Origin of the sequence: Vibrio sp. HENC-03 (genome assembly GCF_000305755.2) — a bacterium.
In the GTDB taxonomy this organism is placed as follows: domain Bacteria; phylum Pseudomonadota; class Gammaproteobacteria; order Enterobacterales; family Vibrionaceae; genus Vibrio; species Vibrio owensii.
This window is the reverse complement of record NZ_JH976126.1, coordinates 115,343-173,013: the sequence shown is the minus strand read 5'-3', so window position 1 is coordinate 173,013 and position 57,671 is coordinate 115,343. Positions and strand designations below refer to the sequence as shown.

At 45.8% G+C, this 57,671-nt stretch carries 45 protein-coding genes and 1 other RNA gene (2 of these 46 running past the window's edge); 29 read left to right on the top strand and 17 right to left on the bottom strand.

The features are described 5' to 3' along the window. From VCHENC03_RS06660 to VCHENC03_RS06670, 4 genes are all read left to right on the top strand, one after another. Positions 1–1,538 carry the 3' portion of a GGDEF domain-containing protein gene (locus VCHENC03_RS06660; protein WP_009707144.1) on the top strand. Its footprint begins 460 nt before the window's first position, so 1,538 of the gene's 1,998 nt are visible here — the last part of the coding sequence; the start codon falls outside the window, past its left edge; its stop codon occupies positions 1,536–1,538. Between the two features lie 142 nt (positions 1,539–1,680). Continuing rightward, positions 1,681–1,777, top strand: an RNA gene (gene ffs, locus VCHENC03_RS27010) — signal recognition particle sRNA small type. A 707-nt stretch (positions 1,778–2,484) separates the two neighbouring features. Next, positions 2,485–5,238, top strand: coding sequence for a cation-translocating P-type ATPase (locus VCHENC03_RS06665; protein WP_009707143.1), 2,754 nt, complete (start codon positions 2,485–2,487; stop codon positions 5,236–5,238). 183 nt (positions 5,239–5,421) lie between these two features. After that, positions 5,422–6,156: an RNA methyltransferase gene (locus VCHENC03_RS06670; protein WP_009707142.1), complete on the top strand. Its 735-nt coding sequence runs from the start codon at positions 5,422–5,424 to the stop codon at positions 6,154–6,156. A gap of 90 nt (positions 6,157–6,246) precedes the next feature. Here the strand turns inward: VCHENC03_RS06670 and fdxA are convergent, their stop codons facing one another. After that, positions 6,247–6,570 (bottom strand): ferredoxin FdxA, encoded by a 324-nt coding sequence (gene fdxA / locus VCHENC03_RS06675; RefSeq protein ID WP_005431654.1) that lies wholly within the window; start codon positions 6,568–6,570, stop codon positions 6,247–6,249. Positions 6,571–6,802: 232 nt separating this feature from the next. On the opposite strand from fdxA, the gene VCHENC03_RS06680 reads away from it, so the two are divergent. The 5 genes from VCHENC03_RS06680 to udp all read left to right on the top strand — a co-directional run bounded on the left by VCHENC03_RS06680 (position 6,803) and on the right by udp (position 14,182). Then, positions 6,803–8,422 carry an NAD(P)/FAD-dependent oxidoreductase gene (locus VCHENC03_RS06680; protein ID WP_009707141.1) on the top strand — a complete coding sequence of 540 codons (1,620 nt, stop codon included), beginning with the start codon at positions 6,803–6,805 and terminating at the stop codon, positions 8,420–8,422. Positions 8,423–8,768: 346 nt separating this feature from the next. Then, complete coding sequence (locus VCHENC03_RS06685) at positions 8,769–9,188, top strand: CBS domain-containing protein (RefSeq protein WP_005437523.1); 420 nt, start codon at positions 8,769–8,771, stop codon at positions 9,186–9,188. Positions 9,189–9,251: 63 nt separating this feature from the next. After that, complete coding sequence (locus VCHENC03_RS06690) at positions 9,252–10,703, top strand: MATE family efflux transporter (RefSeq protein WP_009707140.1); 1,452 nt, start codon at positions 9,252–9,254, stop codon at positions 10,701–10,703. Between the two features lie 100 nt (positions 10,704–10,803). Further along, a complete protein-coding gene (locus VCHENC03_RS06695) occupies positions 10,804–13,110 on the top strand; it encodes a zinc/cadmium/mercury/lead-transporting ATPase (RefSeq protein WP_032802944.1) in 2,307 nt (768 codons plus the stop codon). Positions 13,111–13,423: 313 nt separating this feature from the next. Further along, positions 13,424–14,182 (top strand): uridine phosphorylase, encoded by a 759-nt coding sequence (gene udp, locus VCHENC03_RS06700; protein WP_005437517.1) that lies wholly within the window; start codon positions 13,424–13,426, stop codon positions 14,180–14,182. Positions 14,183–14,341: 159 nt separating this feature from the next. Here the strand turns inward: udp and VCHENC03_RS06705 are convergent, their stop codons facing one another. Next, positions 14,342–15,502 carry a DUF1887 family protein gene (locus VCHENC03_RS06705; protein ID WP_005437515.1) on the bottom strand — a complete coding sequence of 387 codons (1,161 nt, stop codon included), beginning with the start codon at positions 15,500–15,502 and terminating at the stop codon, positions 14,342–14,344. Positions 15,503–15,667: 165 nt separating this feature from the next. Then, positions 15,668–17,659, bottom strand: a complete 1,992-nt coding sequence (locus VCHENC03_RS06710) for a methyl-accepting chemotaxis protein (RefSeq protein WP_009707137.1) — start codon at positions 17,657–17,659, stop codon at positions 15,668–15,670. Positions 17,660–17,894: 235 nt separating this feature from the next. On the opposite strand from VCHENC03_RS06710, the gene hinT reads away from it, so the two are divergent. The 7 genes from hinT (at position 17,895) to VCHENC03_RS06745 (ending at position 24,136) form a co-directional block, all read left to right on the top strand. Then, positions 17,895–18,245, top strand: coding sequence for a purine nucleoside phosphoramidase (gene hinT / locus VCHENC03_RS06715; RefSeq protein WP_005437511.1), 351 nt, complete (start codon positions 17,895–17,897; stop codon positions 18,243–18,245). A 72-nt stretch (positions 18,246–18,317) separates the two neighbouring features. Next, complete coding sequence (locus VCHENC03_RS06720) at positions 18,318–19,712, top strand: COG3014 family protein (RefSeq protein WP_009707136.1); 1,395 nt, start codon at positions 18,318–18,320, stop codon at positions 19,710–19,712. Then, positions 19,712–20,104, top strand: coding sequence for a YcfL family protein (locus VCHENC03_RS06725; RefSeq protein ID WP_005437509.1), 393 nt, complete (start codon positions 19,712–19,714; stop codon positions 20,102–20,104). Before VCHENC03_RS06720 ends, VCHENC03_RS06725 begins: the two co-directional genes overlap by 1 nt. Before the next feature lie 87 nt (positions 20,105–20,191). Then, positions 20,192–20,782, top strand: coding sequence for a penicillin-binding protein activator LpoB (lpoB, locus tag VCHENC03_RS06730; RefSeq protein WP_005431666.1), 591 nt, complete (start codon positions 20,192–20,194; stop codon positions 20,780–20,782). Between the two features lie 42 nt (positions 20,783–20,824). Continuing rightward, positions 20,825–21,706: a thiamine kinase gene (gene thiK, locus VCHENC03_RS06735; protein WP_009707135.1), complete on the top strand. Its 882-nt coding sequence runs from the start codon at positions 20,825–20,827 to the stop codon at positions 21,704–21,706. Positions 21,707–21,781: 75 nt separating this feature from the next. Then, on the top strand, positions 21,782–22,321 hold the full coding sequence (ycfP, locus tag VCHENC03_RS06740; RefSeq protein ID WP_009707134.1) for an alpha/beta hydrolase YcfP: 540 nt from the start codon (positions 21,782–21,784) through the stop codon (positions 22,319–22,321). Between the two features lie 525 nt (positions 22,322–22,846). Beyond that, positions 22,847–24,136 (top strand): NAD(P)/FAD-dependent oxidoreductase, encoded by a 1,290-nt coding sequence (locus VCHENC03_RS06745; protein ID WP_009707133.1) that lies wholly within the window; start codon positions 22,847–22,849, stop codon positions 24,134–24,136. 86 nt (positions 24,137–24,222) lie between these two features. Here VCHENC03_RS06745 and VCHENC03_RS06750 read toward each other — a convergent pair whose 3' ends face one another. The 4 genes from VCHENC03_RS06750 to VCHENC03_RS06765 all read right to left on the bottom strand — a co-directional run bounded on the left by VCHENC03_RS06750 (position 24,223) and on the right by VCHENC03_RS06765 (position 29,662). Next, the gene (locus VCHENC03_RS06750) at positions 24,223–24,771 is read right to left on the bottom strand and encodes a GNAT family N-acetyltransferase (protein ID WP_009707132.1); all 549 of its coding nucleotides are present in this window, start codon (positions 24,769–24,771) and stop codon (positions 24,223–24,225) included. A gap of 79 nt (positions 24,772–24,850) precedes the next feature. Further along, positions 24,851–25,618 (bottom strand): peptidoglycan binding protein CsiV, encoded by a 768-nt coding sequence (locus tag VCHENC03_RS06755; RefSeq protein ID WP_005437502.1) that lies wholly within the window; start codon positions 25,616–25,618, stop codon positions 24,851–24,853. A gap of 7 nt (positions 25,619–25,625) precedes the next feature. Further along, complete coding sequence (gene mfd, locus VCHENC03_RS06760; protein ID WP_009707130.1) at positions 25,626–29,087, bottom strand: transcription-repair coupling factor; 3,462 nt, start codon at positions 29,085–29,087, stop codon at positions 25,626–25,628. 5 nt (positions 29,088–29,092) lie between these two features. After that, positions 29,093–29,662 carry a PilZ domain-containing protein gene (locus VCHENC03_RS06765; protein ID WP_009707129.1) on the bottom strand — a complete coding sequence of 190 codons (570 nt, stop codon included), beginning with the start codon at positions 29,660–29,662 and terminating at the stop codon, positions 29,093–29,095. A 264-nt stretch (positions 29,663–29,926) separates the two neighbouring features. Between VCHENC03_RS06765 and lolC the strand changes: the two genes are divergently transcribed. Genes lolC through lolE form a run of 3 tightly spaced genes read left to right on the top strand, consistent with a single transcriptional unit; the run spans position 29,927 to position 33,082 of the window. Next, positions 29,927–31,135: a lipoprotein-releasing ABC transporter permease subunit LolC gene (gene lolC / locus VCHENC03_RS06770; protein WP_032802943.1), complete on the top strand. Its 1,209-nt coding sequence runs from the start codon at positions 29,927–29,929 to the stop codon at positions 31,133–31,135. Beyond that, entirely contained in the window at positions 31,128–31,835 is a 708-nt protein-coding gene (gene lolD, locus VCHENC03_RS06775; protein WP_005437497.1) for a lipoprotein-releasing ABC transporter ATP-binding protein LolD, read from the top strand. The genes lolC and lolD overlap by 8 nt, the downstream gene beginning before the upstream one ends. Positions 31,836–31,837: 2 nt before the next feature. Then, entirely contained in the window at positions 31,838–33,082 is a 1,245-nt protein-coding gene (gene lolE, locus VCHENC03_RS06780; RefSeq protein WP_009707127.1) for a lipoprotein-releasing ABC transporter permease subunit LolE, read from the top strand. Between the two features lie 168 nt (positions 33,083–33,250). On the opposite strand, the gene VCHENC03_RS06785 is transcribed toward lolE, so the two are convergent. After that, positions 33,251–33,760, bottom strand: coding sequence for a DUF2062 domain-containing protein (locus VCHENC03_RS06785; RefSeq protein ID WP_009707126.1), 510 nt, complete (start codon positions 33,758–33,760; stop codon positions 33,251–33,253). An 8-nt stretch (positions 33,761–33,768) separates the two neighbouring features. Between VCHENC03_RS06785 and VCHENC03_RS06790 the strand changes: the two genes are divergently transcribed. Genes VCHENC03_RS06790 through kdsB form a run of 5 tightly spaced genes read left to right on the top strand, consistent with a single transcriptional unit; the run spans position 33,769 to position 39,741 of the window. Further along, entirely contained in the window at positions 33,769–36,027 is a 2,259-nt protein-coding gene (locus VCHENC03_RS06790) for a DNA internalization-related competence protein ComEC/Rec2 (RefSeq protein WP_009707125.1), read from the top strand. Between the two features lie 31 nt (positions 36,028–36,058). Beyond that, positions 36,059–37,810: a lipid A ABC transporter ATP-binding protein/permease MsbA gene (gene msbA / locus VCHENC03_RS06795; RefSeq protein ID WP_009707124.1), complete on the top strand. Its 1,752-nt coding sequence runs from the start codon at positions 36,059–36,061 to the stop codon at positions 37,808–37,810. 5 nt (positions 37,811–37,815) lie between these two features. Continuing rightward, positions 37,816–38,823: a tetraacyldisaccharide 4'-kinase gene (gene lpxK, locus VCHENC03_RS06800; RefSeq protein ID WP_009707123.1), complete on the top strand. Its 1,008-nt coding sequence runs from the start codon at positions 37,816–37,818 to the stop codon at positions 38,821–38,823. After that, on the top strand, positions 38,804–38,983 hold the full coding sequence (locus VCHENC03_RS06805) for a Trm112 family protein (protein ID WP_009707122.1): 180 nt from the start codon (positions 38,804–38,806) through the stop codon (positions 38,981–38,983). Before lpxK ends, VCHENC03_RS06805 begins: the two co-directional genes overlap by 20 nt. After that, positions 38,983–39,741 (top strand): 3-deoxy-manno-octulosonate cytidylyltransferase, encoded by a 759-nt coding sequence (gene kdsB, locus VCHENC03_RS06810; RefSeq protein ID WP_009707121.1) that lies wholly within the window; start codon positions 38,983–38,985, stop codon positions 39,739–39,741. The genes VCHENC03_RS06805 and kdsB overlap by 1 nt, the downstream gene beginning before the upstream one ends. 80 nt (positions 39,742–39,821) lie before the next feature. Here the strand turns inward: kdsB and VCHENC03_RS06815 are convergent, their stop codons facing one another. From VCHENC03_RS06815 to VCHENC03_RS06855, 9 genes are all read right to left on the bottom strand, one after another. Beyond that, complete coding sequence (locus VCHENC03_RS06815) at positions 39,822–41,381, bottom strand: SpoVR family protein (protein ID WP_005437485.1); 1,560 nt, start codon at positions 41,379–41,381, stop codon at positions 39,822–39,824. An 11-nt stretch (positions 41,382–41,392) separates the two neighbouring features. Beyond that, a complete protein-coding gene (locus tag VCHENC03_RS06820) occupies positions 41,393–42,664 on the bottom strand; it encodes a YeaH/YhbH family protein (RefSeq protein ID WP_009707120.1) in 1,272 nt (423 codons plus the stop codon). A 45-nt stretch (positions 42,665–42,709) separates the two neighbouring features. Next, positions 42,710–44,644 carry a PrkA family serine protein kinase gene (locus tag VCHENC03_RS06825; protein WP_005437480.1) on the bottom strand — a complete coding sequence of 645 codons (1,935 nt, stop codon included), beginning with the start codon at positions 44,642–44,644 and terminating at the stop codon, positions 42,710–42,712. A 488-nt stretch (positions 44,645–45,132) separates the two neighbouring features. Beyond that, positions 45,133–45,633, bottom strand: coding sequence for a YfbU family protein (locus tag VCHENC03_RS06830; protein ID WP_032802942.1), 501 nt, complete (start codon positions 45,631–45,633; stop codon positions 45,133–45,135). 158 nt (positions 45,634–45,791) lie between these two features. Next, positions 45,792–46,457: an energy-coupling factor ABC transporter permease gene (locus tag VCHENC03_RS06835; RefSeq protein ID WP_009707118.1), complete on the bottom strand. Its 666-nt coding sequence runs from the start codon at positions 46,455–46,457 to the stop codon at positions 45,792–45,794. Positions 46,458–46,639: 182 nt separating this feature from the next. Then, positions 46,640–47,380, bottom strand: coding sequence for a pyruvate formate lyase 1-activating protein (pflA, locus tag VCHENC03_RS06840; RefSeq protein ID WP_005437470.1), 741 nt, complete (start codon positions 47,378–47,380; stop codon positions 46,640–46,642). A gap of 145 nt (positions 47,381–47,525) precedes the next feature. Continuing rightward, complete coding sequence (locus VCHENC03_RS06845; protein WP_009707117.1) at positions 47,526–48,503, bottom strand: lipid A deacylase LpxR family protein; 978 nt, start codon at positions 48,501–48,503, stop codon at positions 47,526–47,528. A gap of 152 nt (positions 48,504–48,655) precedes the next feature. Beyond that, positions 48,656–50,932, bottom strand: coding sequence for a formate C-acetyltransferase (gene pflB, locus VCHENC03_RS06850; RefSeq protein WP_009707116.1), 2,277 nt, complete (start codon positions 50,930–50,932; stop codon positions 48,656–48,658). A gap of 306 nt (positions 50,933–51,238) precedes the next feature. Further along, positions 51,239–52,786: a DUF3360 family protein gene (locus VCHENC03_RS06855; RefSeq protein ID WP_005437465.1), complete on the bottom strand. Its 1,548-nt coding sequence runs from the start codon at positions 52,784–52,786 to the stop codon at positions 51,239–51,241. A gap of 457 nt (positions 52,787–53,243) precedes the next feature. Between VCHENC03_RS06855 and VCHENC03_RS06860 the strand changes: the two genes are divergently transcribed. From VCHENC03_RS06860 to VCHENC03_RS06880, 5 genes are all read left to right on the top strand, one after another. Beyond that, entirely contained in the window at positions 53,244–54,698 is a 1,455-nt protein-coding gene (locus tag VCHENC03_RS06860) for a hypothetical protein (RefSeq protein WP_009707115.1), read from the top strand. Positions 54,699–54,931: 233 nt separating this feature from the next. Then, complete coding sequence (locus VCHENC03_RS06865) at positions 54,932–55,702, top strand: ABC transporter ATP-binding protein (protein WP_005446708.1); 771 nt, start codon at positions 54,932–54,934, stop codon at positions 55,700–55,702. Positions 55,703–55,782: 80 nt separating this feature from the next. After that, the gene (locus tag VCHENC03_RS06870; RefSeq protein ID WP_009707114.1) at positions 55,783–56,553 is read left to right on the top strand and encodes an ABC transporter substrate-binding protein; all 771 of its coding nucleotides are present in this window, start codon (positions 55,783–55,785) and stop codon (positions 56,551–56,553) included. Positions 56,554–56,634: 81 nt separating this feature from the next. After that, positions 56,635–57,375 carry an ABC transporter permease gene (locus tag VCHENC03_RS06875; protein ID WP_005437461.1) on the top strand — a complete coding sequence of 247 codons (741 nt, stop codon included), beginning with the start codon at positions 56,635–56,637 and terminating at the stop codon, positions 57,373–57,375. Positions 57,376–57,378: 3 nt separating this feature from the next. After that, on the top strand, positions 57,379–57,671 hold the start of the coding sequence (locus tag VCHENC03_RS06880) for an ABC transporter permease (protein WP_009707113.1). Its footprint extends 385 nt past the window's final position; 293 of the gene's 678 nt are visible here — the first part of the coding sequence; its start codon is at positions 57,379–57,381; its stop codon lies beyond the right edge, outside the window.

Here is a 57,671-nt window from a genome sequence, read left to right as displayed (position 1 = left end):
GTTCTAGACAAGTGGACGGCGTTGTCGATGCTATCAATCAACTCAAACCAATGTTACTTGAAGGCTTTGATGCCAAGCTGCTTAATGACCATATCTCAATAAAGCCAGTATCGATTGTTAGCCAAAAGGGAACCCACCTTGAAGAACTGTCTCGATTTGCTGATTTTATCCATAGCGAAGCAGTGCAGAAGTTACTTCGAGAGAAGGTGGCTTTGTACCAATTTGAGTTGAGACAAACCGCATTACGTGAATCAATCAAGCAACTTCCTATCGATTTAGAAAAGCCGTTTACCATAAAGTTTGAATCGATCTTTCCATATGTGGTGTACAAAGAAGATGGTTCTGTTGAAGGAATGACGGCGGATATCGTCCTAAAGAGCTGCGAGATTTTGGCGTTGAATTGCCAAGTGATCAGCAAACCAAACGAGAGCTGGGAATCTATGTATAACCAGTTTATCCAAGGTGAATTCGATATGCTTGCTCCTTTAACGATTAGCCGCGAGCGACGTACATTTAGCAACTTCCCTCAGCCTCATTACTACCCAACCTCCGTCATGGTTAAGCGCCTTGGCTACAAACCAAACGTGTATTCTCATGTCTCTCAGCTGATTTCTGAGCGTATTGGTGTGGTGAAAGATGACTTCTTCGACCAAATGCTCACACAAATGCTGCCATTAAAGGAACTCAATCGTTTTGATTCGCAGCAGTTGATGTTGGATGCCTTGTTGGCGAGAGAGATTGATTACATTGCGATGGATACCGCAATGCTCAATCATTTCTTACGTTTGAGTGAGCTAATTCCCATCGAGCAAGACGATGCCATCGGAGAGTTTTACGAATCAGAACTGTCGGTTGGCTTAGCAACCAGTCAGCGCGGTGAGATTCTCGCTCCTTACTTTAGCCGTGCGATTTCCATGTTGGACTTGGAAAAGATTGTTGCCCATTACGATTTGAGACCGGATTGGCGCACTGCGTTGGAATATGAAGTGCGCTTAGCAACTCAGACGCAAGCGGTATTTATTTTTGTGTTGGTGTTTGCGCTTGGTGTGACGCTGTATCTGTATCGCCAATCGAATACCGACAACTTAACTGGATTAAGAAATCGTCGCTCGCTGCAAGTGAAGTATCGACAAGGCGTGCCAAAAGACTTGGCTATCTTGTACCTCGACATCAATAAGTTTAAGCAAATCAACGATACTTATGGGCATAGAGCAGGGGATAAAGTGCTGCAATTGCTTTCGCTAAAGATACATCGCGTTTGGGCTGGTAGAAGTTATCGTATTGGTGGCGATGAGTTCATCCTGCTGGGTTATCCGACAGAAACGCAATTAACAAGAGCGATTGAAGAGCTAAGCGCTCTTGATGTCAAAGGTGAACATTTTGGTGATTTGAATCAGGTAACGATTTCTGTTGGCGTGTCGACTAAGCGTGAGCGCAGCGTTAGCTTAGAGCAAGCATTGCATTTAGCGGATGAGGACATGTACTCAAGTAAGCAAGCCTCTCGTACAAGCGTTGAGCCAAATCCTTGCATGAGTTGACTTTAAAACGCTGAATTGACCGAGTTTTGTTCAAACAGAAATGAAATGGACAAAATCGTCGCTTTAGCCCTTGCAATCCGAGAGGCGATGCTGAATAATCCCCACATCATTTGAGACGCGCTCTCAAAACAGAATTATGGGGCCCTGGTCCTCTCGCAACAATAGCTCGTGAACTCGGTCAGGTCCGGAAGGAAGCAGCCGCAGCGGGTGACTTGTGTGCCGGGATGTGGCTAGGGTCCCACCCTTTAAAAGCCTCGCTTATACAGCGAGGCTTTTTCGTTTCTGCGCTGTAAAATCCACTCTTATACCTTTTCCCTTTCTATCAACTGGCAATTCGTCTGGCTGGTGGATTCTCATCACTCACAACCAAATTTGTATGCAGTGTTCAGCCGTGTCTCTTGTGATTTCTTCTTTGTTTTTGAGTGAATAAATATGCTGATTGTATAACTCGAAAATGATGCATTTCGGCTAGCAAGATTTAGTCATTCTTTATTAGCAATTTTTCTACCCTCCCTTGCAAATCTTTTCGGATAGTTTGCACTTTTGTCATGCTTGTTAGCCACTCTTAATAAAATCATCTTGTAGAAAAATTACACTTTTCGGGAAAAATGAAGTGTTTTTTCAGTCTAATCGGGGTCTTATTCATGTTCACTTACACTTAATTGATCTTTTGTATGACAAAATAAAATCGAGATTGATTGGGGTCAAAGATTCGTCCGCATTCGCTATCTGCCTATCTGAAAGTTAATTACAAGTATTCATCGGTTCGGGTAGGTTATTTTTACTCGCTGGCATAACACTGAATAGATTCTTGATAAATATTCAAAATGAAAATAAACGGTGCGACGGTGACTAGCGAGGCGATTTAACTCAATTCTATTCAGCGAATGCTTTTTATCAGTTTGAAATTGTACTGATGTCGCTTGAATGCTTTTTGGAGACCCCCATGACTAAAAAGTGGTTTACTGAGTCGGTTGAAGAAACACTGACTCAATTTAATGTATCAACTGAGCAAGGTTTGACTTCGGAAGAAGTAGAGCAGCGTCAGGCTGAACACGGCAAAAACGAGCTACAAGAGCAAGAAGGTAAATCTGCCCTTGAGCTATTCCTACACCAATTTAAGAACCCATTGATCTTCATTCTGGGTATTGGTGCGATTGTTTCCTTTTTTACTGGTCACCTTGTGGATGCGATTGCCATCACGGTGATCATCTTCATCAATGCCATCATCGCATTTTGGCAAGAATTTAAAGCTCAGAAGGGCATGGAAGCGCTGCGCGAAATGGCAGCGCCAACGGCACAAGTTCGTCGAAATGGCGAATGGATTGATGTGTTGGCACGTGACATTGTGCCGGGTGACATTCTAAAGATTAATACGGGCGATATTCTTGCTGCGGACGTGCGTATCATTGAAGCAAACCGTCTCGCAGTAGATGAGGCTGCGCTTACTGGTGAGTCTGAGCCGGTTGATAAAATCGTTAAGGTGATTGAAGACGAAACAGTTGGTCTAGGTGATCAGCGTAATATGGGCTTTATGACCACGATTGTGACCACTGGTACAGGCTTAGGTGTGGTTGTCAGCACTGGTATGAAGACCGAAGTTGGCCACATTGCGGACATGATGGCAAACACCGAAGAAACCAAAACACCAATGCAAGAGCGTATGGATACCATCGCGAAAACCTTGATGATCGCGGCTTTGGGTGTGGTGGCTGTGGTCTGTGGTATCGGCCTTTACCACGGTATGCCTTGGCTGGAAATTCTGAACACGGGTATTTCGTTGTCGGTAGCGGCGATTCCTGAAGGTCTGCCAACAGTTATCTCAATTGTGTTGACCATGGGCTCAACGCGGATGGTGAAGAACAATGCATTGGCGAAGCAGCTTTCTGCGATTGAGACGCTCGGTTCAACCACGGTTATCTGTTCAGATAAAACAGGCACGCTGACACAAAACCAAATGCAGGTAATGAAAGCGTACGATGCAAGTGGTCGTTACTGGGAAGTGTCAGGCAAAGGCTTTAGCCCTGAGGGTGAATTTAAGCCGCTAGGCCATACGGTTGATGCAAAGCAAAGCCCAGAGATGATGAAAGGCTTAGTGGTTGCGACCTTGTGTAATGATGCGGAATACATCAAAAATGGTGATAACTCGTCTGTGCGTGGTAACCCAACCGAAGGCGCATTAATTGTTGCAGCGGCAAAAGCGGGTCTGGAGCAATCAGAAATGCTATCGACAGGCGGTTACTCTATCGTTGAGAAGTTCCCGTTTGATTCTGCTCGTAAGATGGCGTCAGTGATTGTCAAAGGACCGGATGGTAAGCACTTCCTTGCTATTAAAGGTGCACCAGATGTGGTGTTACGCAATGCCTCTGGCTTTATGGTCGATGGTGGGGAGCTACCTACAGCGCCAACGATGTCGACAGGCAGCTTAGCGTTAGCGGCAAGCCCTGCAGAAGAGGTGATTGCGAACTACGAAGCGGCAATTCAGGACTTTGCAGAGCAAGCGCTTCGCACTTTGGCAGTAGGTTATAAAGAGCTGACAGAAGATGATCTCAAGCGTGATCCTGCTGAGCTAGAGAAAGATGTGACCGTGCTTGGTTTGTACGGAATCATGGATCCTCCACGTCCAGAAGTTCGCGACGCAGTAGAAAGCTGTTACAACGCAGGCGTTCGCACGGTGATGATCACTGGTGACCACGCACTTACTGCAGCGGCAATTGCACGTGAAATCGGCATTATCCGCAGTGAAAAAGACTTGGTCATTACGGGTGCACAACTGGATGAAATGGATGATGAAGCGCTACGTAAAATCTGTCCGGAAGTTGCCGTCTTTGCTCGTGTAACACCAGAACACAAGCTGCGCATTGTTCAAGCTCAGCAACACAATAATGAAGTGGCCGCGATGACAGGTGACGGCGTGAACGATGCGCCAGCTCTTCGTCGTGCGGACATCGGTGTTGCAATGGGTATCACAGGTACATCGGTAGCCAAAGATTCGGGCGATTTGATTCTACTGGATGACAACTTCAGCACGATCGTTAAAGCCGTGCGCCAAGGTCGTCAGATCTTCGATAACTTGCGTAAGTTCATTCGCCAAGCACTGACGGCAAACGTGGGTGAAGTATCGGTTATCTTGTTTGCTTTCTTGATGATGGGGCCAGAGGCGATTCTGCCACTTACGCCGCTAATGATTCTATGGATTAACTTAGTCTCTGACGGTCTGCCTGCGCTGGCGCTGGGTGTAGAACCTGAAGAGAAAGATTTGATGGAGCGTAAGCCGCGTAAGCGTAACGAAAGCTTCTTCAGCGACCATCTGGGCACTCGTATTGTGACACGCGGTTTGGCATTAGGCGGTATGAGCTACTTGGCGTTCAACTGGGCACTGAGCAGTGGTCAAAGCGCGCAGTATGCACAAACAATGGCGTTCGCAATGCTGATTTTTGCTCAGCTATGGCACTTGTTTGACTCGCGTACGTTTAACTCGCTATACCGCAAGAATCCATTCACCAACAAATACCTGTTGGGTGCTGTAGCGGTCTCGGCAACGCTGTCCCTTGGCGTGATTTACACCGGTCTTGGTCAGCTGATCTTTAACACCGAGGCACTAAGTGCTGGTCACCTATTTGGTGTGATTCTTGTGTCTTCGCTGCCGACGTTCATTTTGTCTGGCATTAAAGAGATGACGAAAACCAAAGTCGTTTAAGAATGGTGATGTCGATTCTTTCAGCATAGGGAAGCGGCAGATACCTAAAGCCCGCCGAGAGTGATAGCTTGGCGGGCTTTTCTTTTCTCTCAAGCAAGGCATCTCTTTAGCTGTGCGAAGGTTTACTCTATAATCCCCCCGTTTTCATCTGGTACTTCACCAACTTTCATCTGGGATATTTTCATGATTTCAAAAAACCAACTAAAACTGCTGCGTGCTTTAGGTCAAAAGAAGCAGCGTAAAGCGCACGGCTTATTTCTGGTTCAAGGTGAAAAGAACGTACTGGAATTGGCGAACAGCTCGCTCACGGTAAAGCAGATTTTTGCGACGGCTGAGTTTCTAGAGCAGCACAACCATGAACTAAATGGCTTCGAGTGTATTGAAGCGTCACTAGATGACTTAACTAAAGCAAGTACGCTGGTGAGCAACAATGCAGCCATTGCTGTGGTTGAAATTCCAAACGTAACGGTGCCTCAGGCAAAAGGCTTGATGATTGCATTGGATGGCGTTTCTGATCCAGGCAACCTAGGTACGATCATTCGCGTAGCGGATTGGTACGGTATCAAGCACATCATCGCGAGCACAGATTGTGCCGATCCATACAACCCAAAAACCATCAGTGCAACCATGGGCAGCTTTGGTCGCGTGCAAGTGAGCCTAGTGGATCTACCAAGTTACTTGGAAGATGCAAACTTGCCAGTGTATGGTGCTTTCCTTGAAGGCGAGAGTGTGCACAAGACGGAATTCTCAGCAGAAGGTATTTTGTTGATGGGCAGCGAATCTCATGGTGTGCGTGAAGCGGCATCGAAGTTTGTGACTGACAAGATTACCATTCCAGCGTTTGGCGGTGCAGAGTCGCTAAACGTGGCAATGGCGACAGGTATTATTCTGGACAACATGCGTCGTCAACACAGCTAATAGCAGCAACGAATCACATATACAAAAAAAGCGTAACGAGCCAGACTTTTTCAAGTTGAGGTCCATTACGCTTTTTTCGTTTTAATGCACTTATTTTTCTAGCATGTCCAACTTGTTTGGCACGCCGTTCCACTTTTCCGCTTCATCCATTGCTGGCTTCACTTCAGTTTGTACCGGCCAGATTTCTGCAAGTTCTGCGTTGAGCTCTTTGTAGATCACTTGATCTTCTGGAAGCTCATCTTCTTGGAAGATGGCGGCTGCGGCACATTCGTCCACGCACAAACCACAGTCGATGCACTCAATCGGGTTGATTACCATAAAGTTTGGGCCTTCGTGGAAGGCATCAGCAGGGCATACCGCGACACAGTCAGTGTATTTACATTGGATACAGTTATCGGTTACGACAAACGCCATGATAATCAGCTCTTAAGTTAGTCAAAATTGAAGAATGGGGATAATACTCATCCCAAGGCAAAATTCAACATTCGCTACGTTAATTCCGCCGTGCAACTTGGATTTAGTATGACAGACAAATCAATTTCTCGTAAAATGCGCGCCATTGTGAGCTGACTGCTTTTTCACCCCCGATATTCACGAGGGGAAAATAGCAGTCCTGGCTAAGACACCTACCATAACGAGACATCACATGATTCGTATTAATGAAATTAAACTTCCTCTTGATCATGAGGAAGGCGCGCTATTGGACGCGATTACTAAAAAGCTTGGCATTGCTGCTGAGAAAGTTATCTCTTTTAATGTCTTTAGACGCGGCTACGATGCTCGTAAGAAAACCAATATTCATCTTATCTACACGCTAGACATCATCGTTGAAGGTGATGAAGAGGCGTTGCTAGCGAAATTTGAAAAAGATCCGCACGTTCGCCAAACACCAGATATGGAATACAAGTTTGTTGCCAAAGCACCAGAGAACCTAACAGAACGCCCAGTGGTGATCGGTTTTGGTCCTTGTGGTCTATTTGCGGGCTTGGTTTTGGCTCAAATGGGCTTTAACCCAATCATCGTTGAGCGTGGCAAAGAAGTACGTGAGCGTACTAAAGACACGTTCGGCTTTTGGCGTAAGCGTACACTAAACCCAGAATCAAACGTACAGTTTGGTGAGGGCGGCGCGGGTACTTTCTCTGATGGTAAGCTTTACAGCCAAGTGAAAGATCCAAACTTCTACGGTCGTAAAGTGATCACTGAGTTTGTAGCAGCAGGCGCACCAGAAGAAATTCTATACGTAAGTAAGCCGCACATCGGTACCTTTAAACTGGTTACCATGATCGAGAAGATGCGCGCGAAAATCATCGAGCTAGGTGGTGAGATCCGCTTTAGCACTCGTGTTGACGATCTACATATGGAAGATGGTCAAATCACAGGCGTAACGCTATCAAACGGTGAAGAGATCAAATCTCGTCACGTTGTTCTAGCGGTAGGTCACAGTGCTCGTGATACCTTTGAAATGCTGCACGACCGTGGCGTTTACATGGAAGCGAAGCCGTTTTCAGTTGGTTTCCGTATCGAGCACAAACAGTCGATGATCGATGAAGCACGCTTTGGTCCAAACGCAGGCCACCCAATTCTTGGCGCCGCAGACTACAAACTGGTTCACCACTGTAAGAATGGCCGTACGGTTTACAGTTTCTGTATGTGTCCTGGTGGTACTGTTGTTGCGGCAACGTCTGAAGAAGGCCGCGTAGTAACCAATGGCATGAGCCAATATTCTCGTGCAGAGCGTAACGCGAACAGCGCAATCGTAGTGGGTATCTCTCCAGAAGTTGATTACCCAGGTGATCCTCTGGCGGGTATCCGTTTCCAACGTGAACTAGAATCGGGCGCTTACACACTCGGTGGTGAGAACTACGACGCACCAGCACAGAAAATCGGTGACTTCCTGAAAGGTCGCGATCCAAGTGCACTAGGTGATGTTGAGCCATCATTTACTCCGGGCATCAAACTGACTGACCTGTCAAAAGCGCTACCTGCATTTGCTATCGAGGCGATTCGTGAAGCAATCCCAGCATTCGATCGTAAGATCAAAGGCTTTGCGTCAGAAGATGGTCTACTGACGGGTGTTGAGACGCGTACGTCTTCTCCAGTTTGTATCAAGCGTGGTAAAGACTTCCAGAGCATCAACTTGAAAGGTTTCTTCCCTGCGGGTGAAGGTGCAGGCTACGCGGGTGGTATCCTTTCTGCGGGTATCGATGGCATTAAGGTGGCAGAAGCGGTAGCTCGTGACATCGTCGCTTCAATGGAAAACGCATAATTTAATCGCGTGATATAACATCGAAAGCCAGCCTAAATCTAAGGCTGGCTTTTTTGTTTCTGCTGCATAGCTAGTTATTTCTTTTCGCCCTTCTTATATTGACTCACTCCTGACTCGAACCATGTTCAAGCTTTGTATATTCTTTGCTCACAGCCAAGCAGGTGGTCGATGTAACTTAAAATAAATATGCAACTTAGTATTCATTGCTTTGTGTTATGTATCAATTCAGATAAAGATCAATAGACTACACCTATAAATAAAATTGCTAATTTCCATTTAGTAAAATCAAGAAATTAGACGACACTTATCTTAAAGGCAGCAAAAACGTGCCGCTAAGGAGATAAGAATGCATTCACTTAAAGTTAAAGATTACATGACGTTACAGGCAGTGACTTTCACCAAGAACATGTCGTTGACGGCGGCTTTGGACAAGGTGATGCAAAGTGTTACTCTAGGTGGGCCTGTTATCGACGAAAACGAGAAAGTCATCGGATTCCTTTCTGAACAAGACCTTTTAGACAAACTCGTTAAAGCCAGTTACCACTGTCAGGACACACACACAGTAGAAGAGTGCATGCACTTAGACGCGCTATCGGTATCGCCTGAAATGTCGATCATCGAATTAGCTGACATGATGAAAGTCGGTAAACCTAAGATGTATCCGGTGGTGGATGACAAAGATAAGCTCGTTGGTGTGATTACAAGACGCGATGTTCTAAGAGCCATCGGCAAAACACTGAACGAATGTTTCAAACATCCCGTTTAAGAACAAAACAATAAGTATTAAGACGAAAGACGCCTCGGCGTCTTTTTGTCGTTGAGGAAGAATATGCCCACGCAAGACGCGAAGTTTGTCCAAGGTTCTACTATGCGCCACATCTTAGTGATGTCTGGCGCCGGCTCTGTTGGTTTGATGGCACTGTTTGTCGTCGATCTGCTCGATATGTTGTTCATCAGTATGCTAGGGCAGGTAGAGCTTGCTGCGGCTGTCGGTTTTGCAGGAACGCTGATTTTCTTCTCAACCTCTGCATCCATCGGTACTTCGATTGCTATGGGGGCTTTGGTCTCTAAAGCGATTGGCGCAAAGGACTTTGAACGAGCAAGGTTGATGAGTGGCAGTATCATGCTGGTGGCCTTTATGATCAGCTTGGTCATTACCATTAGTATGTTCATCCACATCCCAGAGTTATTAGCCGCCATAGGTGCAGAAGGGGTCGCTGCCGAGCGTGCAGAAGCTTATCTCAATATTCTATTACCAAGTGCACCGATACTCGCATTGGGTATGTCTGCCGGTGCTGGATTGCGTGCTGCGGGAGATGCGAAGCGCTCTATGTGGGCGACTTTGGCGGGTGGTATCGTTAACGCGATTCTCGATCCGCTGTTTATCTTCGTCTTCAAATGGAACGTAGAAGGAGCGGCAGCGGCGTCTGTTATTGCGCGTTTCACGGTATTAGCTTTCTCCCTTTACCCACTAGTAAAAGTGCACAAGCTGGTTTCATTCCCTAATCTCGATATCGTTAAAATTAACCTTAAGCCGATTTTGGCGATTGCCGTGCCCGCTATTATTACCAACACTGCTACGCCGATTGGTAATGCGATTGTGACCACTCACATTGCCCAATTTGGTGAGGATTTTGTGGCAGGTTTTGCCGTGATAGGGCGTTTAACTCCAGTGTGTTTTGCGGTGATTTTTGCTTTGTCTGGTGCTGTTGGTCCAATCATTGGTCAGAACTTTGGTGCGGAGCGGATGGATCGCGTGAAGCGAACTCTGACCGACTCTTTGCTGGTGACAACCATTTATACTCTCGCCGTATGTGCTCTGCTTTACGTTCTGCAAGATTACATAGTTGCTATGTTCAGCCTAACGGGTGACGCTGCGATTATTGTTGCTGCTTTCTGTACCTATGTGGCGATTACGTTTGTGTTCAACGGTACTTTGTTTGTCGCCAACACCTCCTTCAATAACCTTGGTAAGCCACTGTACTCAACGGCGCTAAATCTAGGCAAAGCCACCATCGGCACGTTGCCTTTCGTTTACTTCGGTTCGCAGTGGTATGGCGCGCTTGGTGTGCTTTACGGCCAAGCTGTGGGTACGATTGTTTTTGGTCTACTGGCGTTGGTTGTGCTGAATAAACACATCAAAGACCTGATGCAGAACTTTGGTGAAGACTTGGTGGAAGACGATCCTGCCATCACTTGCGTTAATACTCAGCCTTTCTGTTCTCACGATGCGGTATTGATTGATGAGGTCGCCACAGCTCTTGAAGAGGAAAAAGCGTAAATTTTCCTAATTTCACATAAATACGCTTGACCTTGGAGTTAGCTCTAAGGTTTATTCTTAGCGGTAGATAGAGACTTATCACCAATAAGGAAAGTGAATTATGTGTACGAAACATCATGGTTGCCAATCAGGCAAAATCAACTCTGCGGTGGCGCTAGGTGCAAACGACTCTTGCTGCGCACCGGCAAAACCTGCTCTTAATATTACGCAAGCAAGCGTAATCACTTCAGAGGATTCTTGTTGCAGTGGCGGAAGCTGTAGCTCGGATTCTCTTGAAGATGAAGGCCCTGCCGAACCCATTGAATCCTCCATTCGCCATAGCTGGTTAGTATCAGGCATGGATTGCCCTGCCTGTGCTCAAAAACTTGAAAAAGCCATTTCTTCTGTTGAAGGCGTCACGAACGCCAAAGTCCTGTTCGCGACTGAAAAACTGGTGGTGGATTTTGATAACCGTGCACTTGCGCCTGTCATTGAGCAAGTTTCTCAACAAACCGGTTTCCCACTGACTTCGACAGACGCGCCAAAACCAAAAGCCGAGAAAAAAGGTTGGTTAGGCGTTATGAAAGACAATATTCAAATCCTTTCTATCGCAGGTGCGATGGCGTTAGCCGGTCTTATCTCTGATTTACATCCAACTTTCAGCACGTGGCTCTTCACGTTGACGTGTTTACTTGGCTTGTATCCGGTTGCGATGAAGGCGGTCAAGTTGGCTCGCAGTGGTACGCCATTTGCGATTGAAACGCTGATGAGTGTCGCGGCGCTGGGTGCTCTATACCTTGGTGAAACCGCTGAAGCGGCGATGGTGCTATTGCTTTTCCTTATTGGTGAAAAGTTAGAAGCATACGCATCATCTCGTGCGCGTAGCGGCGTTCAAGCATTGATGGATCTCGTTCCAGAAAATACCACTCTGATTGTGGACGGTGAACGTCAAGAAGTGCCAGCGTCACAACTACAGCCGGGTAACGTGATTGAAGTAGCGCCGGGTGGTCGTATGCCAGCTGATGGCGTACTAATGACTCAAGCGGCAAGCTTCGATGAAAGTGCGTTAACGGGCGAGTCTGTTCCGGTAGAGCACAACGAAGGCGGCAAAATCATGGCAGGTGCCGTGGTTGTCGATAAAGTCGTGCAAGTGAAAGTGACGTCTCGCCAAGGTGAGAACGCGATTGACCGTATCCTACATTTGATTGAAGAAGCGGAATCACGCAAAGCACCACTTGAACGTTTCCTAGATAAGTTCAGCCGTTGGTACACGCCATTGATGATGCTTGTCTCTCTATTAGTCATCATCACACCGCCATTGTTGTTTGCTCAACCTTGGGAAACGTGGGTGTACCGTGGTCTAGCATTGCTGTTGATCGCATGTCCATGTGCGCTCGTCATCTCTACACCAGCGGCGATCACTTCTGGCTTGGCGGCAGCGGCAAAACGAGGTGCACTGATCAAAGGTGGTGCAGCGCTTGAGCTACTGGGTCGTGTTGAATCTGTAGCATTCGATAAAACGGGCACACTGACACAAGGCAAACCGCAAGTAACTGATGTGGTTCCATTCGATGTAACAGAAGAACAGTTATTAAGCTTAACGGCGTCGATTGAGATTGGCTCAAGCCACCCGCTAGCAATTTCTTTGGTGAACAAAGCACAAGAGCAGGGCATCAACATTCCTGAAGCTGCAGACAAAACGGCGCAGGTTGGTTCTGGTGTGACAGGGCTTGTTGAAGGCAAATTGGTTCAAGTGATTGCGCCATCGAAAGCCGATTTTGCCATCGCGTCTGACATCGAACAGCAAGTCGTGGCGTTGGAAGACCAAGGTAAGACGGTGGTTATCGCTCGTCACGATGAACAAGTGATTGGCTTGATTGCGTGGCAAGACACACTTCGCCAAGACGCTCAACAAGCGGTTGCTGCACTTAAAAAACTGGGTATTTCATCAGTGATGTTAACTGGCGATAACCCTCGCAGTGCCGAAGCTATTGCGAATCAAATTGGCCTTGATTACAAAGCAAGCTTGCTACCAGCAGACAAAGTGCACTACGTGGAAGAGATTTCAGCACAGCACACTGTCGCGATGGTGGGTGACGGCATTAATGATGCGCCAGCAATGAAAGCTTCAAGCATTGGTATTGCGATGGGCGGTGGTACTGACGTTGCACTTGAAACGGCTGATGCTGCACTGACTCACAACCGTTTGATCGAGCTAGCAGGTATGATCGAGCTATCACGTGCGACGCTGAATAACATCCGTCAGAACGTGGCGCTTGCGCTGGGTCTAAAAGGTGTGTTCTTGGTAACGAGCTTACTGGGCATTACCGGCTTGTGGGTTGCGGTACTTGCCGACAGTGGCGCAACGGCACTAGTCACACTGAATGCTCTGCGTCTGCTTCGCTTTGAATCAAAACAAGTGAAATAAATCAGTTAACAGCTGAGCGATGAATAGAAAGCCCGAGGCAATTGTGTCTTGGGCTTTTTTGTGTCCATAAAACGGTAATCACTATGCTGAATAATTCGTTTGGCAAATCACTCATTGGTATGCAACGAAATGAACTTCTGGCTCTTAAAATGTGATCTAAAACGTTTTTATTTGAAAGTGTAGATTTATTACATTGTTTCATTGTGACTGTGATCACTCAATGTTGGTGAAAGGTTCGCTACAGTGCATCTGTACCCAACAACTTATTAATGAGCTTATTGTTTACAAAATAAGCCACAACAAGGAGCGACTTATGTCTCAAGCTGTATTCCATTTAGGTGTTACTGAAGCGGATCTTAATGGTGCTACTCTAGCAATCATTCCAGGCGATCCAGCGCGCGTACAAAAAATCGCAGAAGAAATGGAAAACCCAGTATTTCTAGCAAGTCACCGTGAATACACGCTATACCGTGCAGAGCTAGACGGTAAACCTGTTGTGGTTTGTTCTACAGGTATCGGCGGTCCATCTACATCTATCGCAGTAGAAGAACTAGCACAGCTTGGCGTTCGCACTTTCCTACGTGTTGGTACGACTGGTGCAATTCAGCCACACGTAAACGTAGGTGACATGATCGTTACTACAGGTTCTGTTCGTCTAGACGGCGCGAGCCTACACTTTGCTCCAATGGAGTTCCCAGCAGTAGCAGACTTCGAAATCGCAACAGCAATGAAAGCAGCTGTTGAAGAGTCTGGTGCAACTGTTCATATGGGTGTGACTGCTTCAAGTGACACTTTCTACCCAGGTCAAGAGCGTTACGATACGTTCTCTGGTCGTGTTGTTAAGCGCTTCCAAGGTTCTATGCAAGAGTGGCAAGACATGGGCGTTCTGAACTTCGAAATGGAGTCAGCAACACTGCTAACCATGTGTGCAAGCTCTGGCCTGAAAGCAGGTTGTGTGGCGGGTGTAATCATCAACCGTACACAAAAAGAGATTCCAGATCATTCAACGCTGAAAGAAACGGAAGCTCGCTCAATTAAAGTTGTAGTAGAAGCAGCGCGTAAGATGCTTTAAGCACAACATTTAGTTGGCATTTAAACAAACGGGAAAAACCAGAGGTTCGCCTCTGGTTTTTTCTATCTGGCAGTTTTGTCTGAGTATTCAAACAACAAATCTGACGCAATAAAAAAGCAGCTCGAGGCTGCTTTTTTGATGTTTGAACGATATCGACGATTAGATTTCGTCAGAACCACCTGCGGCTTCAAACCAAGCGCTTAAGTGAGTTTTGAGATCTTTCAGCTCGTCTGGGCCGATAAGTGCCAACCCTAAGTCTTCAGCACGTGTGATGTCGTTATGACGCAGCGGGCGGAAGCTGACCAGCATGGCACGAGCTTGTAGGCCACCTAACAGATCACGCAAAGATTCAAGCTTGTACAAGGTGTCATCGCCATCATCGCGCATGCCTTTGGTCTTACATTCGATGATGTGAAGTTTGTTGTTCACCACCGTTGCGACATCAAGTTCATTGCGAACTTCGCTTTCACCGAGCTTGCGATAAACCTGCACGTTCAATGAACGGTCTTGGATCGTCGGCATGGTGTCTTGAATCTGTTTTACAGTGCTGTGTACTAGCGTTTCTAACCATTCACCGTTAGAGAAACGACGAGCGTCTTCATCTGCAAACGTCAGCACGCCATTTTCGTATGTCGCGATTTGTGCCTCGACCAAATCGGTCAGCAGCATGTTCAGCTCGCGGTAGCCTTGTTGCTTCTCAGAAAGCTCAACATCCAGCTTCTGCTCTTTACGACAAGTGGTTGCAAGGTAGTTTAGCGTCGCAAGGCCAGGGCCAAGCTCAAGTGCGTTAGATGCCCAGCGTTCGCCCAGTTCGTAAAGCTTTTGGTCAAGTTGAGGAGGAAGGTCTACGTGGTGGAATTCACCGCGTGCGCCGAAAATAGTGAGGTAATCAGAGATGGTAATGTGGTCTTCTACTTGTGTATCTTCTTTGCCATCAGGGTAAAGCCAGCACAGTTTGTCACTGTTTGGTTCTACTACGAAGATAGGCCAACGGTAAGTACGGAAGACTTCGTACACGGAAAGCAGGCGGTGACGGAGGCCACAACTTGCATTGAGTTTAACTTCTTCACCTCGGTCGTGGAGGTCTTTTGCCAATTTGTGGACAGATTGTTTGATCAGAGAAGTGTTTACTGCAGAAGGAATTTCAAAGAATTCAGACGTAATTTCTCGCTGCTCTAATACTGCGCTCAGTCGCTCGTACATATCGGATTGGCTCTTGTCGCCGATGAAGACGATATGTGTACTTACAGTGCGATTATCCAAAAGAGGAGTGACTAATCTCACTGGATCTTGGTCGATAATACCAACATGAACAGCCATAGGTTTTCCTTCTTATTTGGCTTGCTCGAAAAGAGAAAAGAAAAGGGATGAGCAAGCCATATAAACCATATGTAGACACAGCTCATAAAAAACAAGGGCGACTTCAATAAAAAGTCACCCTTATACAGTTGGTTGCAATAAATCCGTTAAATTTGGCGGCGGATTTTATAGCTTAAATCGATGAACCAGTTCGTTTTGCTGATGCGCTAATTGCGTCAAAGATTCGCTAGTTTGAGCAATGCTCGACATCGCATGGTAGCTTTGATCGGCAATGCTATTGATGTCTTCAATGCTACGCGCAATATCCGCTGAAGTCTCGCTCTGCTCTGCTGCCGCTTGAGATATGTGGGTACTCATCTGGCTGATTTCGATAATAAGCGCTTGAATTTCTTCCATCGAGCTATTTGCTTTTGAAGCTTGCTCAACGGACATTTCCATATCACTCATACAGCTCTGAATAACTTGGCTAGCAGACTGCGAACTCGATTGAAGGTTACTGATCATTGCTTCAATCTCAGTTGTCGATTGTGTGGTCTTGGAAGCCAGCACGCGAACTTCATCCGCGACAACCGCAAAACCACGACCTTGTTCACCCGCACGAGCAGCCTCAATGGCAGCGTTGAGTGCCAACAAGTTAGTTTGCTCGGCGATGTTACGAATCACGTCTAGAATCGAACCGATTTGGCCGCTCATTCGTTGTAGCTCAGAAACCGCAGACACAGATTCATTCAAACGCGTTTCTAACTGGTTAATGGTCGAGATGTTACTGTTCATAACACTGCGACCTTGGTCAGAAGCGGTTTCTACACGCTGAACCATTTCTAGTGAGCCTTGTGCACTTTGTGCGACTTCTTGAACCGAGTGAGACATCTCTGTCATCGCTGTCGCCACATTTGCGGTTTGCTCACGCTGTGAGTTCAATTGACCTTGCGCTTGAGAAGAAGTTTGCTCATTCGTTGAAGCGGTTGAAGCAAGGTTTTCTGAAGCGTCATTAAGCTTCACAAGAATGTTGTGCAAACTGTCTGCAAGGGTATTGATATGCCCACTTACGCGGCTAAATTCGTTGTTGTGACGGTTTTCAATACGCTGTGTCATGTCGCCTTCTGTCAGGCTTTCTAACACTTTCAAGATGCGTGTTAGTGGTTCACGGACACTTTGTGCGATGTGGTAACCGATGGCGGTTGCAAACAGAACGACAATTACTGCAATCACAATCGCTTTCGTCACGCCTGCTGAGTAAATGTCTCCTGCATCAGCTAAAGATTCGTTGAGCTTGTCTGTTGCGGTTGTTGTGAATTGCTCAAGAATCGACATGCTTGAGTCAACTTTGGTGGCAAGGTTCGCAATGTTGTTGTAAAGCGCCGCACGAGCCGAAAGGTAGTTGTTGTGTTGGTCTAACACACCACCACGCATACCGACATCACGTGTGAATTGTTCTACTGATTCACCAAAAGCTTTTTGAAGTTCAGGAAGTTGAGTTACCAAACCACGGAATGCGTAGTTTAGGTGTGTGACGGCCTTGCGGTTTTTCGCTACGGCTTCAGTTACAAACTCAGGGTTCGAGCTTGCTAAGGCATCGGACGTAATGACTTCGGCATCTTTCAATTTGATGAAGTAGCTCTTTGCCATCACTTTTACAGAGATACTGCTTTGGTCCGCCACGTATTCTTTCAGGCCAACAGAAAGCTCAGTGTTAAGTTGTTGGAAGCGACGAGAAGACTTTTGCACTTCTTCTTGTGCAGCGAACATGGCTTCGTAGTTATCCATGGCTTCTTTTGCTTCAGTAAAATAGCTCTGCTCAAGTTCTTTAAGCTGAGAAAAAGGTTCGGCAAGAGAAGGGTAGATTTGGCTCGCGACTTCAAGTTGGCTCAATGTCGCTTCAAAGGTTTGTTGAGATTTGGCAAATTCCTGACGCATCTCGTCCATGCGTTGTTTATTCTCTGTGGTCAGGAAGTCTTTAAAAGATTTGTCTGCAGAAAGCAGTTCAACACTGGTTTGGTTAGATAATGAAACAAGTGGTAATGAAGACTTGGATACCGTCTCAAACTTACCGTGAATATCATTCATGCCCCCCATCATAATGGCAATCGTGACAGCAAACAGGACGATGATCAGTGCGAAGCCTGCATACATCCGTTTAATAACTGAACCTCGCATAAGTGAGCTTCCTCTCCCAAAAATAGACAATATAAATAAGAATTGTCTTAAAAAAGTAACAAAATTCACTGGATTGTATTGAGTTTGCGACGCACGTTTTATGACGCACACGACAAAAAAAGCTTCAACGTCACGACTTATATTGATAATGTTAAGTGAACACTGTTTTTTATTGAGCTCGCTTTTGGCTTAGCGCATACTAAATAGGTTACACACCTTATAAAATGGAGTACCCATGGCGGAAGAAACCATCTTTAGCAAAATTATTCGCAAAGAAATCCCAGCAGATGTCCTTTACCAAGATGACTTAGTAACGGCATTTCGTGACATCAATCCGCGTGCGCCAAGCCATATCCTTATCATTCCAAATAAGCTGATCCCGACAGTAAATGACGTGGAAGCGGAAGACGAAGCGATGATGGGACGTATGTTCACGGTAGCGAAGAAGCTTGCTAAAGAAGAAGGCATTGCAGAAGACGGTTACCGTTTGATCGTAAACTGTAACTCACATGGCGGTCAGGAAGTCTATCATATTCATATGCACCTAGTGGGCGGTCGTCCTTTAGGTCCTATGGTATTGAGCTAATCTATTAGAAGTGGGTGAAGTGATTCATCCACTTCTTTATTTCTGACGAACAACACATTTGTGGAGATAAATGTGAAACATGGTGTGAAGCTATTCGGATTAATGAGCTGGGTCCTGCTTACTACAGGATGTGCAAACTTGTCCGCTGGCAATCTCTTCAGTCATTACAGCGACCAAAATAAACAAGTCTATCAGGCAGTGGTTGCGGGTGAATATGCCAAAGCTGAGCAACTGCAATCGAGTGATGTTGGTGGCGATATACTTGGCAACTTTGAGCAAGGTCGAATCTCGTTTCTTGCCCAAGATTACCCAAAAAGCCTGAGTTCACTTGAAGACAGCGATCGTGCAGTGCGTAAACAACAAGATCGCGCAACCATTTCTGTAACGGAAACGGCGACCAGTGTTGGGTCTCTTGCCGTTAACGACAACCTAAACGAATACCAACCTGCCGACTATGAACTCGGCTTTTTGCATTTGTACCTCGGTCTGAACTACCTACAAAAGAATGACCTTGAAGGGGCATTGGTTGAAATGCGTCGTGCAAACCAAGTGCAAGAAGCGGCAAAGAAAGCACGTGAAAAGGAACTAAAGCAGGCAGAGAAGGATCTTAAGAAGCAAGGTATGTCAGCGAACCTAGGTAGCGTGTTAGCTAACTACCCAGACGCAGGCAAGAAGCTTAGCTCAGTGCAAAACGGTTACTTGTTCTACCTTTCTGGTTTGCTTTATGAAGCGTCACGAGATTTGAACAGTGCGTATGTAGACTATCGTCGAGCGCTTGCTGTGATGCCAGATAACAAGCAAGTGATTGAAAGTACAATGTATGCCGCGAAAAAACTCGGCATGCGTCAAGACCTTCGTATGCTAGAAAAACGTTACGGCAAAGCGCCTTCAGGACTGAGTAAGTCACAAGGCCGCGTGATCGTGATAGACGAGCAAGGCGTGGTGGAAGCGCTGCAAGGTTGGCGAATTGACTTGCCTATTTATGATAGCCGAGGCGACGGTGCGATTTATTCGCTTGCGCTGCCTTACTACCCGAAACGCGGAACACAGCGTTTTGGAGATGTTGCGTTAAATGGCAACAAGCTACCTTCAAGCACATTGGCCGATGTGAACGCGATGGCGCAAAACGATTTGCACGAACGTTTGACTACGATTGTGATTCGCCAAGCGATTCGTGTTTGGGCAAAAGACAGAATCCGAAAAGAAGCGGCAAAAGGCGATGATGTCGGCAACATTCTTTTCAATGTGTGGAATACATTAACCGAACAACCTGATACCAGAAGTTGGCAGACGCTACCAGGTACGGTGAAAACGGCGTCGAAAGTCGTGAAACCGGGGCAGCAAAGCTTAAACGTTGGCGATCAGGTGTATCAATTCGAAGTGCCAGCACAGCAAACAACGTTGGTTTGGGTATCTCGTCAGGGATCGCATTCCACAGTTTGGCATAAACAACTAGGGAGGTTGTAATGAGAGCATGGCTTATTGGCTTGGCAGTGATCATTGGTTTAGCGGGTTGTGCTGACAACACCGCTGGTATCCGAATCGATGGCCAAACCCAAAAGGTTTTCTTCCACGATAACGTCATGGGTAGTCGCCTGTTGGTAGACAACATTACCACGACTTATGTGGATGACCGTCCGCGTGGCGTTGTGCAGTTGAGCAGTAACTATAAAGGTGACCAAGAGATCCTTTACCGCTTTTACTGGTACGACAATACTGGTCTTGAGGTGAATACCAAACCGGGTCCATGGCGCAAAATGATCGTGCGTGGATTTGAACAAGTGACTTTGTCGGAAGTGACGGTGAACCCTAACGGGACTCAATTCCGCGTACAAATTCGCGAAGCACAAGATAACTAACTCGTTTCGAGTAACACAATTTCGGCGGCTATGCTGCTTTGCCAAGGTGGAGACGCCTTGGGATGAAACACAAACTAAGGAACTCTCATGAAAAAAAGTATTATTGCTCTTTTAGGTCTTGCCGTCATTCTGGGTGGTTGTTCAAACAAAGTCTCTTACGGTGATGCGCAAGCGACAGAAACCACAACGATCGACTTCGGCTCGACGGATCTACAAAAAATTGCTGGCGAAATGGTCGACAGCATGATGATGTCAGGTTCAGTGGCAGCAATTACTCGTGACCAACGTCCTATCGTGTTTGTTGAGCGCATCAAGAACAAGACGAGCGAACACATCGATACGGAGTCTATCACTGACACTATTTCTACTAAGATGCTGAACTCTGGTAAGTTCCGTTTCGTAGACATGGATCGTGTTGAGTCTGTTCGTGAGCAACTTAACTTCCAAAACACTGATGAGCTAGTAAACCAAAGCACGGCAATCCAATTCGGTAAAATGGTCGGTGCGCAATACATGCTTTACGGTAACCTTTCTAGCATCGTGAAAAACGCAGGCAGCGACAAAGACGTTTACTACAAAATGACTATGCGCCTAATGGACCTAGAAACGGGTCTGATCGAATGGGCGGATGAAACGGAAATCCGTAAAGAACAATCTAAGAGCCTATTTGGTCTTTAATTGATTCGGTTTGGTCTTATGACCTAAGTGGAGAAGTCGTTCATGGCGTGGTTTTCTTGGCAACAAGCGAAACAATTAGACCCGAGTTTAAATGCGCTTGATGGCTTCTTTGCATCACCGCCGGTGAAGGTTCAAACCGTCACCGGCGGGCTTACCAATCGCTGCTGGCGGTTGGAATCCTCAGAAGGTCTTGCTTACGTCTGGCGACCGACCAGTAACGTGTGCAAGGCCTTTGCTATTTCTCGTCACAACGAATATCAAGTACTCAATGCGATTGCCCCTCTCAACCTAGGGCCAAAGCCCGTCTTTGTACATGAGCAAGGTTTGTTAGTGGAGTGGGTGGCGGGTGAAACGCTGACGAAGCCAGGTATTGATATTGAAGAGCTATTACCGATTGCGGCTAGGGTTCATGAATATCCTGCAACGGCGGTTCCTTTAGTTCCGTTCTCGTATCTTTCGCGCATCGATCATTATTGGTTGGAACTGGCTGGCCAGTACGTCGGCACTGAGTACGAAGCGCTTTATCAAAAGTGGCGTTCTGAGCCAAGTGTGGCGCAAGTCCCTGCAGCACTGTGCCATTTTGATCTTGGCTGTTACAACTTAGTTCGTGGCGAAGAGGGCGTAAAAGTGATCGATTGGGAGTACGCTGGCTTAGCGGATCCAAGGCTCGACTTGACGCTGATTCTGCAACTCGCCGATGTGCCTATTGAACGGGGTGTAGAACAGTATTGCCAGATTCGTGGCATTGAAGACGTCGCTTTATGGTTGGAAGGCGTGAGAGCGTGGATGCCAAGAACTCAAATGATGGCGATGCTTTGGTATTTATTGGCCTACAAATTGTGGGATGATGAACAATACTTAGACAGTGCTCGTGAGTTTAAAGACTTATTATGTATGGAAGATCACTGTTTTGATAACTCATGACTTTTTCCTCTTTAACCATAAAGAAATAGTGGTAGTTTAAAGTGAAGTACCAGCAAGTCACAGGGAGAGGTACACATGATTATTTACTTGCACGGCTTTGATAGTACAAGCCCGGGTAACCACGAAAAAGTTCTTCAATTGCAATTCATCGATGATGACGTTCGTTTCATCAACTACAGCACACTTCATCCTAAGCATGACATGCAGCACTTATTGAAAGAAGTGTCTAAGGTCATTGACCAAGCGGACGATCCAAACCCACTGATTTGTGGTGTTGGCCTTGGCGCATACTGGTCAGAGCGAATCGGTTTTCTTTGCGGCATTAAGCAAGTGATGTTCAACCCGAACTTGCATCCAGAGAAGACGATGGCAGGGCGTATTGACCGTCCTGAAGAGTACGAAGATATTGCGACCAAATGTGTGGAGCAATTCCGTGCGAAAAACAAAGAGCGCTGTTTGGTGATTTTGTCGAAAGAAGATGAAATCCACGACAACTCAAAAACCGCAGCAGAACTGGATAAACACTACGAAATCATTTGGGATGAAACCCAAACTCATAAGTTCAAGAAGATCTCTCATCATCTGCAAGCGATGAAGGCATTCAAAAACGCCTAACTTGTCTTAGAGCGAACAAACTTATTTTGTTTAAACAGCACTTTTCGAAGTGCTGTTTTTGTTTCTACTGGTGCTCAAACGAGCTGCACTGATTCCTCAAGATTTTACATTTTGTATCGATTTATCGGCTTGATTTATCGATTTAACCTTTTGTGGCACGAAAACGTTACCGTCAAACAGACGAAAATTAGCCAATCCGTATCTCGAGTAAGGATTTTTGTTGCCATCAAAAGATTGCCCTATATAATGAACTCAGTAAAAATAATTTGATAAATATCAAAAAAAATTGAGAGCGAGTAAGAAACTTGCCCATTTTTTGTCTGAGATCGTGTATTTCAGATCAAGAAACCGATGCACATCAATAAGCTAATAAGAATAAGCAAAAAATAAGATGGTATCGGTGTTTATCCAAAAGTGAGCTCACCTCTAGAGACCAAAGAATTCATCGGTTGGATGTATGACCGCAGATTACTGTGAGTCAGCATCGGCTGAACCCATATATTCATTTTTGTAGAGGATAACATTGTGACACGCATTATCGTTGTAGGCGGCGGTGCTGGTGGCCTTGAGTTGGCAACCAAACTGGGCCGCACTCTGGGTCGTAAGAACCGTGCGCAAATTACACTGGTAGACCGTAAAGCGAGCCACTTGTGGAAACCGCTATTGCACGAAGTAGCAACAGGTTCATTGGATGAAGGTGTGGATGCACTGAGTTACCGTGCTCATGCGAAAAACCACAGCTTTGACTTCCAAATGGGCAGCCTTCAAGACATCGACCGTGAGCGTAAAGTGATCATTCTTAGTGAGCTTAAAGACGATCACGGCGAACTGCTTATGCCAAGCCGCGAACTAGAGTACGACATTCTAGTGATGGCCATTGGTTCTACATCTAACGATTTCAACACTCCTGGTGTTCGTGACAACTGTATCTTCCTAGATAGCCCAGAACAAGCACACCGTTTCCGTAGTGAAATGAACAACGAGTTCTTAAAGCTACACGCGAAAAACGGTAACGGCACAGTCGATATCGCGATTGTTGGTGCGGGTGCAACTGGTGTTGAGCTATCTGCTGAGCTTCACAACGCGGTGAAAGAGTTACGTACATACGGTTTTGGCGACCTAGATTCTAGCAAGCTAAACGTAAACCTTGTTGAAGCGGGTGAGCGCATTCTTCCTGCACTTCCACCACGTATCTCTTCTGCTGCACACCAAGAGTTGGTTAAGCTGGGTGTAAACGTACGCACAGCGACGATGGTGACACAAGCAGATAAAGATGGTCTGACAACGAAAGACGGCGAGAAGATCCCTGCTCAAATCATGGTATGGGCTGCGGGCATCAAGGCTCCAGATTTCATCAAAGACATCGCAGGTCTAGAAACGAACCGTATCAACCAACTTGTTGTGAAAAACACGCTACAAACCACTCGTGATGACGACATCTTTGTTATCGGTGATTTGGCTCAATGTACTCAACCAGATGGTTCATTTGTACCGCCACGTGCTCAAGCTGCACACCAAATGGCGAGCCAAGCGTTCACTAACATCGTTGCTAAGCTTAACGGCCGTGAACTAAAAGAGTACGAATACAAAGACCACGGTTCTTTGGTTTCTCTAAGCCGCTTCTCTACAGTAGGTAGCTTGATGGGTAACCTAACTAAAGGCTCCATGATGGTTGAAGGTCGTATTGCTCGCGTGGTTTACATCTCGCTATACCGCATGCACCAAATGGCGCTGCACGGTGTGATTAAGACTGGCTTGATGATGTTGGTTGGCCGTATCAACCGCGTACTGCGTCCAAACTTGAAGCTGCACTAATTTGAAGATTGAGTTCTGTGTCGAGTGTTCGATGAAAGAGCTCAATGATAAATAAAACAAAAGCCACCGTATGTCGGTGGTTTTTTCTATTCTAAGTCGCTAGGAAGCAGCGAATACACCACGCCGTCTTTTGGTTTTCCGTGAAAGATAAAGCGATTTCTCGCAATGGTTTCTTTTTGGGCTCCAACCGACTCAATCAACGCCTGACTTGCTGTGTTGTCTAAATCGCAGACGATCTCTACACGCGTTAAATTCAGTTTTGCAAAGCAGAACTCTGCCAGTGCTCTAATCGCCTCGTGAGCATAACCATTGCGCTGATAGCGATCAGCAATCCAATAACCAATGCTCGCCATGTTGAAGGTGTGGTAAAGCTCATTCACAGCGGCCATTCCCACAAGGCTGTTGTGTTCTCGTTCATAAACCCCAAAGCCAAAAGCCTCGGTTTTTACCCAGTTTAAGCGGGTTGCCAATAGAAAATCTTGAGCATCTTTTAGAGAGACGTCCTCGTTACACCAATCTAACCATTGATGTAGGGAAGGGGATTCGACGAGTAAACGTTGCAATGACTGTGCTTGCTCTGATGGAATCAGTTTGAGCGCTAAGCGTGGTGTTATGATTTCAAAATCTGGTGCCATGAATCGATACAACTTCCATGTGAGATTCTAGATAAAACAAAGCGCAGCCAGTGCTGCGCTTTTCTGTTTAATTCGTGACTTATTGAACGCGACGAACTTGAATGATCATCCCCATCAGTGGGTTGTCTAAGTAGTGCGTTTCACTACTGCGCATACGGCGTTTTTGATCCATTCGGAAGCTCTTCAAGAACTTCTCTTCGGTCACTGTTGGTGACACTTCTGCCAAGTTACCGACTTGTACATTACCGTCTACTTCACCCAACTCATTGGTCAGTTGATCTGATGGCTGTGATTCGATGTGGATTTCACGAACGCTCGGTTCACGTAAATCCATGGTCGTTTCAGCGAACAAGTAGTGCTGAACGTAAATTTGTAGCTTGCCGTCGAGCTCATAAAGTGGACCGCTCACATTCTCTTCGCTGTAACCATCGCTTGTTAGCGAAGAGCTACTACCGATTGGGCTACCATCAGCGTTGTAAGAGCCTGAGAAATCGCGACCACCAACGATGCGGAAAATAGGCGCGCTTGCTTTACCTCGGTCACCTTGACGCCATGCCACGTGCTTAAGCACTTTGAAACCAGCATGATTATTTAATGCGGATTCTTGGGCGTTCAAACGGAAAGAAGAACGTGGTAGCAAGGTTACGCCTTTTGAACGGCGGTAAGATTCGCTGTCTAAACTGCCGACATTGCTCATTTCGATCTTAGGCAGTTCATTTGGCCATGATTCACTGGTGCTTTCAGCGTCGACTGCTCGCTTGAAAATAATTACTTCAATATCAAATTGACGCGCAGCCCAAGATGGCATTGAGACACAAAGAAGCAATAATGGGATCAGTATTCTCATTCGACTATTAGCTCGTTGGTAATAAATTCTGTTTAAAATCATTCAGTAAGTCTTGAACAAACTGAATGCGTTTACGTCGGTCCGTTAATGGTACGCTAAACTTGAACTTAGTTGGACCTTCCATTGCAAATTTTTGCGGCTGTGATTGCAGGAGTTTAACCAAATACGCTGGGTTTATGTCAGCATCAGGGTAAAACTCAATGAATCCGCCCTTGTCATGCGCCTCAATCTTCTTCGCTTTGAGACTTCCTGCCCCAATTTTCAGCTCTGAGACAGATAGGAGATTCTTCGTTGCGTCTGGTAACAGACCGAATCGGTCAATCAGTTCAACCTTAAGCTCGGATAAGCCCTCATTGTCGCTCACACTTGCAATACGTTTGTACATCGATAAACGCGTGTTCACATCCGGAATGTAATCATCCGGTAGCAGGGCAGGAATACGCATCTCGATTTCGGTTTGCTCGCGAAGTAGATCATCCAGCGATGGCTCTTTACCTTCTTTCAATGCTTCAACCGCTTGTTCAAGCATCTCCATATACAGTGTAAAACCAACCGATTGAATTTGACCACTTTGTTCGTCACCTAATAGCTCACCCGCCCCACGAATTTCGAGGTCGTGGGTTGCAAGGGTGAAGCCTGCGCCCAGATCCTCTAGAGATGCAATCGCATCAAGACGCTTGATGGCATCTTTTGTGATCGCTTTAGGATGTGGCGTTAACAAGTAAGCGTATGCCTGGTGATGCGAACGACCAACACGGCCACGTAATTGGTGCAGCTGTGCAAGACCGAGGTTATCTGCTCGGTCCATGATAATGGTGTTGGCGGTCGGAACGTCGATACCGGTTTCTATGATGGTGGTACACACCAAAAGGTTAAAACGCTGATGATAGAAGTCATTCATGATGCGTTCTAGTTCGCGCTCACGCATCTGGCCATGGGCTACGGTAACACGCGCTTCTGGGATGAGCTTTTGCAGATCTTCGGCGGTTTTCTCGATGGTTTCGACTTGGTTGTGCAGGAAGTAAACCTGACCACCACGCATGATTTCACGCAATGCCGCTTCACGAACCACTGAGTCTTCACGTTGACGCACAAACGTTTTGATTGCCAAACGGCGTGCTGGCGGAGTCGCGATGATCGACAAGTCGCGCATGCCACTCATTGCCATGTTCAAGGTTCGCGGAATTGGTGTCGCGGTAAGCGTTAGGATGTCGACATCAGCACGCATCGCTTTCACTTTCTCTTTCTGGCGCACACCAAAGCGATGTTCCTCATCGACGATCAATAAGCCGAGGTCTTTGAATTTAATGTCGCTTGAGAGCAGTTTGTGGGTGCCTACGACGATGTCGACTTTGCCATCGGCAACATCTTGGAGAATCACTTTTTGCTCTTTTGCCGATTTAAAGCGAGAAAGCACTTCTACGCGAATTGGCAAGTTGGCAAAGCGGTCACGGAAGTTTTCAAAGTGCTGTTGTGCAAGTAGGGTCGTCGGAACCAAGACCGCCACTTGCTTACTATTGTCTGTGGCAACAAATGCCGCGCGCATCGCAACTTCTGTTTTACCAAAGCCCACATCGCCACACACAAGGCGGTCCATGGCTTTAGCTTGGCACATATCGGAGAGAACCGCATTGATGGCCATTGATTGGTCTTCGGTTTCTTCAAACGGGAAAGTCGCTTTGAAGGTCGCGTATTGACCACGGTCTAATTCAAACTTGTAGCCCGGTTTCAATTCTCGTTTCGCGTAAACATCCAGCAGCTCAGCGGCAACATCACGCACTTTCTCTGCGGCTTTACGACGAGCTTTTGCCCATGCTTCACCACCCAGTTTATGCAGCGGCGCACTGTCTTCAGCGCCACCTGAATAGCGACTGATTAGGTTTAATGAAGACACCGGCACGTAAAGTTTGGCATCGTTTTGATACTCAAGAGTCACGTACTCTGTTTTCATTCCACCAGCTTCAAGCGTTTGCAAGCCAATGTAGCGGCCGATACCGTGATCGATATGGACAACAGGCTGACCCGGTTTAAGTTCGGCTAGGTGACGAATAACAGTGTCACTGTTAACGGTTTTCTTGTCTTTACGGCGGCGTTGGATAACGCGATCGCCCAACAAGTCGCTTTCGCAAATCAGTGCAAAGTTGAGCTCATCATGGATAAAACCGTGTTCTGCTGCACCGAGAATCAAGCTGAAGCGATCGTCAGAATCGAGCGCTTGATAGAGTGAACCATGCACGACAGGACGAACTTTGATGCCTTGAAGAAGCTCGGTTAGCGCTTCTCGGCGGCCTTCCGACTCGACTGAGAAGACGATTTTGCCTACGAACTGCTCACTGAACTGACGTAAACGTGCTAGTGGCTCTTTGTTTTGCTGTTGAACGCCAAGCTCTGCAAGAGATTGCACCGCAAGGTTTTGGCGACCTGCACGCTTAACGATTTTCTCTAAGCTTAACTGTGCTTGTGGCAGTTGTTTAAACTGGGTAAAGAGTTCGTCTTTCTTGAGCCACAATTCGTGTGGCGCTAACAGTGGACGCAGTGGATCGATTTTCTTTTGATCATAGCGGTAGTCGACGTCATTTAAGAAGGTATCAACCGCAGCTTCAATATCACCGACGATGATCAGTTGCGAGTCTTCAGGCAAATAGTCAAATAACGTTTCTGTATGATCGAAGAACAGCGGTTGCCAGTACTCGATACCTGCTGGCCACGTGCCTTTGGTGACTTGCATGTAAATCGATTCTGGTTCGCGTCGCGCTTCGAACTGAGAGCGCCAACGAGTACGAAAATCTTCAATAGCGGCTTTTGTGGTCGGGAATTCGTGAGCTGGCAATAACTGGATTTGCTGAATGTCTTCGATAGAACGTTGGTTCTCTGGATCGAACGTTCGGATCGTGTCGATCTCATCATCGAAGAAATCAATACGGTATGGATCCGAACTGCCCATCGGGAACAAATCAAGGATCGAACCACGGCTTGCGTACTCACCAGGACCAAACACTTGATCGACATGGCGATAACCTGAGTTTTCAAGTTGAACGCGAAGCTTCTCTAGCGAGAACTGATCGCCTGTTTTTACCATCAAGGTGTGTTGCAACAAGAAGTCACGTGGAGACTGGCGTTGTAATACGGTGCTTACTGGCACAATCGTTACGCCACCGGCTTGGTTTGGTAGCTGATATAAACGCGCAATACGGTCTGAGATGATTTCTTGGTGCGGAGAGAAGTTATCGTAAGGCAGTGTTTCCCAATCAGGGAATAGGCTGACCGATTGATCAGTAAACTGCTCTATTTCTGCTTGGAGCTTAAGCGCCATTTGCGGATCGGGAACCACAAGCAGAGAGTGGCTTGAATGCTGTTTAGCCAGTTCTGCAATCGCCATTGGCAATGCGGCACCAGGTAGGTTGCCAAGCTGTTTTTTGTCGCCACGCTCAGACGGATTCGTGACGGAGAGAATCGTTGCTTTTGTCATGGTAATTATTTGTTATCTCGCTCTAGTGAGCGCTGACGGAGTAATTTTTGCTGTTGGTATAGCGCGGCTTTGATTAATAAATCTTGGTCAGCTTCTCTAAGTAATTTGTACTTGAGTGTGATCACATAGCCTTGCTCGGTAGATTCGCATTCTACTATCTGAGCGTAGCAGTAAATTGCTGCAGCTGGATGATCTAAGAAGAGTTTTACGCGAACCAGTTTCCCCGTTTCTACTTCAGAATCACTGCGATAGCTCAACTGACTAGCGCCGAATTGAGTCGTTTGAAAACGTAATTTGGCATCATCTTGTTGAGAAAGCATAAAACTCAGTAGCAGGTTTAATTTTGAGTTCTGTGTATCCAGCAAATAGATGACGTGTTTGAGCTCTTTGCTTTGCAGCTCTAGTCTCGCGTTATCAGCCAACATATCGAGATGACTGAATTCACTCGCAACAATGAAAGGCGCTGGGATTTCTGATACAAAAGTCTCTTCATCTGGCAGAGCAAAGCCCGTCTCTAACGTTTCGACGTTGATCGTCAGATTGTGGTGTACGGTGAAGTATTCTTGCTCTGTCATAATTTGGTCCTTTTCTGCCAACGAGCGCTCTCATTTCATTGAAGAATGAGTAGGATAGGGCAATGATTATCGCTAATCAGTTTAAGTTATCAAGTTTACCTGTTTTTCTGGCTGAACTTTTTGCTGTAAATAGGGACTTATTGCATGTCGTTGACAAATTTGGCGATTATCTTGTCTTCTTCATAGTAAGAGTAAGGTAAGATAACGAATATTAATTAGCTAAGTAATAGCTCCATTATTAAAAAACCAGTTGGTTTGCCTTATATGTATCATCCTATCTCTCTGTTTATCGGCTTGAGGTATCTTCGGGGACGCTCCGGAGATAGGTTCAGTCGATTTGTTTCTTATATGTCGACAGCGGGTATCACGATCGGTGTGATGGCGTTAGTGACCGTACTTTCCGTTATGAATGGCTTTGAAGCCCAGCTTAAAGAACGTATTTTAGGTGTGCTTCCTCATGCGGTCGTTTCGCAACATGATGGTAAAACACCTATCAGTGAAAATGCCCCTCAGTTCATTCAAGATATGTCGACAAGCGCGAAACCGGAACCTATCGTTCGTGGTGAAGCGGTGATTCAAAGCTCTGCACAGCTGACGGCTGGCTACCTAATTGGTATCGAACCTAAATTGGGCGATCCTATCTCTAATCACCTTATTGCTGGCCGCTTATCGTCACTAAAAGCGGGTGAGTATAAAGTTTTTCTTGGTCACAGCTTAGCGCGCTCCCTGAAAGTTTCTATGGGTGACAAAGTGCGTTTGATGGTGACCAATGCCACTCAATTTACGCCTCTAGGCCGCATTCCAAGTCAACGTAACTTCACTGTTGCGGGCATTTTTAATACCGGCTCTGATGTCGACGGTCAGCTTATGATCGTTAACATGACGGATGCTTCAAAGCTGATGCGTTTGCCGAAAGACACCGTCTCGGGTTGGCGCGTGTATTTCTCTGATCCGTTTATGGTGACTGAATTTGCAGATAAACCATTGCCGGACGATTGGAAATGGAGTGATTGGCGTGAGCAACGTGGTGAGCTTTTCCAAGCGGTAAAAATGGAAAAGAACATGATGGGCTTGATGCTAGGTCTGATTGTTGGCGTTGCGGCGTTTAACATTATCTCTGCTTTGATCATGGTGGTGATGGAGAAGCAATCAGAAGTCGCGATTCTCAAAACCCAAGGGATGAAGCAATCTCAAGTGATGGCGATTTTCATGGTGCAAGGCGCAAGTAGCGGTGTGATTGGCGCGATTGTTGGCGGTGCTGTCGGTGTGGCTTTATCGCTCAACCTCAATGCGATTTTGGAAGCCGCAGGCGTTGCCTTGTTTAGCTTCGGTGGTCATCTGCCAATCGTGATTGATTCATTCCAAATCTTATTAGTGGTAGTGCTGGCGATTGCTCTGAGTCTAGCTGCAACTGTTTACCCGTCTTACCGAGCATCTTCTGTTAAACCTGCTGAGGCACTTCGCTATGAATAAACTATTAGAATGTCGTGATATTCGTAAAGTCTACCGAGAAGGCTCGCTAGATACTGAAGTGCTGAAAGGCGTGAGTTTTGATATCGACAAAGGGGAGTTGGTTTCAATTGTTGGCTCATCAGGCTCAGGTAAAAGTACGTTACTTCATATTCTTGGAGCATTGGATGATGCGACCGAAGGTGAGGTCGATTTTCTAGGTCAGGATTTGTCCGCGTTAAGCTCGAATAAGCAAGCCGCATTACGTAATAAACACCTTGGCTTTGTGTATCAGTTCCACCATTTGCTAGCTGACTTCACTGCGGTAGAGAACGTGGCAATGCCTTTGTTGATCGGCGGAACAAAGGTCTCTGAAGCGAAAGAAGCAGCACAAGCATTACTAGAAAAAGTGGGTTTAGGTCATCGCATGGATCACCGCCCATCTGAACTTTCTGGTGGTGAGCGCCAACGTGTTGCCATCGCAAGAGCACTGGTGAATAAACCTGATCTGGTATTAGCAGATGAACCAACGGGTAACCTCGACCACAACACGGCACTGGCAATTTATGATTTGATGCGTGAGTTAAACCAAGAGTCGAACATAGCCTTTTTGGTCGTGACTCATGATAACGAGTTAGCGGCGAAAATGGACCGTCAAATGCATATGCAAGATGGCTTGCTGGTGGATCGCTTTATCACTGAAACAGCGGTTGCGGAGGGCTAATTTTGTTTTCATCTTTAGCATTGATGATCGGTGGCCGTTTTAGTCGCGCTAAAAAGCGTAACAAGATGGTGTCGTTCATTTCACTTTCTTCAACCATCGGTATTGCTGTTGGCGTCGCAGTGATCATCATTGGTCTTTCTGCTATGAATGGCTTTGAGCGTGAGTTGCAATCGCGCGTGCTGTCGGTTATTCCGCACGGTGAATTGGAAGGGGTGAATGGCCCGCTACACAATTACACCAAAACCATGAATCAAGCGCTAAACCACGAACACGTCGTCGCGGCAGCGCCTTATGTTCGCTTTACGGGATTGGCCGAAAAAGGCACTAAGTTAAAAGCGATAGAAGTTCGAGGTGTCGACCCTGCTTTTGAACAGGCCGTCTCGAGCATGTCTGAATTCATTGATCCAGAAGCTTGGCAAAACTTCTATCCAGGTCAAAAACAAGTGATTTTGGGGCGTGGTGTCGCGAATGAACTGAACGTCGATGTGGGTGACTACATTACATTGATGATTCCACAAACAGGCAGCACCAATAAAGTTCAAGCACCTAAGCGTGTCCGAGTTAAGATCTCAGGCTTTTTAACACTAAATGGTCAAATCGATCATTCGCTCGCTCTGGTTCCACTGAAGGATGCTCAAGCGTATGCGCGTTTGGGTGATGGCGTTACCGGGATTTCTCTTAAAACAGATGATGTTCTGAACGCCCCTTCGATTGTGAGAGAAGTAGGTAATTTGATTGATGTGTATGTGTATCTAAAAAGCTGGCAACAACAGTTTGGCTTCTTGTATCGCGATATCCAGTTAGTCCGCACCATTATGTACTTGGTAATGGTGCTAGTGATTGGTGTAGCGAGCTTCAATATTGTCTCGACACTAATGATGGCGGTAAAAGACCGCGCCGCAGAAATCGCGATTCTTCGAACCATGGGTGCGAAAGATGGGCTGATTAAGCGCATTTTCGTTTGGCAGGGAGTGTTCTCAGGTGTATTCGGCAGCATTGCAGGCAGTATCGTGGGTGTGTTTGTCGCATTAAACTTAACACCAATCATCAAAGCCTTAGAGAGCTTGATAGGGCACCAGTTCTTATCAGGGGACATTTACTTTGTCGACTTCCTGCCATCACAACTGAATTGGCCAGATGTTGCTTTGGTATCAAGCACGGCGATTATTTTGAGTTTGCTTGCGACTTGGTATCCGGCATCGAGAGCTGCGAAGCTGAATCCTGCTGCGGTTTTGAGCTCGAAATAACACGTCAAATAAACGAAACACAAAAAATAAAGGACCGAATTTCGGTCCTTTATTTTTAAGTCTGTACTGGCTCAGTATTTTTCATACCTTGGCTACATTTTCTTTCATTTCAAACGTTAACTCTTTTCCAATCAACGCGTTGTAGCCTGCCATTTTTTCAATAAGTACTTATCGTATTTTGCGTTTTTGCCAGCTTCTTACTACTGAATAGCGCCAGAGCCCACGAATACCGAAGTAGCCAATGATTGCCGAAGCAACACCACAAATCGCGCAGCCTAACAAGAACGGAGGTCCAATGGTGTTCATTTGTTGCATGATGAATTCCCACGACAACTCAAAGTGGAAAGGTTGTGGTGGTACATGCATCACCAGTGCGCCAAGTTTGTACGCAAAGTAAAACAATACTGGCATGGTGATTGGGTTACTGATCCAAACTAGGGCAACAGAGAGAGGCAAGTTTACGCCAAGCATGATGGCAAGACCTGCAGCCATGATCATCTGACTCGGAAGCGGAACAAACGCCATAAACAGACCAACAGCAAAAGCACCAGATGCAGAGCGACGATTTAAACACCACAGATTTGGGTTGTATAAAACGTTGCCGAAGACCTTCAGTGCTTTTTGGCGTTTGATCATTTCATGATCTGGCATGAAGCGTTTAATCAGCTTTCTAGGCATAGGACGACATGACTCTCTTAGAAAAAAGTTTGACCTTGGCGTTATTTGTAGCAAGCGTTATCTCGTCTGCATGGTGGCCGACGATGCCAGATTGGCGATGGTTGCTGCTGGGAATAATTGCCATTGGCTCGATAATCAAATTACGGCGTGGCTTATTGAGCATAGGCGCAATTTGGGGCTTTATGGTTGTCATTATCCACGGCAATGTTATGGAGCATCAAAGACAAGCCCTGTTTCAAGCAGGGGTGAATATTACCATAAATGGTAAAGTTGACAGCCCTTTTACGCAAATAAGTCACGGATATGAAGGAATTGCGCAGATCAATCAGGTGAATTCTCAAAAGCTGTTACCTTTTCTTAAACCAAAAATCCGATTGATAACCGCATTCCCTCTGACTGTTAACAGTGAATTCACCACTCAAGTCACGATCAAACCCATTTTTGGCCTGAAGAATGAAGCTGGGTACGATGCAGAGAAACAAGCCGCTGGAAAAGGTATCGCTGCAAGGGCGGTAGTCATTTCTGATGCCACGTGGGTGATCCGAACACAAACTTCAATACGTCAGCAAATCATCGCGACCACAAATAAACATATCCCAGAGCTTGAACATTTTCCTTTGATCAGTGCGCTCGCCTTTAGTGACCGCTCATTGCTTACTCAATCCGATTGGGGGGCTCTGAGAGACAGCGGCTTACTGCATTTGGTCTCGATATCCGGTTTGCACATAGGCATGGCTTTTGCCTTTGGAATGAGTGTCGGCTTTGCTATTAGGTATGGGCTGCCTAACTACGCCTTCCTACCGCCATTATTTGGACTTGTCACTGCTCTTGCTTATGCATGGTTAGCCAACTTCTCTTTACCTACCACTCGTGCATTTTCTGTCTGCGCAATTTACTTGCTGCTGAAATTTAGCTTGGTTTATTGGAGCCCATGGCGTGTGCTTCTACTTGCGGTTTCGATTCAGCTCTGCTTAGAGCCGTTTGCGCCTCTAAATATAAGCTTTTGGTTGTCTTACCTTTCTGTTGTCACGGTATTGCTTGCGGTTAATGTTGTACAACAGGCTCAAGGCCATTGGATTGCTAAGTTAACAGCACTACTGAAAGTACAGTTAGTACTTACTATGTTGATTGTTCCCATCAGTGGTGTGTTTTTCTCAGGAACCAGTTTGTCTTCCATCGTTTATAACCTCATTTTTATTCCTTGGTTTGGTTTCATTGTCGTTCCTTTGATGTTTATCGCGCTCATTGCTACTCCTTTGTCTGACTATGTGGCTGCTCTATTGTGGCAATGTTTAGATTGGGTGCTTTGGCCTCTTAGTTGGTCATTGCAGTTCGCTGAAGGCAGTTGGTATTCCATGAGTATTGAGATGACGTTACTGGTTATTGCAATAACTTGCGCTTTCATCGGGGCGAGATTTCTAACTGAAGGGGTGATGGCTATTTTGCTGCTCGTGATTGTTTCCGCAGCTCTATTTCATGAACGTCAATCTGGACGTTGGCGTATCGATGTGTTGGATGTAGGGCATGGTCTGGCCGTTTTGATAGAGAAGGAGGGAGAGGTTCTTCTTTATGATACTGGGAAAGCGTGGAACACTGGCAGTATCGCTCAACAGGTTGTTTCGCCAGTGCTGCATCGCAGAGGTTTTCGTTCTATCGATGTATTGATTGTGAGTCACGCAGACTCAGACCATGCTGGTGGTCGAGGCTACATAGAGGAACATTTTTCTCCGAAAACAAAATTCAGCAGTCAGCAATACTTTAATTACCAACCATGTATTGCCGGAGAACAATGGATTTGGCAGGCGCTTAAATTTGAAGTGTTGTGGCCGCCTAAACAGGTAAATCGTGCTTACAATCCTCATTCGTGTGTTATTCGAGTCGTCGACGCAGAATCTGATTTTAAATTGCTTCTAACAGGGGACATCGAAGCCATCAGCGAGTGGATATTAGTTCGTGAACCCGAAAAGCTAGAGAGTGATGTGATGCTTGTGCCTCATCATGGCAGCAAAAGTTCATCCAACCCTAAGTTTGTGAAAGCAGTTTCTCCCCAACTTGCCATCGCGTCTTTAGCTAAAGCCAATCAGTGGGGAATGCCTGCAGACAAGGTCATTCATGCTTATGAGAATGCAAACGCACACTGGCTGGATACGGGAGCAAGCGGTCAAGTGTCGGTGTTCATAGATCAAGACAATTGGCATTTTGAAACCAAACGTAGTGAGACAATTGAGCCTTGGTATAGGCAGATGCTGCGTAAGGGAGTAGAATAAGAGTCTTAATGTAAGAAAATAAAGCACTTCTATGTCGATAAATACTGATGAAACGACCTGGCAGACGTTTAAGCGTCTATGGCAATTTATTCGCCTTTATAAGTCAGGCATTATCGTTGCCGTCATTGCGTTAGTCATTAATGCACTTTCAGATACCTATATGATTTCGTTGCTAAAACCGCTTCTTGATGAAGGTTTTGGTAATGCGGAATCTGATTTTCTACGCACGCTTCCACTGATTGTTTTCGCCATGATGTTTATTCGTGGTGTGAGCGGATTTGTTTCCACTTACTGCTTAAGCTGGGTATCCGGCAATGTGGTAATGCAAATTCGTAGAATGGTGTTCAACCACTTTATGCACATGCCTGTGTCTTACTTTGACAAAGAAAAAACAGGTAACTTGCTATCCCGTATTACTTACGACTCAGAACAAGTCTCTGCCGCAACAAGCCAAGCATTGGTTAGCATTGTACGTGAAGGTGCGAGCATCATCGGTCTTCTTGTGTTGATGTTCTACAACAGCTGGCAGCTTTCTTTGGTTCTATTTGCTGTTGCTCCGGTTGTTGCTTGGGGTATTGGTATCGTTTCTAAGCGATTCCGTAAGATCTCGAAGAACATGCAAACGATGATGGGCCATGTGACAGCGTCTGCTGAGCAAATGCTGAAAGGTCACAAAGTCGTACTAAGCTACGGTGGTCAAGATATAGAAGGCAAACGCTTCGAAAAAGTCAGCAACCAAATGCGTCAACAAAGCATGAAGTTGGTGACTGCTCAAGCGGCAGCAAACCCAATCATTCAAATGATCGCGTCTATTGCGATTGTTGTGGTGCTTTACCTAGCAAGTATCGACTCAATCAAAGATCAATTAACGCCGGGTACTTTTACCGTTGTGTTCTCTGCAATGTTTGGTTTGATGCGTCCACTTAAAGCGCTGACAAATGTAACGTCACAATTCCAACGTGGTATGGCAGCAAGCCAAACCTTGTTCGCACTAGTAGATCTAGAGCCAGAGAAGAACGAAGGTAAGTTTACTGTAGAGCGCGCAAATGGTGATGTTGCAGTGAAAGAAGTCAGCTTTACCTACGAAGGTGCAGAGAAACCAGCACTTGAGAACGTGAGCTTTGATATTCCTCGTGGCAAGACAGTTGCTCTTGTTGGGCGCTCAGGCTCAGGTAAGAGTACCATCGCGAACTTATTCAATCGCTTCTACGACGTGAGCAGCGGTTCGATTACGCTTGATGGTCACGATATTCGCGCTTACGAACTGAAAAACTTACGTGAGCAGTTCGCGCTTGTATCGCAAAACGTGCATTTGTTTAACGATACGATTGCAAACAACATTGCTTACGCGACAGAAGATCAATACACACGTGAAGACATCGAACGTGCCGCTAAACTTGCTCATGTCACTGAGTTCGTCAGCAAGATGGAAGACGGCCTTGATACGATGATTGGTGAGAATGGTGCGAGCTTATCTGGCGGTCAACGTCAACGTGTCGCCATTGCTCGTGCACTTCTTCGCGATGCCCCTGTTTTGGTTCTTGATGAAGCGACATCAGCTCTGGATACGGAATCTGAGCGTGCTATTCAATCGGCGTTGGATGAACTGCAAAAAGATAAGACGGTATTGGTGATTGCACACCGATTGTCGACTATCGAGAATGCAGATGAAATCCTAGTGGTAGATGAAGGCTCTATCGTTGAACGTGGTAACCACGCTGAGCTGATTGCTAAGAAAGACGGCGCGTACGCTCAACTTCATCGAATCCAATTTGGTGCCTAAGAACTGTGGTTGAAAAAATCTGGTTCGAAAACCATCCTCTCAAATACCTGCTGTGGCCGCTTTTGTGGCCACTGAGCTTGTTGTTTGGTGCGATCAGTAAATCTAAGCGTCAACAATATCAATCAGGTAAAAAACAAGCTTACAAAGCGCCAGTGCCTGTAGTCGTGGTGGGTAACATTACGGCTGGGGGCAATGGTAAAACACCGGTTGTTGTGTGGCTGGTGGAGCAATTACAGCAGCTTGGTTACAAACCAGGCGTTGTGTCTCGTGGCTATGGGGCGAAAGCGCCGCAGTATCCGCTCGTTTTGGATGACAATACACCAGCGAAACACTGTGGAGACGAGCCGAAACTGATTTATCGTCGTACTGGTGCACCTGTCGCTGTAGATCCGGTTCGTGCCAATGCGGTGAAAGCATTGCTTGAAACTGGCGTTGACATCATTATTACTGACGATGGCCTCCAGCATTACGCTTTAGAGCGAGATATCGAGTTTGTTATCGTTGATGGTAATCGCCGCTTTGGCAATGAAAGCCTTATTCCACTTGGCCCGCTACGTGAAGGGGTAGAGCGTCTTGCTGAAGTCGACTTTATCATCACTAATGGTGGTCAAGCTCAGCGTGGCGAAATGCCAATGTCTTTAGCGCCATCAAAGGCTATCAACCTGAAGACAAAACAACAAGTCGAGGTCCGTGAATTACGTGATCTCGTTGCGTTTGCGGGGATTGGGCATCCACCACGATTTTTTAATACACTTAACGCAATGAATGCGGATGTCAAAGTGACGAAAGGCTTTGCCGATCATCAAGACTTTGACCAGCAAGAATTACACGCATTGGCTCAACAAGGGGCGAATGTGATTATGACAGAAAAGGATGCCGTCAAATGCGACAGTTATGCGCAAGACAATTGGTGGTATCTGCCCGTTTCTGCTCAGTTTGAATCAAACGACGCAGAGCGAATTTTAAATCGAATAAAAGAGGTTAAAGCGACTTATGGATCACCGTCTGCTTGAGATTGTAGCTTGCCCTGTGTGCAAAGGTAAGCTGACGTACGATAAAGATAATCAAGAGTTGATCTGCAAACTGGATCGCCTTGCTTACCCAATCAAAGAGGGTATTCCTGTTCTGCTTGAGCCAGAAGCACGAGCCATGAGCATGGACGAGGGACGCTAATGTCTTTTACGGTTGTCATTCCTGCGCGTTACGCGTCAAGCCGCTTACCGGGTAAACCGTTGGCAGACATTGGTGGTAAACCAATGATCCAATGGGTTTATGAGCAAGCTTTACAAGCGGGCGCTGAAGATGTGATTATCGCAACTGACGATGAGCGCGTATCGGCGGCGGCAGAGCAGTTTGGTGGCAAGGTTTGTATGACCTCGCCAAACCACGAGTCTGGCACTGAGCGACTAGCAGAAGTGGTAGAAAAAATGGCAATCCCTGCAGACCACATCGTGGTGAACGTTCAGGGTGATGAACCATTGATTCCGCCGTCTATTATTCGCCAAGTCGCTGACAACCTAGCAGGTTGCGATGCGCCAATGGCAACACTTGCGGTTGAGATTGAATCGGAAGAGGAAGTCTTTAACCCGAATGCGGTGAAAGTGGTCGCGGACGAGCGTGGTTATGCCATGTACTTTAGTCGTGCAACGATTCCTTGGGATCGTGACAACTTTGCCAAGCAAGACAAAACCGTCGCGAATCCATTGATGCGTCACATCGGCATCTACGCTTACCGTGCTGGCTTCATCAATACTTATGTGAATTGGCAGCCAAGCGCACTTGAGCAAATCGAGTGTCTAGAGCAACTTCGTGTGCTTTGGTACGGTGAAAAAATTCATGTTGAAGTGGCAAAAGAAGCGCCAGCAGCAGGTGTGGATACACCAGAAGATTTAGAAGCAGTACGAGCCATTGTCGCTAGCCAAGCACAATAAGTGAGTATTGATTTTAGAATTAGAAAGGCTCCTCATTGAGGAGCCTTTTTGTATCTACGATAGCTCGGACGCTGTATCGGTTAGATATTGGTGTCGTACTGATTACGTTTCGGACAGGTTGAGAGAATTTCTCTGTGTCCGGTGTCTTTCACTTCTTCAAGAATCACATCAAAGCCCCATAGGCGGTAAACGTGTTTCAAGACTTCTTCATAACTGTTATCCAAAGGGATGCGATTATGAGGAACATACTGAAGCGTTAACGAACGATCGCCTCGCACATCCACGTTAAAGACTTGAATGTTCGGCTCTAGATTTGCCAAGTTATATTGCGCTGCTAAAGTTTCACGAATGCGTCGGTAACCCATCTCATCATGAATCGCAGCTACTTCGACGAAGTTCTTACGATCATCATCGTTGATGGCAAACAACTTGAAATCACGCATTAGCTTCGGTGACAAGTATTGGCTAATAAAGCTCTCGTCTTTGAAGTTATGCATGGCAAAGTGAACCGCATCTAGCCAGTCTGTTCCTGCTAACTCAGGGAACCACTCTTTATCCTCATCGGTTGGCTCTTCACAGATACGTTTGATATCGCGGAACATCGCAAAGCCAAGCGCATACGGGTTAATGCCGCTAAAGTAAGGGCTGTTGTAAGGCGGTTGTGCAACCACGCTTGTGTGGCTGTGAAGAAACTCGAGAATGAATTTCTCAGACACTAACCCTTCATCGTAAAGGTGATTAAGGATGGTGTAGTGCCAGAAGGTTGCCCAGCCTTCGTTCATGACTTGAGTCTGCTTCTGTGGATAGAAGTATTGGCTTACCTTACGCACGATACGCACAATCTCGCGCTGCCAAGGTTCAAGCAGTGGCGCGTGTTTTTCAAAGAAGTAGAGCAGGTTCTCTTGTGGCTCGCTCGGGAAGCGCACTTTGATATCTTCTTCTTTGGTTTTCGATTGTGGAACGGTTCGCCATAGTTCGTTCACTTGCGATTGCAGGTAAGCTTCACGTTCTTCTTGACGCGCTTTCTCCTCATTAATGGAAATCTTCTCAGGGCGCTTGTAACGGTCCACACCGAAGTTCATTAGGGCATGGCAAGAATCGAGTAGTTGTTCGACTTCATGTACGCCATAGCGCTCCTCACACTCAGCAATGTAGTTTTTCGCAAACAAGAGATAGTCAATGATTGAGCTAGCATCAGTCCACGTTTGGAACAGGTAATTACCTTTGAAGAACGAGTTGTGTCCATAACAAGCGTGAGCAATAACCAGCGCTTGCATGGTGATGGTGTTCTCTTCCATCAAGTAAGCGATACATGGGTTTGAGTTGATCACGATTTCGTAAGCCAAGCCCATTTGACCATGCTTATAGTTCTGCTCCGTTTGGATGAACTTTTTACCAAATGACCAGTGGTTGTAGTTGATGGGCATACCGATGCTTGAGTATGCATCCATCATTTGTTCTGAGGTGATGACCTCAATTTGGTTAGGGTAGGTGTCGAGACGATAATGCTCCGCCACACGCTTGATTTCTTTGTGGTAACGCTCCAGCAATTCGAATGTCCAATCTGGACCATCTGGAAGCATATTTTCTCTGCGCTTCTTCGAGGCTTCCCCCGAAAGGTTTGTCGTTGCGGTATTCATCGCTAGCCTCCTTACGCCGTTTCTTTTTGGAATAGTTCACGGAAGACTGGGAAGATATCCTCCACGGAGCGGATGTTTTTCATGGCGAAGTTTGGAAACGATTCGCTCAGTTTCTCATACTCGTGCCACAATGTTTGGTGTGAGCGACGCGTGATCTCAATGTATGAATAGTACTGGCAGTTAGGCAGTAGCTTATTGACGAGTAACTCACGACAGCGAGGTGAGTCGTCAGCCCAGTTATCACCATCGGATGCCTGTGCAGCGTATATGTTCCATTGACCCACAGGGTAACGGTCTTGAACGATTTCGTTCATCAACTTCAGTGCGCTCGAAACAATCGTGCCGCCCGTTTCTTGCGAATAGAAGAACTCATGTTCATCCACTTCTTTCGCTTGGGTATGGTGACGAATGAAGACCACTTCCACGTTCTCGTAAGTACGCGTTAAGAACAGATAAAGCAGTACATAGAAGCGTTTTGCAATGTCTTTGGTGGCTTGGTCCATAGAACCAGATACATCCATCAGACAAAACATAACCGCTTGGCTTGAAGGCACTGGGCGCTTCTCATAGTTCTTGAAACGTAAATCGAAAGTATCAATGAAGGGCACGCTTTCGATTTTCTTGCGTAGCTCTTCTATTTCCTTCTTCAGACGATTTTCTTCGAGCTGTTGAGCGGGCTCGATGTTTTTGATGCGAGTAAGTTCATCCTCTAACTCGTTTAGAAGACGTTTCTTACCTGCTGTCATTGCGGTGCGTCGTGCCAAAGATTGTTGTAGCGAACGAACGACAGCAATGTTAGATGGGATACCCGCGGTTTGATAACCCGCACGGTGGGTTTTCCATTCTGTGATTTTGGCAATTTGGTTCTTCTCAAGATTCGGCAGCTCTAAATCTTCAAACAAGATATCGAGGTACTCATCTTTTGATATTTGGAAAACGAACTCGTCTTGGCCTTCACCGTCAGGGCTGGCATTGCCTTCACCAGCACCGCCGCCTTGGCCGCCACCTTTCGGGCGTTCGATCTTGTCACCAGTGATAAATTGGTCGTTACCAGGATGCACGCGGTCACGCACGCCTCCTTTACCCTGATGAAACATAGGTTCGTTGATGTCTTTGTGCGGTATAGCGACGTCTTCGCCCGTTTCCGTGTTCGTGATTGAGCGTCGATTCACTGCGTCAGCTACCGACTCTTTAATCTGCTCTTTATGACGTTTCAAGAAGCGCTGTCGATTAACAGCGCTCTTGTTTTTGCCATTGAGCCTTCGGTCTATAAATTGCGCCATGAAATAGCCCTCTTCATGTTTCACAAGCGACCTAACTCAAACTGGTTAGGATGACTTACGTACTCGTAGGTACCACTCAGAAAGTAGGCGAACCTGTTTCTCGGTATAGCCTTTTTCCATCATGCGAGCGACAAAGTCGTCGTGTTTCTTCTGATCCTCAGAAGAGGTTTTCGCATTGAACGAGATAACCGGAAGTAGCTCTTCGGTATTGGAGAACATTTTCTTCTCGATTACCGTGCGCAGTTTTTCGTAGCTGGTCCAAACTGGGTTCTGACCATTGTTATTGGCTTTCGCACGAAGCACAAAGTTGACGATTTCGTTTCGGAAATCTTTCGGGTTAGAGATGCCTGCTGTTTTCTCGATCTTCTCTAGCTCAGCGTTGAGAGAAGCGCGGTCGAACAGTTGGCCTGTTTCTGGGTCACGATACTCTTGGTCTTGAATCCAGAAGTCTGCGTATGTGACGTAGCGGTCGAAGATGTTTTGACCGTACTCAGAGTAAGACTCTAGGTAAGCAGTCTGAACTTCTTTACCAATGAACTCGACATAACGAGGCACTAGGTAACCTTTCAAGAACTCAAGGTATTTTTCTGCCACTTCAGAAGGGAACTGTTCACGTTCCACTTGCTGTTCAATCACATAGAACAGGTGAACTGGGTTTGCAGCCACTTCGGTTTGGTCGAAGTTGAATACGCGAGACAGGATCTTGAATGCGAAACGGGTTGATAGGCCGTTCATGCCTTCATCAACGCCAGCGTAATCACGGTACTCTTGGTAACTCTTCGCTTTCGGATCGGTGTCTTTCAGGGTTTCACCGTCATACACTCGCATCTTCGAGAAAATGGACGAGTTTTCAGGCTCTTTGAGTCGTGAAAGAATACTGAATTGAGCCAGAGTTTCGAGTGTGCTTGGTGAACAAGGCGCTTTAGACAGCTCACTGTTTTCAAGCAGTTTCTGGTAAATCTTCACTTCTTCCGATACGCGCAAACAGTATGGGACTTTCACGATGTATACACGGTCCAAGAACGCTTCGTTGTTCTTGTTGTTACGGAAGGTTTGCCACTCGGATTCGTTCGAGTGAGCCAGAATCATACCGTCGAATGGAATCGCCGATAGACCTTCAGTACCGTTAAAGTTACCTTCTTGAGTTGCCGTTAAGAGTGGGTGTAGCACCTTGATTGGCGCTTTAAACATCTCAACGAATTCCATCAGACCTTGGTTCGCTTTACACAATGCACCAGAGTAGCTGTAGGCATCTGGGTCGTCTTGTGAGAAATGTTCGAGTTGGCGGATATCGACTTTACCAACCAGCGATGAAATATCTTGGTTGTTTTCATCACCTGGCTCAGTTTTCGCGATACCGACTTGATCCAAGATAGATGGACGAACTTTCAGCACTTTAAATTTGGTAATATCACCACCGAATTCGTGCAGACGCTTCGCTGCCCAAGGTGACATGATTGAACGTAGGTAGCGATGCTCAATACCGTACTCTTTCTTCAAGATCTCGCCATCTTCTGTCGGATTGAACAGACAGAATGGATGGTCATTTACTGGGCTTCGTTCACCGTTTGCGCTCAATACATAAACGGGCATTTTTTCCATCAATGCTTTTAGCTTCTCGGCAAGCGATGATTTACCACCACCCACAGGGCCGAGTAAGTACAGAATTTGTTTGCGCTCTTCCAAACCTTGCGCAGCATGCTTGAGATAAGAAACAATCTGTTCGATAGCATCTTCCATACCATAGAAGTCTTTGAAGGTTTCATAACGAGAGATAACTCGGTTTGAGAAGATGCGGCTCAATCTTGGGTCTTGAGCAGTATCAATGACTTCTGGCTCTCCGATAGCCATCAGCAATCGTTCTGCCGCGTTGGCATAAGCGCTTTTGTCATCCTTACACAGGGCCAAAAACTCCTGTAACGACATCTCTTCATCTTTTGCAGCTTCATATCTTGATTGATAGTGGTCGAAAATACTCATGTCGCTTTCCCCTTTAACTAGTCAGTCTACCGACGAACGTTGACGCAGGCTTATCCATCCTTGATATGCCCTTCGTTGTATGAACTTATACGTCCTGTTATCTCGTTTGGTTTGTACTGAATGCAAGCTAGACAACACCAAAGACTTTGCTTTATGGACACTTTTTCACTGCAACGGAGAACGATGGATAGGTACCTTTCAATCACTCCCTTTCTCATTCTAAGCCTAGTCGGGGATTTCCAATTTTGCTTAACAATTATGAATTTATTGCAAAAGTGACATTTGAATCACTGTTTGAAGAGAGAAAAATTTGTGCTGTGAATAGGAGGCTGAGAAATCAGATATTTGGCTTTGAATCACGGGAATGAGTGATTCGTGCGTAAGCAGGGGGAAAGATAGGCAAAAGTGCGCTGACAGGAATGAGGTTAATTGTGACAGGGGAAAAGAAAAAGGAGAGCCTTTGCCCTCCTTTTCAAATACTTGCTGAATTATGCACTAAAGATTTGTGCCAGCTCGTTTGCACATAGGTGGTACTGACGAGGGCAGTTGCGCCAAGTTTTTAACATGCGACGGTATTTGTCTAACATTGGCATTTGGCTGTTAAAGTGGTGGTCTGCTTTATCAAATTGAGGGTAAAGACCTTCAGAATCCACTAGGAAGCGCACGTAATGCACTTGCTGTGCTTCCGTTGCGATGTCGAAGCCAAGGAACTGAAGACGACGCTGATCCATTTTGCTACGCTCTTCATCATCCAGCATTTTGTTGGATTCTTGCATAGCATGGTACATCTCCATGATATCGATAATTTCACGACATTCTGTTTCAGTGATGCAGCCAAAATCTTTGTTCAACTCACGCATTTGCAACTCATAGCCACGTTCTACGATAGTTTGTAGACGCTTGTATTTTGCCGCATTGTTAGGGTCAAGTTGAGACATTAGGTTGTACTGGTTTGATAGGATCAAACGTTGAGCGTTTGACATTTCCATGATGACCTCACTAAATAATCTAATACATTTTTAATGTGCTTAGGTTAACGTTTCGGACGAAGGTGAAACATGATCTCAACACATATTTAATATGAAAAATGGCAAGAATTGTCGAATTTAGCCAGTTTACAAACACCGTGTTAATGGGTGATGACAGCTTATTTATGGTAGTGATTGTATATATAGTCTCGGTCTGAAAATACTCGCAGCCATTCTGGTTTGAATACGGTCAATACGGCTAGAGACATCCCATTGAGTAGGCCTTCAGGGAAGGCGAGTAGCGGAACGAAAACAAAGTAATTGTGTTGGATAGTTTGCCAGTCGTAGTGACCCACAGAAAGGTGATAAAACGAGTTGATGAGTAAATGCAGGCTACCGGTGAGTGCTCCATTGAAGAACCCAGCCACAAAAATGAAAACAAAAATGTTACGTGGAAGGCAACGGTAGCTGAGCAGAAAAATTAGGTAGCTGATGAGTATTGGCACTAGTGCAGAAAGCACCCATGCTGAAGGTAACATAGACAGTGGAATACCATGCAGCAAATGGTTGACGAGCATGGCTGGGATACTAAGTAGAAACGCGATTCGCCAGCCATACATCATGGTCAGTGTTGTTAACGCAAGAAAGTGAATCTGAAGACCATCTTTCACACCAGCCTGCGCAGACCACAAAATACAGAGCAGAAAGAGTGTGGCGAAGACCAAATGTTGGAAAGGTTTCTCTTGTGCCATCTTTGGCCATACGACTTTGCGCCAATCTGGCAAGCAATAAGCGATAAAAACCCAACCAACAATGATGATCGAGACAAAATTAAACCAACCCATGTGTACTATCCCAACTCTGATTCCTACGAGTTTTCTTCTTGTTTACTACCTTGATATACGTCCGATACGGCTTTAACAGGGCATCGAAAGTGGTAGTTTGTTTGGTGTAATTGGCAATGTGTAGACAAAAAAATACCAGCGAGCTGCTGGTATCTTCAAAATATTCAATAGCCTAGCGAGGCTTAGTATTTCACATTTGAGTGGTATTGAGAAAGGATCGATTGGATTTCGTCCATTGTCTCTTTTGACGGAGGGTTAACGCCATCAAGCGGGTACTCAAGACCCAGCGCTTCCCACTTGTGTGCACCAAGTTTGTGGTAAGGAAGAAGCTCTACCTTCTCGATGTTGTCCATATCTTTGATGAACTCACCAAGCATGTGTGCAGCTTCTGGTTCATCAGTGTAACCAGGTACTACCACGTAACGAATCCAAGTCTTTTGACCAATCTTATGCAGGTAACGAGCAAAGTCTAAAACACGACGGTTAGACACACCAATGAAGTCTTGGTGGATTTCGTCTTTCATGTGTTTTAAGTCAAGCATGACTAGGTCAGTCGCATCCAACACTTCATCGATCACGTCAGTGTGTTTACGGATGTAGCCATTGGTGTCTAGGCAAGTGTGAATGCCTTCCGCTTGAGCAGCGCGGAAGAAGTCACGAACGAACTCAGGTTGAAGCATCGCTTCGCCGCCAGAACAGGTTACACCACCGCCAGATGCATTCATGAAGTGACGGTAAGTTTTTGCTTCTGCAATAATCTCTTCAACCGTAACTTCTTTGCCATCATGCGTGTCCCACGTATCGCGGTTATGGCAATACTTACAACGCATTAGGCAACCTTGCAAGAAGACGATAAAACGGATACCAGGTCCGTCTACGGTACCACATGACTCAAATGAGTGAATACGACCAGTTGTTGACATCTTTTGCTCTCATTTTTTAATAAATTCTGACCGTTATTTTATTACAAATTGCAGGGTTAAAACAGTCTAAGAGGGCTTTCGTTGGTGAGATAGTGAGCAAAGAAAGCGGCGAATGAAAACTCACACGCCGCATAGGGGCATTTAATTAGAAGAAGGCGAATAAAGAAAGAGATCCTGTGCCGTAAACATCGGTTTGTGCTTCTTTATAATCCGGTGTTTTCATCGTGAAGGTTAAGCTTGCGCCATAATTTTGGTTGTACCATGTTGCACCGGCAACCGCACTTGCTTGCCAGTTTTGTAGCGTCACATCGTATTGGTCTGATGGTTCAGGAAGACCAGAACGATCGCCTTCGATAGTGATGTCGTTAAAGCGATAACGCCCCTCGAATCCGGTAAACAAGAACCAACTCGAAGTGCTTTTAGCCAGCATACTCGCGTGGAATGGACTCTCGACGCTGATGTTGGCCGCGCCAATACTGTTTGCTAAGTTGGTACCCCAACGGAACATCACGCCTTGTGAAACGTCACTACGGAAATTACCCGCATTAATGTCGTTTACGTTGGTGATTTCCCACTGTGTGCTTTCACCTTCACTGCGCATCAGTTTGTTGAATGCACGGTAACCAACGCTGAATGCAATCTCATCATCAATTTGGTAGTCCCAGCCTTGAGGATCGGTTGAACCCGTAATGCTATGAACCAATTCCTGTGCTTTTTCTGACAGCGAGCTCTCACCAGTCGCACCGATGGTGAAGTTGTAACGTACTGCTTGGTCTGGCGTCAGTGAGATGTAGTTGATTTCGGTATGAAGGTAGCCGGCATAAGGGCGGTCATTAACAAGAGGGTAGTCGGCTTCAATGTCACTAGGTGTGTACATCTTGTGGCCCAGTACCAACTCAATTTTATCTACGTTGCTTTGGCCGTTGCCGTTTAAGGTAAACCATTTCCACTCGGAGTCTTCACGCAATTTGTCGGTTGCGTAAGAAAGGAAAATACCGTTGGTGTAATCTTGGTCTACGCCGAAGATGCCATCGTTATCTAAAGTGAAAGAGACTGTGGATTTTGTGGTTGCAAGTGCCGCTGGAGACACCAAGGCAAGGACGATTAATTTACTAAGTTTCATATATGATGTTTGCAAGCTTTTTGCGCATCATACGGAAGATCGAGAACAAAATCTTAGGCAATGTCACAACTTTAGTTCAAGACACAAAAAAAGGCCGACGCTTTACAGCATCGGCCTCTGTTCTATCACTCAAAGTGCTAATTCAATCAGTCTTATAGAGACTCAGTGAATGTACGTGCGATTACGTCAGCTTGTTGCTCTGCAGTTAGAGAGTTGAAGCGTACAGCGTAACCAGATACACGGATTGTTAGCTGAGGGTATTTCTCTGGGTGCTTAACAGCGTCTTCTAGAGTTTCGCGGTTAAGAACGTTCACGTTTAGGTGTTGACCACCTTCAACGCCAGCTTCGTGGTGGAAGTAACCATCCATTAGGCCAGCAAGGTTAGCACGTTGTGAACCTTCATCTTTACCTAGAGCGTTAGGTACGATAGAGAACGTGTAAGAGATACCATCTTTAGCGTGAGCAAACGGTAGTTTACCTACAGACGTTAGAGATGCTACAGCACCTTTTTCGTCACGGCCGTGCATTGGGTTAGCACCTGGTGCGAAAGGAGCACCTGCGCGACGACCGTCAGGCGTGTTACCAGTCTTCTTACCGTATACCACGTTTGAAGTGATAGTTAGGATAGACTGAGTAGGGATTGCGTCACGGTAAGTCTTAAGCTGACGAATCTTGTTCATGAATACTTCAACAAGTTCACAAGCGATGTCATCTACGCGAGCATCGTTGTTACCGAATTTAGGGTAGTCGCCTTCGATTTCGAAGTCGATTGCTACGCCATCTTCGTCACGAACTGGTTTAACTTTCGCGAATTTGATTGCAGATAGTGAGTCAGCTGCAACAGATAGACCAGCGATACCACAAGCCATAGTACGACGAACGTCACGGTCATGTAGAGCCATTAGTGCAGCTTCGTAGCTGTACTTGTCGTGCATGAAGTGGATGCTGTTTAGTGCAGTCACGTACTGCTTAGCTAGCCAATCCATGAAATGGTCTAGTTTGCCCCATACATCGTCGAAGTCTAGAACTTCGTCAGTGATCTTAGGCATTTGAGGACCAACTTGGATCTTCAGTTTCTCATCCACACCGCCGTTGATAACGTATAGAAGAGTCTTAGCTAGGTTAGCGCGAGCGCCGAAGAACTGCATGTGTTTACCAATGATCATTGGAGATACACAACATGCGATTGCGTAGTCATCAGACTCGAAGTCTGGACGCATTAGGTCATCGTTCTCGTACTGGATTGATGAAGTATCGATAGATACTTTCGCACAGAACTTCTTGAAGCCTTCAGGTAGTTGCTCAGACCAAAGAACAGTGATGTTTGGCTCTGGAGAAGGACCCATTGTGTATAGAGAGTTTAGGAAACGGAAGTTTGAACGCGTAACTAGCGTACGACCGTCAAGACCCATACCACCCATAGACTCTGTTGCCCAGATTGGGTCGCCAGAGAATAGGTCATCGTACTCAGGAGTACGTAGGAAACGAACCATACGTAGTTTCATTACGAAGTGGTCGATCATTTCCTGTGCGTCAACTTCAGTGATCTTACCTTCAGCGATATCACGCTCGATGTAGATATCTAGGAAAGTAGAAGTACGACCTAGAGACATAGCTGCGCCGTTTTGAGATTTAACAGCTGCTAGGTAACCGAAGTAAGTCCATTGGATTGCTTCTTGTGCAGTTTCAGCTGGACGAGAGATGTCACAGCCGTATTTCGCAGCCATAACTTTCATTTGACCAAGTGCACGGTGCTGCTCAGCGATCTCTTCGCGAAGCTGCATAGTCATCTGTAGATCTTCACCGTTCTCAAAACGCTCTTGTAGAGACTTGAATTGAGCTAGCTTGTCTTGCATTAGACGGTCGATACCGTATAGAGCAACACGACGGTAGTCACCGATGATACGACCACGGCCGTAAGCATCTGGAAGACCAGTTAGAACGCCTGATTTACGACATGCTAGGATATCTGGAGTGTAGATATCGAATACGCCAGCGTTGTGCGTTTTACGGTATTCTGTGAAGATTTTCTTAACTTGTGGGTCAAGCTCGCGATCGTAAGCTTTGCAAGAACCTTCAACCATACGGATACCACCGTTAGGGATGATTGCACGCTTAAGAGGAGCTTCAGTTTGTAGACCTACGATAGTTTCTAGGTCTTTTTCGATGTAGCCTGCATCGTGAGCAGTGATGGTAGAGATAACTGAAGTATCGAAATCAACAGGAGCGTGAGTCGCGTTCTCTTGTTTGATACCTTCCATTACCTTAGCCCAAAGCTTGTTAGTCGCTTCAGTACCTTCAGAAACTAGGAAAGATTCGTCGCCTTCGTACGGAGTGTAGTTCTTCTGAATGAAATCACGAACGTTTACTTCGTTTTGCCAGTCGCCTGCAGCAAAACCTTCCCAAGCTTTAGCAAATTGCTCTGCCATGACATACCTACCTTTGTAGTAGAAAAAAATACGTACTGGTTCGCCGTTGAGCCAGCTATCTCCACTTTCAAATGGAGAACAGTACACTCTTAATGAATAACAATATTTATAGTCTTAAATAAGAAAGTTTGGTTCATAAAACTATAAATATTGTCACTGCTAACAATGTGGGTTCTTCCCAACCACAATTCAAGGCTACACTAAAAAAATTTTGCAAACCTTAAACTAAATCAATAAATACTAAAAAAACTCAATAAAAATTGGGTAGCGACAAGCGCTACCCACACAATTTTTGAACGAATGCCATTATAGCCAAGCTTTAATGCCATATTGTCCTTCTAGCATACCTACTGCAAGCATAGCGACTAAACAGATAACAAGTACACCTACAGGGATCACAATCTTGTCTACAAATGATAGGCGAGATGCACGCTCTTTATCACCAATTAGACCGTTGTTGTCTAGAAGCATCGTTAGTGCCCAAGCTAGAACTGGGTTAACAACTGCTGAACCAAAGATACAGATACCTGCTGCTTGAGAATCTTTCGAGTCTTTCACCATTTGCATACCCGCTTCAAGTAGAGGTAGAGATACACCTACAAGAAGAGCAACACGCATTACTGGTGGCCATACCGCGATGTCCATTGGGAAACCAAGGATTGCGATGATCATTACTAGAAGACCTAGAAGGATAGCACCACCAGGGATAGGGCGCTTCGCGATCGCTGCTGGGATCATGTAAGTACCCCAAGATGAAGTGATGTTACCACCACCCACTGCAGTACCTACCATCTGACGGATAGAACACATAGTCATTGTGTCATCCACGTCCATTAGTACTTTTTCAGTCTTTCTAGGGTAGTTCAGTTCTTGGAAGATACGGTGGCCAAGGAAGTCAGGAGACCACATTGCTACTGCTAGGATTGCAAACGGTAGTGATGCGATGAAGTGTTCCATATTAGGAAGACCTAGCATCCAACCTTCTTCTGTGCTGCCCCACCAGTAAACTGGGTTTAGGTTAGGAAGACCTGTTTCAGTTACGAATTTAATATCGAAACCTGCACCTAGTACAAGCGCGATTGCAAGGCCTGTGAAAGCACATACTGGAATTGCTAGCCAACGCTTGTTCACTTTTGCAAGGAACGCATATAGCGCGATAGTCACTGCAAGTACGATAAGACCAACGTAACCCATGCTGCCCGCTTCAACAGTAGAAGATTGTAGACCAACCGCCCATTCTTGAATCGAAGTAATTTGGCTCATGGTACCTGTTAAGCCCAAGAAGATAAGCAAGCCGCCGGCTGTACCTTCTGAGGTGAGGTTCACCAGTTTGGAGCCACCTTTCAAGGCACTGAGTAGAAGACCAAATACACCGATTAGAATTGCCAATGCAAGAGGGTGGGCACCAGCTAGAGCGATGGTACCAATAAGAGGGATCATTGGACCGTGGTTACCTGCAAGGTTGGCTTTAGGGTTAACAAAACCAGAAGCAAGTACACAGAAAAGGAGTGCAGGGATAAGCATTTCTACACGAGCAACTTCGATAGCAAAATCTTTGCCTAAGTTAACGTGGTCCCATGCAGCAGTAAGACCTTCAGCCCAAGACATCATTACCGCAGAGTACATTGCGATAATACCGATAGTACCAGCAAGTGCTGGAACAAGGTCTTCAAGCTCAAAGCGGAAGTCACGACCTGGTAAGTTCAAACCATAGCGACGTGGCTTCATGATTTGTAGTTCGTGGTCTAGGTAGTCTGAACGGCTTGCGAACTCAGATGATGGACGGTGAAGCTCGCGGTAGCTTTTAGTCTCGATATCCGAATCAGAGTGCGCTTTATTCACTGCGTCTGACATAGATTCCTCATATATTTAAAAGTTATGAATTCTAAATTGAATTGTGTTTTTCCGCTTCCTGCGGCACTTCCTATGCTAGCTATTATTAGATTTTGTTGCACGAATAACTCGTGCCTAAGCATAGCTAATAACTTGTTGTGTTGAGGCACAAAAAATTCCTCATCATTGGGGCGGAGTCTAGCAAGATAGCCCTTTGGGGTGATTGATTTAGATCACTTTAAGAATAGATGTGAAAGAAAACTACAGAAAGTGTCTGGCATGCGAACAACATGGTTATTTCGTGTGTAATTCGATTACACAAGTTGCATAAAATTAGACTTTGTTTTGCAGAAATAGTGCTCAATAATATTTATTGATGTCATTCATAGGTTGTATAAAAAGCTGGCTTCATTCTTGCTTAGTACCGAGCAGAGACGATTTTTTGGCTAATCATTGCCGCTCAGTTTAGGAAGAAGACATGAAACAGCTTAAAGTACTGCCGCTAGTGGCAATTATTTCGGGATTAATGATCGGTTGTGGCGGCGGCGGCGGCGGTGGCGGCGGTGCACCTCAAACCCCTTTTAACTTCACCTTTGTTGCAGCAAAAACTCAAGCGTTGGCAAGTAATGGCTCATGTACGATTTATGAACGTTTTGACGTGAATAATGAAGAGCAAGTGCTGAACTACCATCGTCTAGGTGGCGTTCTTGATAGTCAACTAACGGCTTACTACTCTGATGCGTCAGGAAACCGTGAAGGTGACTTAGTAACGGCGAACAATGATAAACTGACTATCATTCTACAGTCGATTCCTGATGGTGGCAGCGTGACGGTGCAAGAAGTGAATGGCACTATCATTAATGCAATCACATTCTCAAAAGATTTGTTGGAAGCCGACTCTTCGCTACGAAATGTATACCTTTCAGCCGATGCTAATGTGAGTAACACTACCTGTCTAACAGGAAACAACGACTCGATCGTAAATAAAACAAACCTCGATTACAAAGCGGCAGAAGATGCCGTAGGTAACCCATATTCAACGTTCTACTTTGATTCTCAGCTAGAGACGGTAACGGCAAACGAATCACGCTTTACTAAAGGCGAAGTGTTGCCAGCAGTGAGCACTGAAATAACAATGGTTGCTCAGTACCGAACAGATGCTCGTTCTTCTCTATACCAATATGGTTTTGAGGATTGGGCGGACGATCGCATGGTATTTGCTGGTACGCCTTCTACTCCAATGGTGAGTTCTTCTGGTATCAATTTTTCTACTATTGATATTGATACGATTTATAAAAACTTTGCTTATCGTCTAGCTGAAGTGCCTAAGACGAGTGCTTTTTATCACCCTGATGCTTTAAAAGGCGATGTGTGGACATTCAGTGTTGATGGCACAATCTCAACTCCGGGATGGGAAGCAGCATATACGGACAAAGTTTCTGACAACTTTAGTATCGTAGTTGATGATGCTTCACTGTTTGCTGTAAACAACACTCAGAATACAAAACCAGGTGTGTCAAATAGCGTTGTTGATCTATCAGATAGTATCGGTCTGGGTAACGAAAACGGACTGCAGCGCGTAAGCTACCAAGAAGGTACAACTGTAGGGTCTACGCCATATGTGGTAAGGCACTCTGTTTACTCACTGATTGAACGTAGTATTGTTGTACCAGATTTGGATTACTCAAGTGTACCTGCTGGTGCTGAAGATGATCTTGTGATCTCTAATAGCTCTCAGATCACACAAAGCTATGTTTTCACCGAAGACGAAGGTGATGTACAAGCAGCAGACTTCTTAACAGCTTTTGCTAACGGTAATGGTACAGACACTAAAGAAGATGTGCTTGGTATTGTTATGAATGAGAAACAAGTTCGTGATATGTCAAACCGAGTTGCACAAACTAAAACTCTGCTTTTAGAGAGAACTAATTAACAGTTTTGTATCTTATTTAGCCCCTCTATTGAGGGGCTTTTTTATGCCAATTATTCAACAATAAAAGAATATAACGCTAAATATTGCATATTCATTTGATTGTTGTATCTATCTATTCGAATTATTTAGGTTAATAATTTGTTGCAACTTCTCTGGGGTGGTGATAGTTTGTTCCAATTCAAAGAGGGCGGAGTCCCTTATTGCAGTGATTAAAACACAGGGAGTAAGGCGCAATGAATGACGTACCAGCGCTAGATATCAAAGACCTGCACAAAACATTTGGACAGAATGAAGTTCTTAAAGGCATTTCACTTGCCGCTCATAAAGGAGATGTTATCTCCATCATTGGCTCTTCCGGTTCTGGTAAGAGTACCTTCCTAAGATGTATTAACCTTCTTGAAACCCCAACTGCTGGCGAAATTTGGGTAAACGGCGAGCTTATCCAAATGAAAAATAACCGAGCTGGGGAATCCGTTCCTGCCAACGAAAAGCAAGTACAGCGTATTCGCTCTCGTTTAGCCATGGTATTTCAAGGCTTTAACCTTTGGTCACATCTAACCGTTCTAGAAAACGTGATTGAAGCACCGGTTCATGTTCTTGGTGTGCCTAAAGCGCAAGCGATTGAAAACGCAGAGCTGCTTTTGAAAAAAGTTGGGCTATATGAACGCAAAGATTACTACCCAGGGCACCTTTCTGGTGGTCAGCAACAACGTGCCGCTATTGCCCGTGCACTTGCAGTAGACCCTGAAGTAATGCTGTTCGATGAGCCAACCTCCGCACTCGATCCTGAGCTAGTTGGTGAAGTTTTGGGGGTAATGCGAGACTTGGCAGATGAAGGCCGAACCATGTTGGTTGTGACGCATGAAATGGCTTTTGCGCGTGACGTATCTAACCATGTGATGTTTTTGCATCAAGGCTTAGTGGAAGAACAGGGAGATCCAGCTAAGCTATTTACAAACCCAGATTCGGAACGATTACAGCAATTTATCTCATCAATCTACTAATATTTCTTGGGTGGCAGTCTTTTGCCATCTATTAAGCACAACAATCAAAACCAAATAAAAGCAATCACAGGAGTATGGAAATGAAAAAGTGGTTATTAGCAGCAACGCTTGCTGCGACGGCAGTGTCTGGTATGGCTCAAGCGAAAGAATGGAAAACCGTTCGCTTTGGTATTGAAGGCGCTTACCCTCCGTTTAGCTGGACAGAAACCGATGGCTCAATCAAAGGCTTTGACGTAGACATGGCAAATGCACTTTGTGAAGAGATGCAAGTTAAGTGTCAGATCGTTGCTCAGGATTGGGATGGCATCATTCCTTCTCTACTTGCCCGTAAATACGATGCGATCATTGCGGCAATGTCGATCACTGAAGAACGTAAAAAGAAAGTCGACTTCACAGGTAAGTACGCTCAAATTCCAAACAAATTCATCGCTAAGAAAGGCGCAGGTTTAGATTTTGATAATCTGAAAGATGTGAAAGTTGGTGTTCAACGTGCGACGACACATGACAAGTACTTGACGGACAACTACGGTGACGATGTCGAAATCGTTCGTTACGGTTCATTTGACGAAGCCTACCTAGACCTAGCTAACGGTCGTATCGCTGCTGTATTGGGTGATGCATCTGCCCTTGAAGAAGGCGTACTAAACAAAGCGGGCGGTGAAGCGTATGAGTTTGTTGGTCCTTCTTTAACTGACCCTAAATGGTTTGGTGAAGGTATGGGGATTGCCGTTCGTAAACAAGATAAAGATTTGACGAAGAAACTAGACGCAGCGATTAACGCGCTACGTGAAAAAGGTGTTTACCAAGAAATCGCGGGTAAATACTTCAACTACGATGTTTACGGCGACTAAGCCGTAGCTAAGCGACCGTTAGCTTGTTCCTAGAAGTCGCTAACGGTCGATTTTTGAGTTTTAGGGATTAGGAACTCACCTATGCTGGATCTACAAGGATATGAAGCCTCGATTTTAAAAGGGGCGCTAGTAACCATCGAAGTCGCCGTACTTTCTCTGATTTTAGCCGTTGTTCTTGGCATGCTTGGCGCCTTGGCAAAGCTTGCGCCTTACAAGTGGGCGAGGGCAATCGCGACGCTATACACCACCATCATTCGCGGTATCCCAGATTTGGTTCTGATGATGTTGATCTTCTTTGGTGGTCAAATTCTATTAAACAACAGTCTTTACTCTATCAACGAGACGCTCAATGAATGGTTTACCTCTAGTAATCCTGATCACGAGTGGACGTCTTACTTGCCAGATTACATTGATGTCAGCCCGTTTATTGCCGGTGTATTGACCATTGGCTTTATCTTTGGCGCTTATATGGCGGAGACATTCCGCGGAGCGATCATGGCGGTAGACAAAGGCGAGTTGGAGGCGGCAAAAGCTTATGGCATGAGCCCCGTAATGTCTTTTCGAAGAATTCTCTTACCACAAATGATTCGTCATGCCTTACCCGGCTTTGGTAATAACTGGTTAGTGTTGCTCAAGACGACAGCTTTGGTGTCTATCATCGGTTTGGAAGACATGGTCCGTATGAGTTCATTGGCAGCAGGTACAACCAAAATGCCGTTCACCTTCTATATGGCCGTCGCGATCATCTTTTTGTTCTTTACCAGCGTTTCGACCGGTTTGCTTAAGCTGGTTGAACGTAAATTCAGTATTCACGCGAGGTAAGCCATGGATTTTTCATTGATAATTGAAAGTTTCCCGGTCTACCTAGATGGATTGTGGACGACAGTATGGTTAGTTGCTTTAGCGCTTGTGATTGGTCTATGTGTATCAATTCCATTAGCTATCGCACGTCACAGCACGAATTACGCGTTAAGTTTGCCGTCATGGGCGTTTATTTACTTTTTCCGCGGGACGCCGCTGTTGGTGCAGCTTTATCTCATTTATTACGGTATGGACCAATTCTTCCCAGTGAAAGACACCCTTTGGGAGCATGCTTGGTTCTGTGCCATGGTGGCTTT

Coding starts and splice junctions, on each gene's coding strand:
- VCHENC03_RS06665 (WP_009707143.1), top strand. CDS start 2,485: ATGACTAAAAAGTGGTTTACTGAGTCGGTTGAAGAAACACTGACTCAA.
- VCHENC03_RS06670 (WP_009707142.1), top strand. CDS start 5,422: ATGATTTCAAAAAACCAACTAAAACTGCTGCGTGCTTTAGGTCAAAAG.
- fdxA (WP_005431654.1), bottom strand. CDS start 6,570: ATGGCGTTTGTCGTAACCGATAACTGTATCCAATGTAAATACACTGAC.
- VCHENC03_RS06680 (WP_009707141.1), top strand. CDS start 6,803: ATGATTCGTATTAATGAAATTAAACTTCCTCTTGATCATGAGGAAGGC.
- VCHENC03_RS06685 (WP_005437523.1), top strand. CDS start 8,769: ATGCATTCACTTAAAGTTAAAGATTACATGACGTTACAGGCAGTGACT.
- VCHENC03_RS06690 (WP_009707140.1), top strand. CDS start 9,252: ATGCCCACGCAAGACGCGAAGTTTGTCCAAGGTTCTACTATGCGCCAC.
- VCHENC03_RS06695 (WP_032802944.1), top strand. CDS start 10,804: ATGTGTACGAAACATCATGGTTGCCAATCAGGCAAAATCAACTCTGCG.
- udp (WP_005437517.1), top strand. CDS start 13,424: ATGTCTCAAGCTGTATTCCATTTAGGTGTTACTGAAGCGGATCTTAAT.
- VCHENC03_RS06705 (WP_005437515.1), bottom strand. CDS start 15,502: ATGGCTGTTCATGTTGGTATTATCGACCAAGATCCAGTGAGATTAGTC.
- VCHENC03_RS06710 (WP_009707137.1), bottom strand. CDS start 17,659: ATGCGAGGTTCAGTTATTAAACGGATGTATGCAGGCTTCGCACTGATC.
- hinT (WP_005437511.1), top strand. CDS start 17,895: ATGGCGGAAGAAACCATCTTTAGCAAAATTATTCGCAAAGAAATCCCA.
- VCHENC03_RS06725 (WP_005437509.1), top strand. CDS start 19,712: ATGAGAGCATGGCTTATTGGCTTGGCAGTGATCATTGGTTTAGCGGGT.
- lpoB (WP_005431666.1), top strand. CDS start 20,192: ATGAAAAAAAGTATTATTGCTCTTTTAGGTCTTGCCGTCATTCTGGGT.
- thiK (WP_009707135.1), top strand. CDS start 20,825: ATGGCGTGGTTTTCTTGGCAACAAGCGAAACAATTAGACCCGAGTTTA.
- ycfP (WP_009707134.1), top strand. CDS start 21,782: ATGATTATTTACTTGCACGGCTTTGATAGTACAAGCCCGGGTAACCAC.
- VCHENC03_RS06750 (WP_009707132.1), bottom strand. CDS start 24,771: ATGGCACCAGATTTTGAAATCATAACACCACGCTTAGCGCTCAAACTG.
- VCHENC03_RS06755 (WP_005437502.1), bottom strand. CDS start 25,618: ATGAGAATACTGATCCCATTATTGCTTCTTTGTGTCTCAATGCCATCT.
- mfd (WP_009707130.1), bottom strand. CDS start 29,087: ATGACAAAAGCAACGATTCTCTCCGTCACGAATCCGTCTGAGCGTGGC.
- VCHENC03_RS06765 (WP_009707129.1), bottom strand. CDS start 29,662: ATGACAGAGCAAGAATACTTCACCGTACACCACAATCTGACGATCAAC.
- lolC (WP_032802943.1), top strand. CDS start 29,927: ATGTATCATCCTATCTCTCTGTTTATCGGCTTGAGGTATCTTCGGGGA.
- lolD (WP_005437497.1), top strand. CDS start 31,128: ATGAATAAACTATTAGAATGTCGTGATATTCGTAAAGTCTACCGAGAA.
- VCHENC03_RS06785 (WP_009707126.1), bottom strand. CDS start 33,760: ATGCCTAGAAAGCTGATTAAACGCTTCATGCCAGATCATGAAATGATC.
- VCHENC03_RS06790 (WP_009707125.1), top strand. CDS start 33,769: ATGACTCTCTTAGAAAAAAGTTTGACCTTGGCGTTATTTGTAGCAAGC.
- msbA (WP_009707124.1), top strand. CDS start 36,059: ATGTCGATAAATACTGATGAAACGACCTGGCAGACGTTTAAGCGTCTA.
- VCHENC03_RS06805 (WP_009707122.1), top strand. CDS start 38,804: ATGGATCACCGTCTGCTTGAGATTGTAGCTTGCCCTGTGTGCAAAGGT.
- kdsB (WP_009707121.1), top strand. CDS start 38,983: ATGTCTTTTACGGTTGTCATTCCTGCGCGTTACGCGTCAAGCCGCTTA.
- VCHENC03_RS06815 (WP_005437485.1), bottom strand. CDS start 41,381: ATGAATACCGCAACGACAAACCTTTCGGGGGAAGCCTCGAAGAAGCGC.
- VCHENC03_RS06820 (WP_009707120.1), bottom strand. CDS start 42,664: ATGGCGCAATTTATAGACCGAAGGCTCAATGGCAAAAACAAGAGCGCT.
- VCHENC03_RS06825 (WP_005437480.1), bottom strand. CDS start 44,644: ATGAGTATTTTCGACCACTATCAATCAAGATATGAAGCTGCAAAAGAT.
- VCHENC03_RS06830 (WP_032802942.1), bottom strand. CDS start 45,633: ATGGAAATGTCAAACGCTCAACGTTTGATCCTATCAAACCAGTACAAC.
- VCHENC03_RS06835 (WP_009707118.1), bottom strand. CDS start 46,457: ATGGGTTGGTTTAATTTTGTCTCGATCATCATTGTTGGTTGGGTTTTT.
- pflA (WP_005437470.1), bottom strand. CDS start 47,380: ATGTCAACAACTGGTCGTATTCACTCATTTGAGTCATGTGGTACCGTA.
- VCHENC03_RS06845 (WP_009707117.1), bottom strand. CDS start 48,503: ATGAAACTTAGTAAATTAATCGTCCTTGCCTTGGTGTCTCCAGCGGCA.
- pflB (WP_009707116.1), bottom strand. CDS start 50,932: ATGGCAGAGCAATTTGCTAAAGCTTGGGAAGGTTTTGCTGCAGGCGAC.
- VCHENC03_RS06855 (WP_005437465.1), bottom strand. CDS start 52,786: ATGTCAGACGCAGTGAATAAAGCGCACTCTGATTCGGATATCGAGACT.
- VCHENC03_RS06860 (WP_009707115.1), top strand. CDS start 53,244: ATGAAACAGCTTAAAGTACTGCCGCTAGTGGCAATTATTTCGGGATTA.
- VCHENC03_RS06865 (WP_005446708.1), top strand. CDS start 54,932: ATGAATGACGTACCAGCGCTAGATATCAAAGACCTGCACAAAACATTT.
- VCHENC03_RS06870 (WP_009707114.1), top strand. CDS start 55,783: ATGAAAAAGTGGTTATTAGCAGCAACGCTTGCTGCGACGGCAGTGTCT.
- VCHENC03_RS06875 (WP_005437461.1), top strand. CDS start 56,635: ATGCTGGATCTACAAGGATATGAAGCCTCGATTTTAAAAGGGGCGCTA.